Origin of the sequence: Undibacterium sp. Ji49W (assembly GCF_049340205.1) — a bacterium.
In the GTDB taxonomy this organism is placed as follows: Bacteria; Pseudomonadota; Gammaproteobacteria; order Burkholderiales; family Burkholderiaceae_D; genus Undibacterium.
The window spans coordinates 115,343-173,013 of sequence record NZ_JBMPOW010000011.1; the positions used below are offsets into that span (position 1 = coordinate 115,343).

The following is a 57,671-nucleotide window of genomic DNA, read 5'->3' on the forward strand; positions in this document are numbered from 1 at the left end:
ACATCCAGAACTGGACATTCATTTATTTGCAGCGGGCGGACCTGTAGATTTGCGCCACGGGCATATAGACCTGGCTCTGCGGCGCAATGATTTTGTGTGGGAAGCAAACTACCATGCCGCTAAAGTTGCCCAGGAGCTGATTGCCCCTGTCTGCATTTCAGGCCTGCTCAATCAGGGCAAATTGCAACTGAGCCAACAATGCCTGCTGCACACTGCAACACGTCCCGATGTCTGGCCCCAGTGGCAAAAACTCAGCGGCCAAACTGCACGCGGCAAGAGCCGGGCAACGTATGAACATTTCTACCTGAGCCTGCAAGCAGCCTGCGCCGGCCTGGGTGTGGCGATAGCATCGGCCTATATGGTGGAAGATGAAATCCGCAGCGGACAACTCATCGCGCCCCATGCTTTCATGACGGACGGTACTGACTATGTCTTGTTGTCAGCCATGCCATTTAATGAAGACAAGCGCCGCTGGGCATTTTTGGAATGGTTGCAACAGGAATTTAAAGTGACGGCGCAGGCCGTCACAGGTCTTGATCAATAAAAACCAGCCTCACCGGGTGGTCTGGTTTTAAAACGCTTGTGTGCCCAGAAATATTCAGCGGGCGCTTTCAAAATCTCTTGCTCAATAAAGGCGTTCATATAGCGCGTGGCCGCCACAATATCGTCACCCGGGTAGTTTTGCCACGGCTCATGGAAACTCACTTTCCAGCCCTGATAGTCCGGCAAGATGGTAGCGATGACGGGGATCACCTTGGCACTGGTTGTCGCTGCGATTCTTGGCACGGCAGTCAAGGTCGCAGCAGGCACACCAAAGAAAGGTACAAACTCGGCATCCTTGGCACCAAAGTCCATGTCCGGCAACATGAAAAAAGGCAGGCCTTCGCGCATGGCACGGATGATGGGCTTGACCCCTTCTGCACGCGAAAACAGTTTCACCGGACGAAAACGTGAGCGCCCCTTGCGCAAGGCTGCATCAAATACCTTGCTGCGTTGACGGGTGTAAATGGAACACAGGGACGACTCCAGCATCACCGCCACACCAGCCACATCCAGACTGACAAAATGCGGGCACATCAATATGGTCGGACCAGCCGCGATGGCTGCCATGGGCACGGCAGGATCAATCTGTATCAATCGCTTCAGACGTGCTTCAGACGCCCACCAGAGTATGCCGCGTTCCAGCACGCTGCGTGCATAGACCTGGAAGTGCCGTTTGGCGATGGCAATTCTTTCAGCTTCATTCAGATGCGGCAAACACAGGGACAGGTTTTTCAGGGTAATGTGACGGCGCTTGCGTATCACGACAAACAGCATACTGCCAACGGCTTCGCCAAGACGACCTAATACGGACAAAGGCAACCAGTGCAACAGCCACATCAAGACCAGCACAGCTCTCATGTCTGCCCCTGGTCAAAGCGCGTTTCAGGACCATCCACACCGTCCGGTTTTTTATAGCGGTTATAACTCCAGAAATATTGGGCGGGCGAACGGGCAATCAATTTTTCCATTCCACGGTTGATTGCGCTTGCCTGGTCTACCGGATCGCTACCAAGTTCCTCTTCAAACGGCACGAAACGGATCACATAACCGCGCCCAAGCGGCAGCCTTTCTGCGTAAGTCAGGATGATGGGTGAACCTGTCATGCCATGCAGCTTGGCAGATAGCGTCATGGTGTAGGCACGCTTGCCGAAAAATTTGGCCCAGACGCCCTCACCTTCTTGTGGCACCTGGTCAGGCAGCAGGCCTATAGCTTCCCCCTTTTTAAGGGCCTTGGCCATAATGCGCACGCCCGACAGGTTGGCCGCCGCCAGTAACAAATTGTCGCGCGCACGCGCGCCCTCTATCAGGGGTTTAAGAGCCGCCTTGCGCGGTGGGCGGTACAAGACAGTCAGACGGGTACGCACGGCAATGCTTTGGGCTACGATCTCAAAACAGCCAAGATGCGGAGTCAGGAAAATGACTCCTTTTTTGCTGTCCAAAGCCGCCTGCACCAATTCCCAGTTCTCTATGGTGGCGGTTTTCAACACTCTTTCCGGCCTGGCGCACCAGATAAAAGGCAGTTCCAGGATATTCTTGCCGGCCTCGCGTACGGCCTCATGCAAATGCCCGGTAAACCCTGCCCTGGCGATATTTGCTTTCAGGCGACGACGATATGAACCTGACAACAAATACACTACCCAGCCCAGTGCAGCACCAGCAAAATGCAGGACAGACAATGGCAAAATAGAAAGAAGACGAAACAATGTGACAAGCATGACGCCGCTCAAATAACAGTTAAGTAACAGTTGAAAAAATAGGGGATATTCGACAGATAAAGCAGAACGAGCGTAAAATATCACACATTGGCTAGCTTTTACCTGCTTAAGCGCATGGCAAGGTACAAGAACCGGTTCACGATCTTACTGCGCGAGCGTGATCGGGGCTCATGTGCTGCTCAAAATGCTCATGTACTAGTGTACATTCCGCTTTTTGCGCTGCGCTTAGTTACCCTTACCCCGCTGACGCTCGCTCGCTACAGATCGTAAACGGTTCTGAGAAGCAAGCCACCGCCGAGTTAACAGACAACTTGCGAGGCGGTTAATAAAATTCGCTAAAGCGTCGCAGGATCTCTTTCCGACTGCGGCAAAATCTTTACGGTCAATTTTTATAGGAGCCTGCGATGGCAAATGATTTTCTTTTTACTTCTGAATCAGTTTCCGAGGGACACCCGGACAAAGTCGCTGATCAGATTTCCGACGCGATCCTGGACGCCATTTTTGAGCAAGACCCCCGTTCTCGCGTTGCCGCCGAAACCCTGACCAACACTGGTCTGGTGGTACTGGCTGGTGAAATCACCACCAACGCCCACGTCGATTACATTCAGGTGGCGCGCGACACCATCAAACGCATAGGCTATGACAATACCGAATACGGTATCGATTACAAGGGCTGTGCAGTCCTGGTTGCCTATGATAAACAATCCAACGACATCGCCCAGGGCGTTGATCAGGCATCTGACGATCACCTCAACACCGGTGCCGGTGATCAGGGCCTGATGTTTGGTTATGCCTGCGACGAAACGCCGGAAATGATGCCAGCGCCTATCTATTATGCCCACAGGCTGGTAGAGCGCCAGGCACAACTGCGCAAGGACGGTCGTCTGCCTTTCTTGCGTCCAGATGCAAAAAGCCAGGTCACCATGCGTTATGTCGATGGCAAGCCACACAGTATAGACACGGTGGTTCTGTCCACCCAGCATAGCCCTGACCAAAGCGAAACAGCACACAAGATGAAGCAGTCTTTCATCGATGCCGTCATCGAAGAAATCATCAAACCAGTGCTGCCGAAAGAATGGCTGAAAGACACCAAGTTCCTGATCAACCCGACTGGCCGTTTCGTCATTGGTGGCCCGCAAGGCGATTGTGGCCTCACAGGTCGCAAGATCATCGTTGATACCTACGGCGGTGCCTGCCCACATGGCGGTGGTGCTTTCTCCGGTAAAGACCCTACCAAGGTTGACCGTTCTGCGGCTTACGCAGCACGTTATGTTGCCAAGAACATCGTGGCGGCTGGCTTGGCCCGTCAATGCCAGATCCAGGTTGCTTACGCCATTGGCGTGGCACGCCCAATGAACGTCACGGTCTACACCGAAGGCACAGGCGTCATCCCTGATGACCAGATCGCTGCGTTGGTGAATGAACATTTTGACTTGCGCCCTAAAGGCATCATCCAGATGCTGGACTTGCTGCGCCCTATCTACTCCAAGACTGCGGCCTATGGTCACTTTGGTCGTGAAGAACCAGAATTCACTTGGGAACGTACTGACAAGTCAGCGATTTTGCGTGCTGCAGCAGGTCTGTAATTTATCGTCAATATTGTCGTAACGCGTATTTGGTAGCACTGGGAGTAGAAGCAAGAATGCCGGTAAGTTTTTTCAGAAGTAAGTTCACTGCATTTCGCTGCAAAAAACTCGGTGCTTTGTTTGCGATGGCTGGTCTGTTGTCCATGCCATCTGCAAACAGCCTGTCGGCACCACCAGCCGCCAAACCAAAACCTGTCACCGACTGGTGTACACCGCTGGTAGCACGTCTGCCCAAGGTCAGCCTGAACGACTGCAAGAACAGCAAACTCAATCCTACCGGTGCCAATTCACTCAATGGTTTCCCGGTGTTATTCCGGGATATCAAAGCCGATGCCAAGCATCCGCAAGCCATACGCGTACTGCTGCTGGGTGGCATCCATGGCGATGAACAAACAGCGTCCTCCATCGTTTTCAAATGGATGGAGACCATGCAAAAAAGTCCGCTGGAATTCAACTGGAAGATCGCGCCGGTGGTCAACCCCGATGGTTTGTTGGCCCCCAAGCCACGCCGTGTGAATGCCCGTGGCATAGACCTGAACCGCAACTTCCCTACCCCCAACTGGCAAAAAGAAGCGCCCAGTTACTGGGCACGTGTCACCCGCAGTGACCCGCGCCGCTATCCGGGCAAGGCACCGATCTCAGAACCGGAAAGCCGCTGGGTTTATGAAACCATAGAAAAATATAAACCCGATGTCATCATCTCGGTCCACGCGCCTTTTGGCGTACTCGACTTTGATGGCCCCACCACGCCACCGAATCGCTTTGGCCGTCTGATCTACAACCGCGTAGGCGTTTATCCTGGCTCACTCGGCAATTACAGTGGCCTGCACAAAGACATCCCGGTAGTCACCATAGAATTGCCAAATGCCACCCAGATGCCGCCAGACGCCGAAGTGCAACGCATCTGGCAGGATATGCAAAACTGGATAAGACAGAATGTCGCGGGGCCACTGAAAACCGCGCGGAATCCTTGACTAAAATTCCATACTTGGGGCATGTCTCATAAGTCCAAAACTGTCCAATTAACTCTCGAAAAATCAATCGCTTGCGAATGGTGTGCGGTGCTTAATCAGCGCTCTTTGGCTGAGCCTCTAATTTTTACCATCCAATTCTTTGAACTGGTCCAGCGGATTATCTGGTTTGAATGAAAGGGGCGTTTTCACATTATTTTCTTCCATGAATATCCCAACAGTGCGCTTACTTGGGACTAGCAAAGATTTCGAGACTCTGTGCAAGTGCCCCAATGTCATTTCTTGTATGCGATCCCGCTCCCAAAAATATAGGCGCCAATCACCCGCAGCAATGTAACTCGACAGTTTTTCTGAAAACTCTTTTATGTCCTTACGTTCATTACTCGCTTTTACTTTGTATTGATTTTTGATTTCGTCCAATTCAATTTGATTGAACTTCTTTTTATTAAGATTCGATTCTTGCTGCAAAAAAAATTCTTTAACTTGAGGAATTTTTTTTGCATCACCAAAATCCAGTTCTGCATAAAACATTAGTGCATTCGCTTCTGAAAATTGCAATTTTCCGCTATTAAAATTACTAGATTTCTTTGAATTCAAAAATTTCTTTTTCCAGCTTTGTGTTCCGTTATCACTTGATAGCAATTCACCTATCAATGTTGCAGCAGCATAGTCTGGATGAGAAATACCTTCTGTACGATATGCAAAAAAAACGACAGATCGTTCTTTGGGCCTACGAATAAGAAATTCTTTTTGAGTCTGTCGTGGGAATTTTTCCACACTGATATTCGATACAGGTTCTTTATATCCGGGAATTTCAGAAAATGCATTGCTAACAGAAATTAAGGCTTTTTCCGCATCAAAATTACCTGCAATAATTATTGTTGCGTTGTTAGGGTGGTAATGTTTTTCCCAGAAATTTTTCACCGCATCGAGTTGAATATTTTCCAGATCCCGGCGATTTCCCAAGACATCTGTTCCATAGGGATGCTGCTGGAAAACAGTTTCAAGCATTTTCTTGTAATGAAATCTTCTGATGTTCGAATCATTTTCCCTAAGCTCGTCCAAGACTTCAGATAAAGCTGTGTGCAAGCTATCTTTTGAGTAAGAGAAATTCTGCATGCGATCAGCTTCTACATTCAGAATCCAGTCAAGATAATTATCTTTAGTCTCAAAATTAGAACGATAATAAGTGTAGTCTGCACTTGTAATTCCTACTCGCTTGAATCTTCGATCTTTCATTTCTTGCTGTAAATCTGGATGATGCCCAGATCCACGCATTACAGCAAAATGTTCAAAAAGATGTGTAATGCCTTTTTCATCTGGTGCTTCGTACTTTGAACCAACGCGATAAATCAAATTCACCACAGTATTTTTTGCATACGTATCTGGTATAAGTAGTATCTGCAAACCATTACTTAATTTGTATTCGCTTATTCCTTCAAGTTCCCGAACAAATATTCCTGTTTCCTGGCTATTTTTAGTCAACAACTGTTCAGGCTGTTTTGCGCTAACAGTGGCCATGACAGACAGAGAAAGTAATGCGAGAATTGTGTTGATCATTTTCACAGTTAAATTCATTCCCTTAAAAATAAAGAATAAGGCAAGCAACATATCATTACGCTGCTGGCATTACGCTGCTGGCATTACAAAAGCTACTCGTTCACATTGACCCGTAGTACCACGTGTTTCGCGACGAATCTCAGCCGCCGCTTCCCTCGCTTGCTGCTCATCATATTCATCTTTTTCTTCTTTAGTCATTCTTTTACCGGTTTGCTCTTCGTCACCACCGCTTACCAGTTTCAACAGTTCTTCATTTTGAAATAATACGCATTTTATGTTACTGCTATACATGCTTAAGCGAACCATACCTCATGGCATGGCTTCGTTCGTGTTGAAGCCAATTCCAGCATCTGGACATCGTTCTGATGTCCAGATATCTGTTTTAAATCCCGACCTATGCACGCGCATGTGCAAAAATCAGTCACCTTGCTGCTGCCAGACTGCTTTACCCGACTTCAAATAAATCAAGCCACTGGCAGAGCCTTCTTTCGCGACTACGATGCCATCGTTGTGCAATTTGACAGACTTTTCATGATAGCTATGCGGCTGCGATCCCTTATCTTCAACATACCAAACTTCCAGCCACGAAAAATCATCACCGCCTTTGCCAACATTTCCAATTGCATGCCCTGCGCCTACGATGACAGGCTTGGTTTTTCCACGAGACAAAAATACGATACCCTCTTTTTTAGTCTTGCTGTCCTTGACCAATACCGCCAGGTCTCCCTGGCCAGCGCCCAGGAAATTGCCGCGCCAGACAAAGGGATTGATACGATTGTTCACCTCGATTGACTCTTGCTGAGACAAGCCATCAAGCTGCTTGTTTGCCCAGTCAGGCAATTGCATTTTGGGAGACACATCCTGTGCAAAAGCGATGCTGTTGGCAAATAACAGGACGACTGACGCTAATTTGAAATTCATGGAAAAACTCCTGGTAATGATGTAAATGTATAAGTATCGATTGGATGAAAGCCTACTTTGCTTCAACTGATCATTGCTACTGATTGCTGCTACCGATTACTGCTACTGCCACCGCGCTCACTACAAATACCTCACCTCAAACTGATGGTCTGCCTCTTCCAGGCCGGGTCTTGCCACTTGTAGAACACGCTCAAAGAGCCAGGTTTGTCGGCACCGTTTTCAACTTGCAGACTATCCATGCTGACGACTTCAAAACTCTTCCTAAATCTGCCTTCGACCTTGGCTTCGCGTGCTACCAGCATCTTGTTGGTGCCGGGCACCCAGCCTGCGAACTCTGCATAGCCGAGATCAGGGTCACTATTGGCTGGCGGCGGGATGTCGATAATCCAGCCCTGGCTTGTCTGGTGGAATAACCAGAGTTCACGCCAGTTTTCCATCGGTTGCACGGCCAGCGTCAGCGCGGTGTTTTGTGCGTTGGCACGGGCAGATGCGGCCCACACCACACTATAAGTACAGCGCTTTGCCAGCGGCGTTTTGACATCATGCTTTGCATCCGTCAGCATGACGCAGGTTTCGCCTGGCTGGCCAGCGGCGGTGACGATGTTCAGGCCGGGTTTGGGTACAACCACCGGTTCAGCAGCCCAGCGTGTCGTGCCGACACGCACGCCGGCATCAGCGTAGGTATACACATCTTCATCGGCAAATTCTTCCTTGTTGACGGCAGCCAGTTCGGTCAGAGCGCGATTGGCGGATTCTGCCACCTGTTCACCCTTACGGGCACGCTGGAAGGCGATGCTGGACCAGACGCTGGCCTTGCGCATGCGCATGCGGTTTTTCAGATACTCGGGCAGGCTGGTGGTGTTGACGCGGTCCAGCACATCGGCGCGCCATTGGTCCAGGGCAAAGCGCTCGGTCGGGCGCATGGCCGGGTCTATGCAATCCTGGCGTGTCAATGCCAGGGCAGCGCGGGCCTTTTGATCTGGCGTGGCATTCATCGCCAGTACCCGACGGAAGGCTTCGCCGTCATAGCAAAGCTGCATGCGGCCTTCGCGTTCATAGCCTTTGATGTTGATGCCATAATTGGCCACCACTTCCAGATGTGCCGCTATGGTCGCTTCATTTTGCTTGGGCTGTTTGCTGGATGCACGCTTTGCCAAACGTTCTGCCATGGTGCCAAGCGCATCAAAAGCTTCGGCACCGATGGCATTTGCCGGTGCGGCTTTCAGGTAGGCAGCGGTATAACTGATGCCCAGAGCTTCTGCCCCCGGTGTATCACGCAGAAAACGGATAACGGCAAAGGCATCGGGTGCATCATCCGGCTGCATGGACACCAGGCGCACTTGCGACGTCTTGATGTAACCGGCGCGCTCACGCCGGTGGTCATACACTTGCAGGTAGTCGAGTTTTTCACCGCGAATTTCCAGGCTGTCGCCCTGCCACAGGATGGCCTGTTGTTGCGCACCGTCTTTGGGGGCGGCGCGCAACTGTGCCTGGTCCTGAGTAACAACAGCAAGTACGGCGACAGCAGCTAAAGTAGCAAACATGATTATTGGCTTTCCTTGTTGTCGTTGATTGCTTCGGCTTCAGCCGACACTTTTTGTTGCGTGGCCTGAGCATTTTTACCAGCGCCCAGCAAGGCCGAACCGATGAAGCCGCCATCAGCCGGTGGTGGCGCGATGATGACCGAGATCTTGTCTGACAATTTGTCGGCCATGGTTTTTTGTATCAGCAAGGGGTGCTTGGTCAGCAAGGCACCATCGCGCTCCAGTTGTGAACTGGCGACCTTGCCGACCAGGTCTTGCCGGTAGGCCTCGGCATCGGCCAGCTTGCGGCGCGAATCGGCTTCACCCTGGGCTTCGATGACGCGTGCCTGGGCTGTACCTTCCGAAGTTTTGATGCGTGAGACCTTTTCAGCCTCGGCTTCAAACTGGCGTTGCTCTATCTGTTTTTGCTTGAATGGTAATACGTGTTTCATGGCTTCTTCCTGTGCTCTGGCAGCGATGATCTGCTCATTACCGGCGGCTTCGGCAGCTTTTTCGCGCTTGATCTTGTCGGCATCTGCTTCCAGCGCAGTTTGCTTGACCTGCTTGTCTTTCAGTTCCAGGGTGTAGCGCATTTTTTCGCTTTCCAGTTCTTCGGCCAGCAGTTTTTCCATGCCGCGCTTATAGTCGGCTGGCAAATCCACCTTACCCATCATGACGCTGCGCAAAAGGATACCGTCAGCGGCCAGCTTGGGCTTCAATTCGGTTTCTATCATTTGCTGGATTTCTGCCCGTTTGCTGGAAAAAATTTCCCTTACCGTATAACGGGTAAATGCCTTGTAAATGACACCCTGCACTGCCGGCTCGACGATTTCTGCATTGATGTTTTCGGGCAGGCTTTTGGACATGGCCGCCAGTTTGCTGGGGTCAAACGCATATCGTATGCTCAGGTCCACACCCAGTGACAGGCCTTCTACCGACTGGAAAGGCGCTTCGCCATCGGCGCGGCTGCTGCGTGTGGGACGGTACAACTGATCTTGCAGATTGAACAAACGCAGTTCATGCAGGCCGGGCACAACAATGACAGCACCGTCACGTACCTGCTCTGCACTACCAGTCAGTTGATTGATACGCACGCCGACTTCACCACGCGGTATGCGCTGCATAGGTGGGTGGGTGCTGATAGCATATACGGCACCACCAACCAGACTCAATACTACCAGACGGTTGAAGGTAGTTTTGCTGAAAACGCCAGACCCTGCCGTTACCCTGGCCCCGGCTTTGAGTCCCGAAGCGCTTTTGCTAAAGACAGAAGACAGAGTGGATCTTACGGCTTGTACCAGGGATTTGATACGGTCAGACATGATAACTCTCCAATGATGGTGTTTTTCCAGGGTTCCTTGCAGTGGCGTTTGCCCTGCTTTCCTTAGAACCTGCCGACGATCTGTAGCGAGCGAGCGTCAGCGGGAGTGAAGAGCAGCGCAAAAAGCGGAATGTACTTGAGTACATGAGCATTTTGAGCAGCGCATGAGCCCCGATCACGCTCGCGCAGTAAGATCGTCGGCAGGTTCTGATACGCATCATGCGCTGCACTGCACGGAGCATACAATGCTGCGGCAGGGGCAGAAATATCACTGTTGCAAGCTATTTATTCCCAGTCAGGAATAAGCCTTGCCGCGTGTGAAGAAAAACTCACAGCCGCTTTATGACTTTTGCCAGAAAACCGTGGATACTGCTGATATCGTATTAATTGCAGGGGTATACCGTGGTAAAAGTAGCTGTCATCGAAGACGATCTGCCCACCAGCAACCAGTTAAAAAGCTGGATAGAGGCAGCAAAACCTGGCATCCACATAGACCAGTGGTTCAGCCGCGACGATGCCGAAGCGGCGATTGCACGCGAGAATTATGACCTGGTGGTGCTGGACATAGAACTGGGGCGCGAGCGCCATGCCGGCGTTGCCATCATCAATGCCATCAACAAGCAGCATGCAACGCCGGTACTGGTGGTGTCAGCCATGCCGGCCACCATCTATCGCAGCATCATGAAGGCGCTGGATGCCTGGGATTATCTGCAAAAGGCCACCTTTGAAGAAGCTGATTTCATAGAGACCTTTCTGGAAATCCTGCGCTCGGTCAAAGATCGCAAGCAGCACCTTAGCCAGAATGCAGCCTACAAGGAGGCAGCCAAAACACCAGTCGCCGACCAGCTCAGCATGGACCCCTTGCGCCAGCGCACACCCATCTGGCGCGGCCAGCGCATCAACCTGCCGCTGACGGCGCAGCGCATACTCGCAGCCCTGTTCGCCCGCCGTGGCCAGGTGGTGTCGTATGAAGATTTGTATGAAGTCGTGAAGAGCGGGCGCAACCGCGACAACATCCGCAAGCATGTATCGACCATACGCGATGCCTTCCGCGAAATTGATGCGGATTTTGAATGCATAGAAAACGTCCCCATGCGTGGTTTCAGATGGGTGGATGACGACGCAGGCAGAAACTGACATGACCAAGTTCTTGCTGGCGACTTACCGGCTGCGGATATTATTTCGTGGTGTTTTCCTGTTGCTGGCATTGGCGACGGTGGGTCTGGCACTGTCTGTACTGCAGCAGGAAAAACAACTCAGCTATAACAATTACCAGAGTAACTTCAATAAGACCCGCTTGCAGATTTCAGCAACACTGCGCCATCCGGCAGGACAACTGGCGCTGTTGAACCCGCCGGCCGAAAAACAGCGTGCTGCATTGCGCCCCTTGCTGCTGCCGTATTCAGCGATTGATTTTGATGACCAGAACAAAGTGCAGCAAGCCATCGCCATGTCCGGCTGCCTGGTGCAATATGGGAACAATGGTGCACTATGCAGCGGTATAGGCAATAACCCATGGGCCGGTGGGTTCATCTATGTTGCAGGCAATTTCAACAGCACACAACTGGTCTCGCACAAGCGCGGCAATGAAAGCCTGGCACAGGCGCACAGGCTAAAAGTCAGTGTCAGCCTGCGCGGCCAGACCTATCGCTGGATAGCACCATTTGAAGAAGAAGCCGCACCGGCCAGACAAAACCAGGGCGTGCGTGGACGCTGGACGGGTTTCAACGAAAGCGAAGCAAATAAACCGAATGCACGTCCGGTCAGGGATTTTCGTGGCTGGGCCTGGCAACAGGCGATCTGCAATCAGGCCGATCAGGATGACAAGGATGTCAACTGCCAGAAAAACACCTTCTTCTCACTGCGTCTGCCTATCCCGGTCTTGCAGGAAGCCCTGTTTGAAAAGAAGCGCCCCATCTGGCCGCCACAAGACCTGGACCAGATGGAAGTCAGCCTGTCCGTATTGCCACCTGACTCTGAAACAGCGCTGCTCGACAGCAAGAATGCGCCAACAGCCACCCCGTTTTCGCTCAAGGATTTGCAGGGCAATCTCTTGCCTGGCGAAACCCTGCGCATACGCAAGCGCGACGGCCAGGAAAGCAAGGAGGACCTGATCAACCTGACCGGTGCATTCGAGCAAAGCGATGAATCATGGAATATCATCACCCGACTGATACGCCGCCTGCCGGTGGATGAATACGATATCCCGCTGGAAAGCCGCGAAACCATCAACACGCCACTGGCAAATTATGAAGTCTTGCTGAAGGGCGATGTGCGTAGCGTCAGCAAAAGCCTGAGCGTGGTCGCCAGCCGTTTGTCCTGGTTTGTCGGTGCCATGTTACTGGCGCTGACGCTGGCCTGGTTGCTGATCGAAATCAGCATCATACGGCGCATTACCCTGCTGACCAAACGAGCCGTGTCACTCTCAAAAACCATGAAGGGTGCAGGCGAGCTGGAACAGTTCGATATCAGCGATTTGCGCAGCCCGGATGAACTGGGTGTACTCGCCAGTTGCCTGCATGATTTGCTGCGGCGGGTGAAAGAAGATGTGGAACGCGAAACCATACGCACCGAACAGGAAAAAGAAATGTGGCATGCTGTCGGCCACGAAATCATGTCGCCCCTGCAATCCCTGATGGTCTTGCATGGCAGCCCGGATGATCAAAGCAACCGCTACATCAGTCGCATGCAGCAAGCCATACGTGTGCTGTATGGCAGTGCCTCGCCCAGTGAGGCATTTCAATCCACCGTCTTGCAGGTCAGTGAGATTGATATCACGCTATTCCTGAAAAACGTAGCCGACAATGCGCCACTGGTAGGGATACCAGACGTAGCCTATCAGGGCACGGACGAAGCCGTTATGGTCAAGGCAGATGAATATTCGCTGGAAGATGTCGTCACCCACGTCTTGCGCAATGCAGAACGTTATCGCCAGACCGGTAGCGCCATCAGCATCAAACTGCAAACCAGTGAAACTACCGCCACCATCACCATACACAATGACGGCCCACACATTGCCAACGATATGATCGACAAGATTTTTGAATATGGCGTATCAGACCAGCAGGATTCCGCTGCCAACGGCAATCGTGGACAGGGCCTGTTTGTCGCCAAGACCTATATGGCAAAAATGGGCGGTACCATCAGCGTGCAAAATGTCGCTGATGGCGTAAGTTTTGTACTGACTTTGCAGCGGGGAAATGCATGAACAGGGCAAACGCAACATCGCCTGAACTGCGTTGCAGCACCTGACTGCATCAAGCGGAAAAATATCAAAAAAGCATCAATCCATCGCCATCAACTGTTTTTGCCGAAAAAGCAAAACTTAGTTTTGCATCGCCCTGTAAATCACGTCGCACTATCGGAAAGCCTGGCTTTAGAATCGTCTGCTGGCGCGCTGAAATCTTCGCCAATTCAACAGGCCAGTCACGACCAGTGTCATATCCTGTTGAGAGAAAAATAATCAGGCTGAAACGGCCTGTCCAACAACGAGGAAAGCAATGAAACCACAAATGAAACTGATCGCTGCACTGTGCATGATAGGCGCAAGCAGTCTGGCACTGGCCCAGGCTGAAGATAAATTCCAGTGGCTGGAAGATGTCACCGGTGAAAAAGCCCTGAACTGGGTCAAGGACCAAAACAAGGTCACACGTGGCAAGCTCGACAATGATGCCGGTTTCAACAAGCTGAAGGCCGATTTGCAGGTCGTGCTGGATTCGAAGGACCGTATCCCGGGCATACGCAAAATGGGAGATGCTGTCTACAATTTCTGGATGGATGCAGAACACCCGCGTGGTGTCTGGCGTAAAACCACGTTGGAAGAATACAAAAAATCCCAACCTAAATGGGAAGTGGTGCTGGATGTTGATGCACTGGCCAAAGCAGAAAATGAAAACTGGGTATACAAGGCCAGTGTATGTCGCGAACCCGTGTATGACCGTTGCCTGATCGAGTTGTCACGCGGCGGTGCTGACGCCGTAGTCACGCGGGAATTCGACCTCGCCAGCAAGTCCTTCGTCAAAGGCGGCTTCAGTTTACCAGAAGCAAAAATGAATCTGGACTGGGTTGATAAAGACACCCTGTTTGTCGCCACCGATTTTGGTGCAGGCACACTGACAGATTCCGGCTATGCGCGCGTGGTCAAGGAATGGAAACGCGGCACCGAATTATCGGCTGCCAAAACCCTGTTCGAAGGCCAGAAAAATGATATGGCTGTAGGAGCCAATTCCAGCGACCACAAAGGTGTGCATCGCGAACTGGTCAGCCGTCAGATCACTTTCTATACATCAGAACAGTATTTGAAAGACGGTGACAAGCTGATCAAGCTGGATATACCGGCCAAGAGCAATCTGTATTTCTTTGATAAACAGGCTGTGATCACCCCTCGTGAAACATGGGCTGTGGGTGGCAAGACCTATGCATCCGGCAGCGTACTGGCCATCGACTTTGATGCCTTCATGAAAGGCAATCGCGAATTCACGGTCTTGTTTGAACCCAGTGACACCACCTCTTATACAGGTGCCACCATCACCCGCAATTACCTGCTGCTGCAAACCCTGGACAACGTCAAGAGCAATCTGAAGGAATGGAAATTTGATAGCGGTAAATGGTCTGCCCGCCAGGTCACATTGCCGACGCTGGGCGCGGTCGGCGTGAGTGGCGTTGATTCAGAAAATTCTGACGATTACCTGCTCAGCTATTCTGATTACCTGACACCCAGTGTCTACATGATGGCGCATGCCGGTAATGATAAGCGCGAGTTGTTGAAGTCTGCACCAGCCTTCTTTGATGCCAGCGCCTATGAAACAGTGCAAAAATTTACCACATCCAAAGATGGCACCAAGGTGCCTTACTTTATCGTGCGCCGCAAGGACATGAAGTACGACAGCAATAATCCTACCCTGCTGTATGGCTATGGCGGTTTCCAGATTTCCATGACGCCTTCTTATTCTGGTGGCCTGGGTAAAAGCTGGCTGGATAAAGGCGGTGTCTATGTAGTGGCCAATATCCGTGGCGGTGGCGAGTTTGGCCCGCGCTGGCATCAACTGGCATTGAAGGAAAATCGTCAGCGTGCCTATGATGACTTTGCAGCAGTAGCAGAAGACCTGATCGCCAGCAAAATCACCAGCAACAAACACCTGGGTGCAATGGGTGGCAGCAATGGCGGCCTGCTGGCCGGTGTTGCCCTGACCCAGCGTCCTGATCTGTTCAATGCGGTTGTCAGCCAGGTGCCTTTGCTGGATATGCGTCGCTTCAACCAGTTGCTGGCAGGTGCTTCATGGATGGGTGAATATGGCAACCCGGATGTGCCGGCGGAATGGGATTACATCTCTAAATACTCGCCTTACCAGAACGTCAAGGCAGGCGTGACTTACCCGAATGTTCTGTTCATCACGTCTACCCGTGATGACCGCGTACATCCTGGTCATGCGCGCAAGATGGCTGCCAAAATGATGGATCAGGGTCACAAGAATGTCTGGTATTACGAAAACACCGAAGGCGGTCACGGCGGTGCAGCCAACAATGCGCAACGTGCCGACATGAGTGCGATCACCTATACCTTCTTGTGGAATATGCTCAAGCGCGACAATGATGCCAACCAGGTGCATTAATTAGGCTTGGTGCGCTGCCAGTAAAAGCAGTCGTCTAAAACAAAAAGGCAGCCAGAAAATTGGCTGCCTTTTTTTGCTGATACGGGTCCGTAATCCGGTCTGGCTTAATCCACTTTATCCGACGGATAGCGTATGGTTTCACGCAATAAAACGCCCATCGGGAAATTAAGGTTGATAGCATTCGGCTGTATCGGTTTGGTGAACCATTTTTCATACAGTTTGCTCAGTTCACCGTCCAGCATCATACGGACCATTTCAGCATCAATGAGCTTCTTGAACGCAGCATCGTCCTTGGGCAACATCATTGCGTACGCTTCAGAAGAAAGTGGATCACCTACAATCGCCAGCTTCTCATTATTTTTTGACTTTGCCTTAAAACCAGCCATGATTGCATCATTTTGTGCAAATGCATCGACCTGTTTGCTTTCCAGCATGGCAAAACCCTCGGTATGGTCTTTGGCTTCGATGATTTTCATATTCAATGAACGGACTTTATTTCGTTCAAGCAAAAATTTGTCAGTAGAAGTCCCTTTGGTCATGACCACTTTTTTATCTTTCAAATCCTGCCAGTTCTTGATGCCTGAATCAGTAAAAACGATCATCCGGTTAGTCGCGAAGAAATGGGGCAAGGTGTAATTCACTTTCTTGCGTCGCTCCGCAGTATTGCTGGTGGAACCACATTCGATATCAGCTTTGCCAGAGGTCATTGCTTCCATCCGGGTCTCTGATGTCACCGGGATGTAGTTGATCTTCAACTGTGGCAGTTTTAATTCTTTTTTGATCACATCCACAAATCTCATGCAAATGTCGATCGAATATCCTATCGGTGCCTTGCTTTCCGACAGATAAGAAAACGGTAAAGACGCCTCCCTGAAAGCGACGTTGATCGTCTGTGTCTTTTTAATGCGGTCGAGTGTATCCGCCGCAATCGACGCCTGGCTCACAATACCAGTCAAAACGACAACGCCAATCTTGCTAATAAAACTATTTTTCATGCCACTTTCCTATCGTCTGTGCTTGCACCAACCGAATATTATCGAATCTTTCTGTGACGCAATCATTAATTTACCAATTCTCACATATCTGATTGCGGCCCTGAATCAGGAGCGAACTTCCGTCATTCAATGAAGACGGACCACAAGATAAGGAAAACTATCTTCCTGCTTCAGGTTTTTAACACTATCGCAGTGATGAATTACTGCGCCAGCGCAAATACACTAGCGGTTATGCATTGACAGTTTGACAGCAATAAATAGTAATGAGTTCCCGCGAAAGCAGGTAGATTTCGTGGATGCTGTATCATTTCTCGCTTTGCCGCCCGAGTTCGTGTACTGGCTCAGGCAGGGCAGATGCAACCATTTTCCTGATTTCAGGTCTGAACCATCTATGAGTTTGTACCAGCTTATTGCTCAGTTTATCCGCCAGCACTGGCGCCATTATCTTGGCGCGGGTGCCATGCTGTTCGCCGTTGCCGTGATGACGGTCCTGATACCGCGCCGTGTCGGCATGGTCATTGATGGGATGGTGGCAGGTCGGTTTGATAACACTGGCCTGATGTGGGAATTGTCCTGGCTTATCGGTATGGGCCTGGCCATCTATTTCTTGCGGGTGGGCTGGCGTACCCAGTTGTTTACTGCTTCCTATCAGTTAGGCATGCAATTACGCACCCGGCTTTACCAGAGGCTGAGCGTACAGGGTTCGCGTTTTTTCCAGCAACAAAGAACCGGTGACCTGATGGCCCTGGGCACCAATGATGCCGATGCCATTGAACTGGCAGCGGGTGAAGCTGCCCTGGCCGGTTTTGACGGCAGCCTGACCTTTGCCCTGGTGATAGGCATGATGTTACTGGGTGTGGACTGGCGACTGGCGCTGGCGGCCTTGCTGCCCTTCCCTTTCATGGCCTGGGCCTTCAAGCGCATTACCCACCATATCCACGATGCTTCGCGTGATTCGCTGGAACGTTTCAGCAAACTCAATGACCATGTGCAGGAAACCCTGGCTGGTGTACGTACCCTGCGCGCCCTGGGTCTGGAACAGCGCAGCGCAGCGCAGTTTGCCGAAATGGCCGAACAGGCCGCTGCCGCCAGCCTGTCAGCCCAGCGCTGGGAAGCTGCCTATGAACCGGCAGTCGGCATCAGCCTGACAGCGGCCGGGGCACTGACCCTGGGTGTCGGTGGCTATCTGGTCTGGCATGGCGAGATGAGCATTGGTGCACTGACCAGTTTTTCCATGTATCTAGGCCAATTAATCTGGCCCATGTTTGCTGCCGGCTGGGTCTTGTCCCTGCTAGAACGCGGCAAAGCGGCATGGGCCAGGCTGGAACCTGTTCTGACACAGGAACTCAGCGTCAATGATGAAGGTGCCATCACCACGCCACCGGCAGGCGATCTGCGTGTAGAGCAAGTCAGCTTTGCCTATCCGGGTCAGGCAATGCCTGCCTTGCAAGACATCAGCCTGACGATTGCACCGGGCCAGACAGTGGGCATAGTCGGCCCCACGGGTTCAGGCAAATCCAGCATCATCCGTTTATTACTGCGCCAGGTAGAAGCAGAACAGGGCCACGTCACCTGGGGCGGGCATGCGCTGGCGGAGTACCGTCTGCAAGCCTTGCGTCAGTCCATCAACTGGGTAGCGCAGGAGCCCTTTTTGTTCTCAGCATCGATTGCCGACAATATAGGTCTCAGCAATCCTGCCGCCAGCCGTGCAGACATCATGCAGGCCGCCCGGCTGGCATCGGTCGACGACGATATACAACGCTTCCCGCATGGCTATGACACGCTGGTGGGCGAGCGCGGTGTCACCCTGTCAGGCGGCCAAAGACAGCGTGTGGCCATCGCCCGTGCCCTGCTGACAGCCAGCCCGCTGTTGTTGCTTGACGATGCCCTGTCAGCGGTGGATACACAGACTGAAACCCATATCCTGCAACATCTGGCAGAGCTAAGGAAAGAACATCCCGAACGCAGTGCCGTCATCGTCAGCCATCGCCTGAGTGCGGTGCTGGAAGCCAGTCACATCCTGGTTTTGCGTGAAGGAAAAATCGTCGAACAAGGCAATCACCAGACCTTGCTGGATCTGGATGGCTGGTATGCAACGCAATGGCGTTATCAACAACTGGAAGCAAGCCTGGATGCAGCCTGATACCAACAATAAAACAAGCGCCCTGTCAGAAAAGAAGCAGGCCGTGCGCCTGCTGTTGCAGGCCGCCAGCACTGAAAAACGCCATGTCTGGCTGGGCATCTTCTTTCTGTTCGTGGCCGCTGGTCTGGAAGCCGTTGGCCCCTTGCTGGGCAAGGCATTCATAGATCGTTATCTATTGCCACATAAAATGGATATGGGCATGGTCATCGCCCTGCTGGCTGCCTATGTGCTGACCGGCTGGGGTGCGACCTGGCTGCGTTATCTGCAACTGACACGGCTGGCCGGTGTCGCCATGCGCTCGGTACGTCGTCTGCGTGAACAGGTGTATGAACATGTGCTGCGCCTGCCCATGGCATTTTTTGACAAGGCGATTACCGGACAACTGGTCAGCCGCGTGACAAATGACACCGAAGCCGTCAAGAGCCTGTATGTGCAGGTACTGTTCGTGATGCTCGACAGCTCCATCGTTGTCATTGGTGCTTTGACCGCCATGGCTTTTCTGGAATGGCGTCTGATGCTGATCGTCATCATGCTGATACCGGCAGTCATCATCATCGTCTGGTTTTATCAACGCTGGAGTGCGCCAGCCGTCAGCCGTGCACGCCAGTTGCGCAGTGAAATCAATGCCCAGGTTGCAGAAAGCATCAATGGCATGAGTACGCTGCAAGCCAGCAATGCCGAACGTCGCTTTGGTGAGCGCTTTGCAACCACCAACCAATTACACTATGCAGCAAGGCTGGATGAATTGCGTGCCAATGCCTGGCTCTTGCGCCCGGCGCTGGATCTGATGAATTCTATCTTGCTGGTGGTGGTGATTTTCAGTTTTAGCCAGCGCAATTTTTCTGGCGTTGAGATTGGTATACTGTATGCATTTGTCAGCTATATCGCACGGGTGGTGGAACCACTGATACAGATCACCCTACAATTCGGCCAGATACAGCAGGCCGTCGTTTCGGCAGCGCGGGTCAATACCCTGCTGAATGAACATCAGGCACCAGTCGCCAGCAGCGCCGCCCGCATTGTCGACGGTAATCTGAAGCTGGAGCAGGTCAGCTTTGGTTACGACCCGGCGCGCCCGGTCCTGCATGACTTCAGCCTTGAGATACCGGCAGGCAGTTTTTACGGCATCGTTGGTCATACCGGCAGCGGCAAATCCACACTGCTGAGCCTCTTGCTGCGTTTTTACACGGCTCAGTCGGGACGCATCAGTATAGACGGGCAAGCACTGGCCAGCATCAGCGATGCACATTTCCGTGACAGGGTAGGACTGGTGCCACAAGAACCCTTTTTGCTGGCTGCAAATGCACGCGAAAACATTTCCATGGGCCGCGACATCAGTGAAGCCGATATCATCGCTGCTGCCAAAGCCGCCCATGTGCATGACTTCATTCTGCAACTGGAAAACGGCTATGACACCCCGCTGGGCGAAGGTGGTGCCCGCCTGTCCACGGGGCAAAAGCAATTGCTGGCCATCGCCCGCGCCCTGGCTGGCAAGCCACGCGTGCTGTTCCTGGATGAAGCCACGTCACATATCGACAGCGAGACTGAACAGGTAGTACAGACTGCACTGACAGAATTGCGTGGCAAGGTCAGCATCGTGGCCATCGCCCATCGTCTGTCCACCATCCGTGATGCCGACCGCATCATCGTGCTGAACCACGGCAAGCTCGCCGAACAAGGCAATCACCAAGAATTAATGCAAGTGGAACAAGGCATCTATCAGCGCCTGTACCTGTTGCAAACCCTGGAAGAATAAGGAAAGCCATGAAGAAGTGGATCACGATCACCATCAGCGCGGGCGTTACTGTCGTGCTGTCAACCATAGCCTATGTGTATCTGGTAGTGGCGCCCGGCTTGCCAACACTGGAAGCCGTTACCGATTACCAGCCCAAAATCCCACTGCGCATCTATACCACAGACAATGCCCTGATCGGTGAATTTGGTGAAGAACACCGGGATTTTGTACCCATCAAGCAAATCCCAGCTGTCATGAAAAATGCCTTGCTGTCGATTGAAGACGAGCGTTTTTATGAGCATGGCGGCATCTCTTTCCGTAGCGCAGCCCGTGCCATCGTGGCCGACCTGCGTGGTGGTTTTCATCAGGGCGGATCGACCATCACCATGCAGGTGGCACGCAATTTTTTCCTCAGCAATGAAAAGTCATTGCCGCGTAAGCTGAAAGAAATCCTGCTGACTTATCGTATTGAAGATGCGCTCTCCAAGGACCAGATCCTGGAGCTGTATATGAACCAGATTTTCCTGGGCCAGCGCAGCCACGGCTTTTCCAGTGCCGCGAAAACCTACTTTGGCAAATCGCTGGATCAGTTGACGCTGGCAGAAGCCGCCATGCTGGCCGGTGTGCCGCAAAATCCGGTCAGACATAATCCTGCCGTCAATTTTGAAAAGACCAAGCAAAGACAGTTGCTGGTCCTGCAAAACATGGTCAGAAATGGTTTTATCACGCAAGCACAAATGGAAGCTGCAGCAAAGGAAGAAATCAAGGTCGTCAAAGGCCAGCAATTCGATGCCCACGCCGACTACGTTGCCGAGATGGTACGTCAGAGTATTTTTGCGCAATACAAGGAAGATACCTATACCAAGGGTATCAAGGTCTACACCACCATCAACAAGGCTGAGCAGGACGCCGCTTATGAAGCCGTACGCCGCAATATCATTGCCTATGATCAGCGTCATGGTTATGACGGCCCTGAAGCCCATATAGAATTGCCTGCTGATGAGGATGAACGCGATGATGCAATAGACCAGATTTTGCGCAAGCATCCTGACAACGACAAATTACTGGCTGCGGTAGTGACCCAGGCATCCGGCAAGATCGTCAAGGCAGAGCTGCAATCTGGCGACAGTATAGAAATTACAGGAGAGGGTTTGCGCTTTGCTGCAACTGCACTGACCGACAAAGCCAAGGCAGGTATCAAAATACGCGCTGGCTCTGTGATACGCGTGATACAGGATAGCAAGAAGCGCTGGGCCATCACGCAAATCCCTGAGGTCGAAGGCTCTTATGTCGCGCTGAATGCAGACGATGGTTCCTTCCGCGCCATGGTCGGCGGTTTCGATTTCAATCGCAAAAAATTCAACCATGTGACCAGTGCCTGGCGTCAGCCGGGTTCCAGCATCAAGCCCTTCATTTATTCTGCGGCACTGGAAAAAGGTTTTTACCCTGGCACCCTGATCAATGACGTGCAACTCTCGGAAACATCCGACAGCAGTCTGCGCTGGGACCCGCGCAATGATGATGGCAAATATGATGGCCCCATCAGCATGCGTAGCGCCCTGGCCCAGTCCAAGAACGTAGTATCCGTCAGGATACTGAAATCCATAGGCGTGGATACCGCCAGAAACTGGTTGCCCCGCTTTGGCTTTGACAAGGACAAGCACCAGGCCAATCTGACCATGGCACTGGGTACAGGCTCGGTGACACCTCTGCAACTGGCTTCGGCCTATGCGGTATTTGCCAACGGCGGTTACTCGGTCAACCCCTGGCTGATCAGCAAAGTGGTCGATGGCAAGGGCAAAGTCTTGTTTGAAAACAAACCACCAGCTGTGGCACAGGAAGAAGCACGGGTCATTGATGCCCGCAATGCCTACATCACCGACAGCATGCTGCGAGAAGTGGTGCGCAGCGGTACGGGTGCCAGCGCTTCTATCAAACTCGGCAGGCGTGATCTGGCAGGTAAAACAGGTACCACCAGTGATGCCGTCGATGGCTGGTTTGCCGGTTATGCAGGGAATATCGTGGCAGTCGCCTGGATGGGATATGACGATCCCAAATCTCTGGGTGGCCGTGAATTTGGTTCCACTCTGGCCTTGCCTATCTGGATAGATACCATGCGGGTAGCGCTGGCCGGCAAACCCGAAGGGCAACGTGCCGTGCCTGAAGGCATCAGCAATACCGAAGGTGACTGGATGTTCAATGAATTCCTGAACGGATCCAGCGTGCGGACACTGGACATGACAGAAAGCCCACCGCAAACAGTGACACCGGCGCAGGCAACTCAGGCACCTGCGCAATAGAAAAAAGCCCGCAGATTATATTCTGCGGGCAAAGATCCCGACCTTTGGAGGAAAAACTTTCAGGATTGCCGCATGGTAGCGCTGGAAGATGACATTGTTATGACAAAAGGCCAGGACCATATCCAGCAATCAGTTACTCCCAAAAAAAAGCCCGCACGGGAGCATGCGGGCTGAAATCCTGATCTGATGAAGGTTTCAGGATAGGGGTAACACTAGAACTCAAAGCAGCTCCAGAACGAATCCACGAACAGAGCACAAAGCACCCTCTTATTCCACGCCTTGAAGCGCGGCTACATTTTGTAAACTGGTCTATATCCCTTTACAGAATGTCAGGTTTCAAGATGACTACTTCTTACCGCACACAAAGGACGCTGCCGCGTGAACCACAGTTCATGCATGGCACCCCTGGTACCATCTACATTTTGCAAAACGATGGCCTGCGCAAAGGCCTGTACAAAATTGGGGCAACCCGCCGTTCCGGTGTGTCCAAGGCCATGGAACTGAATCGCGACCTGCAACAACTGATTCCAGGTTCTTATGAATGCGTTTTTGAACTGCATACCAAAGACTGCGGCCAGGCACTTGATGAAATCCTGAAGCAATTCCAGCATCATCGCTGTGGCAAACGGGGCCAGGACTTCTATGACCTGGATCTGGATGCAGCAGCAGAAAAAATTGCCAACACCATTGCCCTGATCAATCGCCAGGGCTTGATCCGTCAACAGCAAACACTGAGCATGATGCGCCATCTGGAACCAGATGAACCCAGCAGCGTCAGCAATGCCGAGGCATTCAGCCCACCACCTGCCAGCCTGCTCAGGAAAGCGTTTGAATGGGTAGCCGGATAAGATAAAACCGGGATTGCTGATTTCCCGGTTTCATACACAATCAGACCACAGCTTTAGACCACAGCTTTCAACAGGCAAGGTTCGTGCTGCACTTGCACGGTCTTACGCAAGGCATCAAAGCCGTGGGCAAGATCCGCCAGCAAATCATCTACGTCTTCCAGACCCACATGCAGGCGCAGCATCGGTGCAGTCCATTTATCGGCATTCACCGTGCGGTAAGCCGCCGGGCTGGTAGGCAACATCAGACTCTCGAAACCACCCCAGCTAAAGCCTATGCCAAACAGGCGGGTTCTGTCGATCAGGGTAGCCACCTGCTGCTCACTGATATCGGCCTGAAACACCGCGCCCATCAGGCCGCATGCATAGTCAGGTTTGAAATCACGCTTCCATAAATCATGACCGGCACAGCCGGGTGACGGCGGGTACAGCACTTCAGCCACTTCTGGCTGTTGCTGCAACCATAGCGCGACCACTTTGGCACTTTCACGATGTACCGCCAGACGTGCTGCCATGGTGCGCAAACCGCGCAGGGCCAATGCCGCATCATCCGCCCCGATCGACATGCCAAGCTGGCGGTATGTGCTGCGTATGCGTTCATGCAGGGCTGCCGTGGTCAGAATGGCGCCCATCAGGGCATCCGAATGTCCGACTATGTATTTGGTGGCAGCATGGATAGAGACATCAATCCCCAGTTCAAAAGAATTCCAGCCTATCGGCGTTGCCCAGGTGCTGTCAGATACCACCACGGCACCTGATGCATGGGCCTGGGCGGCAATTGCCGGGATATCCTGGACTTCAAACGTCAGCGAGCCTGGCGATTCGACAAATACCACCCTGGTGTTCGGCTGTATCAGCGCGGCGATACCACGACCTATCAGCGGGTCGTAGTAGGTCGTACTGATATTCATGCGCTGTAACAGGCCGTTGCAAAAGTCACGGGTAGGGTCATATACGGTATCGACCATCAGCAGGTGATCACCGGGCTGCAACAGGGCCAGCAATGTGGTCGTGACTGCCGACAGACCAGAAGAGGTCAGCATGCAGGCAGCCGCGCCTTCGGCAGCACACAGTGCCTGCTCCAGCGCCTGCGTGGTTTCATTGCCGTGGCGGCCGTAGGCGCGCCGGGTGCCGCAGGCATTCTTTAAGGCGGCGACATCAGGAAACAGGATGGTTGATGCCCTGACCAAAGCCGGATTCACCGGACCATGGTGCGCCTTGCCTTTGCGCCCGGCATGGGTCAGACGGGTGGCGGTTTGCAATTCTGGCTCTACGATATTCATACCTGCTCCATTTCTTCATGTTTGATACTCATGCCCGCTTGCCTGCCAATACAACAACAAGACAAACCGGGATATTGCATGGCTACATCCTAGCAAGCGCAGGTAGAAATTTTTTACCAAATATCCGGACAATTCATGCTATTTTTAGGAATATTTTCTAATATTTACAAAATATGGATAAAATTGATCTAGAAATTTTAAATATCTTGCAAAAAGATGCATCAATTGCACTGGCAGATCTGGCCCAGGCAGTGCACCTGTCTGCCACCCCCTGCTGGCGACGCGTACAAAAATTGCAGGAAGATGGCGTCATACGGCAGCAGGTGACGCTGTGCGATCCGGTCAAGCTTAACCTGGGCCTGACGGTGATGGTGGCCTTAAAAGCTGCCCAGCATAATGAAAAGTGGATGCAGCGCTTTATCGCAGGGACCGGTGCCATTCCCGAGATAGTAGAAATCTTCCGCATGAGCGGTGAGATCGACTATTTACTGAAAGTGCACGTGCCTGACATGGCAGGCTTTGATCTGGTTTATAAAAAACTGGTGAAGGTAGCAGACTTGCAGGATGTCAGTTCCAGCTTCGTCATGGAAGTTATCAAGAACACGACAGCGCTACCGCTTAATTATGCCGTACTGAAAACTGCGCGATCGTGAAAGAACTTAGCCGCGGAAGCGGTAGTGTTCCTGTGTGAACAGATCTATTCCACATTGCAGGTTTTCTATCCAGTCAAGAAAAGCTGTGATTGCTTCCTTGCCTTTGAAATACCGCCCATGCTGGGGCACCAGCATGTCAACATCCATTTGCCTGACCATATTGGCCCACAGCCGGCACACCTTGTTGGACACCATATAGCGCTTGTGAAAACCTGCCATGGTATGCACGTGTTCTAAAAATTGTGCTTTGGTGGTGATCGGCGTTTCAATGTCGTGTGCATCCACCATGGAAGCACCAACGTCGCCAGAAAACAGGATTTTCGACTTGCTGTCGTAAAACTGGAAATTGCCTTCTGCATGCAAAAAATGGGCGGGCACGGCATAGATGGTGGCGTCGCGCAGACGAACCGGCATGCCTTCGTCAGGGATACCGACGATACGTCCTTCAGCCCGGTTCAGGTTGCAGAAATGCGGCACGAAGCGTGACCACAGTTTCGATACATACAGGTCGCATTCTGTCCCCATCAACCATTTGTCGAGCGCGCCGATGATGTCAGGATCCTGATGTGAAGCAAACAGGTATTTGAGATTTTTCTTTGGCACATACTTATGTATGGCCAGCAACAGGGCGTTATACGTCAGGTTGCCGGAAGGATCAATCAAGGCCCCTTCCCCTTCAGATACGACAAGGAATTGATTGGCCTGGACAGCATGATCAGCCGTGTCATCCAGCAGATCATTAAACATCACGCAGATGTGTTTGCCGTCATTAAATAGTTCTATCGCCAATTGATCCCCGCAAATACCAAAGTTTAAGGATCTATTTTAGTAAAGCTGGCAACGCGTATCTTGAGATGGATCAAGACAATGCAGGCCACCGGGAAAATTGTGTTGCAAGGTCTACCTCGTCAGATGAAATCTTGTCATGTGTCCTGCCAGCCACGGTGCAGGACTGGCAAAGCAATTACACTCTGTTCATCCGCATGCCATTTCAAGGCTTCAAATTTTTCGCTACTTCCGGCAACTACGCATGATAGAACGCATACTTTCCATCATCCTTCCAGTCTTCATTGTCATTGGCCTGGGTTATCTGTATGCGCGGCGCAAGGGTGCGGCAGCAGCGGCCGATATGGTGTCGGTCAACCGCATCAGTATGGATGTGTTGTGCCCTCTGTTGATTTTTACCGCACTGGCCGGCAAGGATTTTGAAGTAGGCCACAATCTTTGGCTGATCATTGCTGGCGTGCTGATTGCCCTCGGTTCAGGTCTGTTGGCATGGCCGGTAGCACGTCTGCTAGGGTATGACGTGCGCAGTTTCGTGCCGCCGATGATGTATAACAACTGCGGCAATATGGGCTTGCCGCTTGCCGCACTGGCCTTTGGCACCAGCGGCCTGTCTGCCGCCGTTGCCCTGTTCATGGCATGCAACCTGGTGTATTTCAGTATAGGCATACGCATCATCCAGCATGGCCACCCCGATCACGAGGACAAGCCCTGGCGTTTCCTGCTCAGCCCGATGATGCTGGCAATGGCGGCCGGTATGGTATTTGCGATTTTACATATTCCCATTCAGGCTACCCTGTTCCTGGCGCTGAAAATGACGGGCGATGCCTGCATCCCCATCATGCTGTTTGCATTGGGTGTACGCATGCTGGATATCAATTTTGCCAGCTGGCGTATCGGCATGGCCGGTGCGATTGTGTGTCCGCTGGCAGGCTTGCTGATAGCGGGATTACTGGAATTGATTTTACCGCTGACGGCAATCCAGCGTGGCCAGATGTATCTGTTTGCATCCTTGCCACCGGCCGTATTCTGCTTCATGGTGGCAGAACAATACCGGCAGGAACCGGACAAGGTTGCCTCTATTGTCCTGCTTGGCAACGCGGCGGCCTTGCTGTTTGTACCCCTGGGTTTATGGCTGGGCCTGCGTTAATTTTCTGTCCAAATAAAAATCCCCGCAAGATGATGTCTTCCGGGGATTTTTTATCAGCGATCATTTTTCGATCTCTTTTGCGCCAGCTCTACATCTGTCCTGAATCAATCCTGAATCAGACCTAAACCAGTCTTTGCCAGATCGCCGTGGTTGACGCCGCCTGATTCAAGGAATAAAAATGCAGACCTGGTGCACCACCTGCCAGCAGGCGTTCACACATGGCAGTCACCACATCCAGACCAAAGGCTTTGATGGAGGCAGTATCGTCACCATAGCTGGCCAGTTTCAGACGTATCCAGCGCGGGATTTCTGCGCCGCACATTTCAGAAAAACGCTGCAACTGTGTACTGTTGGTGATGGGCATGATACCAGCCACGATAGGCGCTGTAACACCGGCCTTGCGTGCTTCATCCACAAAACGGAAATAGGCATCGGCATTATAAAAATACTGGGTGATTGCGGCATTTGCACCAGCATTCATCTTGCGCACGAAGCTGTTCAGATCGTCTTGCGGTGAACGTGCTTGCGGATGCATTTCGGGATACGCGGCCACTTCGATATGGAACCAGTCGCCAGTCTCGGCGCGAATGAATTCGACCAGTTCATTAGCATAACGGAATTCACCACCCATGCCATAACCGCTAGGCAAATCACCGCGCAAGGCGACCAAACGGTGTATGTCATTGGCCTTGAATTCATCAAGGATGGCACGTATCGATTCGCGGGTGCCGCCTACGCAAGACAGATGCGGTGCTGCATCATGGCCTTCACGACGGATTTCGGTCACGGTATCAAGCGTGCCCTGTTGCGTGGTACCACCGGCACCAAACGTGACGGAAAAATATTTGGGTTTAAGCTCGGCCAGTTTGGCCCGTGTTGCACGCAGCTTTTCCGTGCCTTCCGCTGTCTTGGGCGGAAAAAATTCTATGCTGAAATTAGGCGTCTTCATTTTTTTGTTGCAACAATAAGGTCGAGAGTGTCCAGGAAATCACGCTGTACAACAGGGCACCACCCACTGCAGCCCAAAAGCCGGTGACGTGGAAACCGTCTATCACATTTGCCACACCCCAGAACATCAGGCCGTTGATGACAAAGATAAACAGACCCAGGCTCAATACCGTTGCTGGCAGGGTGAGTATCAATACCACCGGACGGATGATGGTATTCACCAGACCAAGTACCACGGCCACTACCAACGCAGTTACAAAGTTGTCGATCTGCACCGACGACATCAGATAAGGGATCGCCAGCAAAGCCAGCGCATTGACCAACCAGGTTGCCAGTAAACGCATACATGCTCCTGTCTGTAGATGGATGAAGCTGTAACCACAAAATACAGCTTCATTGCACCTATCCGGACTTGCCTTTGGCAAACCCGGATAGATTTTTCAAGATGATTAATAACGGTAGTGATCTGGCTTGTAAGGGCCGTTTTGATTCACGCCGATATAGGCTGCCTGTTCTTCTGTCAGCACGCTCAGTTGTGCATTGAGTTTTTTCAATTGCAGACGGGCGACTTTTTCATCCAGATGCTTAGGCAAGGTGTAGACGCCTACTGGATATTTCGCTGTATTGGCAAACAATTCGATTTGCGCAATGGTCTGGTTGGCGAAAGAAGAACTCATGACATAGGATGGGTGACCTGTACCACAACCCAAGTTAACCAGACGGCCTTCTGCCAGCAGGATGATGCGCTTGCCGTCAGGGAAAATCACGTGGTCAACTTGTGGTTTGATGTTTTCCCAGGTGTATTGCTTCAATGCGGCAACGTCGATTTCATTATCGAAGTGACCGATGTTGCAAACGATGGCCTGGTCTTTCATCTTCAGCATATGTGCATGGCTGATGACGTGGTAGTTACCTGTGGTCGTCACGAAAATGTCGCCATGTTCAGCAGCATATTCCATGGTCACGACGCGGTAGCCTTCCATCGCTGCCTGCAATGCGCAGATAGGATCAATTTCAGTTACCCATACCTGTGCAGACAAAGCACGCATGGCCTGGGCAGAGCCCTTGCCTACATCACCGTAACCGGCGATAACGGCGACCTTGCCAGCGATCATGACGTCGGTTGCACGCTTGATACCATCCACCAGCGATTCGCGGCAGCCATACAGGTTGTCGAACTTGGATTTGGTGACGGAATCATTGACGTTGATAGCCGGGAAAGCCAGTTTGCCGTCTTTGTGCATCTGGTACAGGCGATGTACGCCTGTCGTGGTTTCTTCTGTCACGCCTTTGATGGCAGCCAGGCGTTTGGAGTACCAGGTAGCATCGATAGCCAGGTGTTTCTTGATGGCATTGAACAGGCAGATTTCTTCTTCTGAACCCGGGTTAGCCAATACAGAAATATCTGTTTCTGCACGTGTACCCAGATGCAGCAACAAGGTGGCATCGCCGCCATCGTCGAGAATCATGTTGGAATAGCCGCCGTCTTTCCATTCGAAAATACGGTGGGTGAAATCCCAGTATTCATCCAGGTTTTCGCCTTTGAAAGCGAACACTGGTGTGCCGCCAGCAGCGATGGCTGCGGCTGCGTGATCCTGTGTCGAGTAGATATTGCAAGATGCCCAGCGCACTTCTGCGCCCAATGCCAGCAGTGTTTCGATCAGCACGGCTGTCTGGATAGTCATGTGCAGGGAGCCGGTGATACGTGCGCCCTTCAGTGGCTGGGTAGCCGCGAATTCTTCACGGATCGCCATCAGGCCAGGCATTTCTGTTTCAGCAATGCGGATTTCCTTGCGGCCCCAGTCAGCCAGACTGAGATCAGCAACGAAAAAATCTTGGGAAACGGTATTGGATGTGTTTGCTACGACGGCGTTCATCACGCCCTCCTTTCTGATGAAAAAAGTAACGTGAGCGCGGTTATGGATATCCCAAGCCTGGCAAAAACTTGTAGTTTTCGTCGCAACGCTCCTTGGAAGATTTCAAGTATAGCGCAGCTCCGGTGTTTGTGCTGATTTCTTGCTATTTGTAACGAATTGGAAAAGTCCCTGCCATTTGTTTTTTATGTATTTCTACCAGTTCAATGTTTTTTCAAAACACACCGCCTCTGGCTTACCAACATATTTGCCAAAATTGGGAATACGGCAATAGCCGTGTTTTTCGTAAAAGGCAACGGCCCGCTGGTTGACGAGGCGTGTTTCCAGACGTAAATGACGATAGCCATATTGCCTGGCAGCAGTTTCCAGATGGGCGAGTACCGCAGAACCCAGACCCAGCGTGTTTGTCCGCGCGTACATGCGCTTGACTTCGGCCACGCCGTCTTCCATAGGACGAATAGCACCGCAAGCCTGCGCCACGCCACTGGCATCGCGTGCCATTACAAACAGGGCACCTGGCACGCGCACATCCTGTACATCAAAGGAAGCGCGGCCACTGCTACCAGTGATCACAGCCAGGCTGGCAGATAATTCTTCCAGCAAGGCCTCGGCCTCGGGCAAGGCCGGGTCAACGGCTTCTATATGCAAAAGACTCATGCTGACAAACGCCCGTCACGGATTTTGAATAGGTATGGCCTAATGACCATCAAAATTACAAACCGTGTACAAAGGCAAACCACTGTCACGGATAATTTTTGAGCCCCCCAGTTCGGGCAGATCAACGATGACTGCGCCCTCGACCACGGTCGCGCCCAGGCGCTCCAGCAATTTCTTGCCGGCCATCATGGTGCCACCCGTGGCGATCAGGTCATCAATCAGGACTACGCGGTCGCCTTTTTTGCAGGCGTCGGCATGCAATTCTACCGTTGCGCTGCCGTATTCCAGCTCATATTGCTCAGAAACAGTGTGAAAAGGCAGCTTGCCCTTCTTGCGGATAGGTACAAAACCCAGGTTCAGTTCATAGGCCAGCACAGAACCGATGATGAAACCGCGCGCATCCAGGCCAGCCACGACGTCAAGTTTTTCATCCATGTAGCGATGCACAAACATATCTATCAGTACACGGAATACCTTAGGATTCTGCAACAGGGGGGTAATGTCGCGGAACATCACGCCTTCCTGTGGCCAGTTTTCCACCGTGCGGATATGTTCTTTAATGTACTCTGATGGATTAAACATCAAGCATGTCCTTCAAATTGAAAAATAACCCGCTATTTTAACAGCCGCTGCTCTGCTCTAGCGACTGCTTCGGAAGTTCCTCTGACCACTACCACGTCGCCATTCTGCAAAACAATGTCATTTTGTTGATCCAGCCTGGCTTTACCTCGCCGTATGGCATGGATATCCACCTCCAGCTCACCCAGCTTCAAGTCTGCCAGATTCTGCCCCAGCGCCTTGGCACGTTCGGTCAACAATACCGTATGCAGACGTATCTGCATGTTTTCCGGGCTGTCAGCTGCATCGCTGGCACCGTGGAAGAAGCCACGCAGGGATTCATAACGCGCCTCGCGCGCTGCCTGCACCCTGTGCACCACGCGGCGCAAGGGTACGCCCAGCATGACCAGCGCATGAGAAGCCAGCATCAGGCTGCCTTCCATCAATTCCGGCACGACTTCGGTGGCACCGGCAGACCTGAGTTTTTCCAGATCGACATCATCGTGACTACGCACAATGACGGGCAGGCTGGGATTCATTTCATTCACAAAATGCAAGATCTTCAGCGCTGATGCCGTACTGGTATACGTCACCACCAATGCCGCAGCCCGGTTGATACCGGCGGCCAGCAGGCTCTCGCGTCTGGCTGCGTCACCGTAGGACACATTGACACCGGCAGCCTGCGCTTCGCGCACGCGGTCCGGATCAAGATCAAGTGCATGATAATCAATATTTTCTTCTGCCAGAATACGCGCCAGGCTCTGGCCACTACGACCAAAACCGGCAATGATCACATGCTTCTTGGTGGTCATGGTGCGGGCAGCAATCTGGGTCAGGGCCAGGGATTGCATCATCCATTCATTGGCCGAGAATTTCATGACGATGACATCCGACTTGGCCAGGATGAATGGGGATATCAGCATGGAAATCACCATCGACGCCAGTATCAATTGCACCAGCAAGGGGTCCACCAGTTGCAAGCCCCCGGCCTGATTCAGCAAGACAAAGCCGAATTCACCGGCCTGCGCCAGACCCAGGCCCGTGCGCAGGGCCACGCTGGTTGAATTGCCAAATACCCTGGCCAATGCAGCGATGAGTATCAGCTTTAACAATACCGGGCCAGACAATAACAACATGACCAGCCAGAAATGTTCAATCACCAGGCGCACATTCAACAGCATGCCGACGGTGATGAAAAACAGCCCCAGCAAGACATCGCGGAAGGGCTTGATATCTTCTTCCACCTGATGCCGGTATTCGGTCTCGGAAATCAGCATACCCGCCACGAACGCACCCAGCGCCATGGAGAGGCCAGCCTTTTCGGTCAGCCAGGCAGCACCCAGGGTGATCAGCAAAAGATTCAGCATGAACAACTCTTGCGAGCGCCGCTTTACCACGATGCTGAACCAGGTACGCATGATTTTTTGCCCGACCACCAGCAGCAACACCAGTACCACAACAGCTTTGCCGCTGGCCAGCGCCAGCGTTTTCACCAGGTCAGGTGATTTGGATGCCAGCGCCGGTACCAGGATCAACAAGGGCACCACGGCCAGATCCTGAAATAACAGCACGCTGATAATTTGCCGCCCGTGCAGGCTTTCCAGCTCCAGCCGTTCTGTGAGCATTTTGGACACAATCGCGGTAGATGACATGGCTAGCGCACCACCCAGCGCAAATGAGGCTTCCCAGCTAATCCTGAACATGGGCGGCAGCCAGCGACTGGCCAGCCAGCCAAACAGCATGCTGGTCAATATGGTCACCAGCACCTGGGCCATGCCCAGGCCAAATACGGCCTTGCGCATGGCCATGAGTTTGGACAGCGAAAATTCCAGCCCTATCGAAAACATCAGGAACACCACGCCGAATTCGGCCAGTTCGTGGGTGACCGCACTTTCTTCCGCCACACCCAGACCATATGGGCCAATTAAAATACCAACTACCAGATAACCCAGCATGGGCGGCAGTTGCAACATGCGGAAGCCGACCACGCCCATCACAGAGGCTGCCAGCAATAATAATGTAGTGTCTAGACCTGTCATGTCTCCTATTATTGCCGATTTATCGCGTCTGAAACCTGCCTTAAGGCAAACAATATTCACTACGTTACAACTGGCAGAGTTCTTGCTTTGCGGATTTCGTTTATACTTCGGGCATGAACGAATTCAATGCCCTATCTTCTCGCGACCATGTTGCACCTGTGCGCACGGCTGAAGCCGCACAGCGCGCCCTGAAACTGGCCTGCGAAACCCTGCAAATCGAAGCCGATGCCCTGCTTGCATTGCAAAAGCGTCTGGGTAACGGCGACGCAGCCGGCTTCACCGAAGCCGTGTATATGTTGTTAGCCTGCCACGGTCGCGTGGTCGTCTCGGGCATAGGCAAGTCTGGTCATATCGCCCGCAAGATCGCTGCGACTTTCGCTTCTACCGGCACGCCGTCCTTTTTCGTCCATCCGGCAGAAGCCGCGCATGGTGATCTTGGCATGGTGACACCACAAGATGTATTTATTGCCATTTCTTATTCTGGTGAAGCATCTGAACTGATGTCCATCCTGCCCATCATCAAGCGCCTGGGTGTCAAACTGATCGCCATGACCGGCAACCCGGAATCCAGTCTGGGCAAGCTGGCCGATGTACACCTGAACCTGCATGTGGCGAAAGAAGCCTGCCCGCTAAACCTGGCACCAACAGCCAGCACCACCGTCACACTGGCGCTGGGTGATGCGCTGGCAGTCGCCGTACTGGATGCACGCGGTTTTCGCGAAGAAGACTTTGCCCGCTCCCACCCTGGTGGTTCACTGGGCCGCCGCCTGCTGACCCACGTCCGCGATGTCATGCGCACCGGCGATGATATCCCGCAGGTGACACCAGATACCGGCCTGAAAACCGCGCTGCTGGAAATTACCAAAAAAGGCATGGCGATGACCGCCGTGGTGGATAAAGACCAGCATATCGTCGGCATCTTCACCGACGGTGACTTGCGCCGCCTGATGGATGGCACACGCGACTTTACCCAGTTACAGATTGCCGAAGTCATGCATGACAAGCCGCGCCGCATACGGCCAGAACAACTGGCGGTAGAAGCGGTAGAAATTATGGAAACCTATCGCATCAACCAGTTGCTGGTGGCCGATGACCAGGGAAAACTGGTCGGTGCCCTGCATATTCATGACCTGACACGGGCCAAGGTAATCTGATGGAAAAAGCAAGACAAGTTGCAGCCGATAATGCCGCCACGATCAAGCTCATGATATTTGACGTGGATGGCATACTCACCGACGGCAGCCTGCATTTCGGCCCGGAAGGTGAAATGATGAAAACCTTCAATGTGCTTGACGGCCAGGGCATCAAGCTGTTGCAGCAGGCCGGCATTGCCACAGCCATCATCAGCGCCAGGCAATCAGCGATTGTCAGCAAGCGTGCCAGCGACCTTGGCATCACCCATGTACGCCAGGGCATACACGACAAGAAATCGGCCTTCCTGCAATTGCTTGCTGAATTGAATCTGCCTGCCGATGTCTGTGGCTTTATCGGCGATGACATCATCGACTTGCCGATACTGACACGTTGCGGTTTTTCTGCCAGCGTACCGAATGCCCATGCAGAAGTCAGGCAAAGAGTGCATTACGTCACCACGGCCAGTGGCGGCAAAGGTGCGGCACGGGAAGTTTGCGACTTCATCCTGCGCGCCCAGGGTAAATATGAAGAGGCTATCGGGGCTTACCTGTCATGAAACAACATATGACCATAGACCGTTTCCGCATCTGGCTGGCAGTCATACTGCTGGGCATGATGACCCTGGGTACCATCTGGGTGATGGAAGTCATACGGCGGAATGCGAATGATGAACAGAACCGTTCATCTGCCCGTTCGGCACCGGATTACTATGTAGAAAAATTCAATTTTATCCGGCTGTCAAATAATGGCAAGGCAAATTACCACATCACTGGTGAACGCCTGATTCATCTGCCGCGCAATGACAATATAGAAATTCAGCGCCCGCAAATCAACAGCTTTGATGTTGATCGCCCGCCTTTGCATCTGCTGGCTGACCTGGCCGTGGTGTCGCAAAAATCCACGGTCACCACGCCCAAGCGTGAACATGATGAAGTACGTCTGTATGACAACGTCAGCATGGAAAGACCCGAAGGCCTGAGCTCACAATTCATGCGCCTGGAAACCAGTTATTTGTTGCTGTTACCCGACGATGATATTGTCAAAACTGACAAGCCTATCACCGTCAAAACAGGAAAAGTGGACACCACCGCCGTAGGTATGGTGGCCAACAACTCCACCCAACATCTGGCGCTGCTAAGTAAGGTACGTATTCACTTGAAAAAACGTGAACGCGAACCAGTTGCCCCTACACCATCCAAATAGAGAAAGCGATATTTGCCAATGAAAAATATGAAATTGATACGCTCCCTTAGCCAATGCCTGGGACTGGCTTGTTTAGCTTTAATCTATACGCCAGCAGGTGCAGAAAAAGCCGACAGTTTCAAGGAGACAACCATCGAGGCCGGTTACTCTGAAAGCGATGGAAAAACCAGCGTGCGCGTCTTGTCCAAAGGCGTACAACTGGTGCGCGGCACCCTGGTCGTCAATTCGGAAAAAGCCGTCGTTACCGAAGCCCCGAACGGTGACCAGTTTGTCGTACTGACTGGTGGCGTCAGCAAAAAAGTCAGCTTCCGGCAAAAACGCGATGGCGGCCCGGACCTGTGGGTAGAAGGTGAAGCGGACCGTGCGGAATACAATCAGACGACAGAAATCGTCAAGTTCATTTCCAAAGCCAAAGTGCGCTACCTGGAAGGCAAGAAGGTCACCCAGGAACAAGAGGGCGAATACCTGTCCTATGACAGTAAAAATGATATCGCCATCGGTACCAATTCAACCACGGGCCAGCATGTAGACGGTGCCGGCCGCGTCAAAATCACCCTGCAACCCAAACAGACCAATTAAATGACTGCCACGCCTAGTACCTTGCTCGTCAAGGGATTGCAAAAACGTTATGGCGCGCGCCAGGTGGTGCGTGACGTATCGCTGGAAGTGAAAAGCGGTGAAGTGGTTGGTTTGCTGGGCCCGAATGGTGCCGGCAAAACCACCTCCTTCTACATGATCGTTGGCCTGGTGCCGTCCGACGCTGGCGATATCACGATTGATGCTGTCAATATCTCACAATTGCCAATACACCAGCGGGCCGTGCTGGGGTTGTCTTACCTGCCACAGGAAGCTTCGGTATTTCGCAAGCTGACGGTAGAAGAAAATATCCGTGCCGTGCTGGAATTGCAAAAAGATGCCAATGGAAAATTTCTTTCCGAGAAATCCATCGTCAAAAGGCTCAATGCCCTGCTGGCCGATTTGCAGATTGAAAAAATCCGGGAAAGTCAGGCACTGTCACTATCAGGCGGCGAACGCCGGCGTGTAGAGATTGCCCGCGCACTGGCCACCAACCCGCGCTTCGTTTTGCTGGATGAACCCTTTGCCGGTGTTGATCCGATCGCCGTGATTGAAATCCAGCGCATTGTGCGTTTCCTCAAGGAACGTGGCATCGGCGTATTGATTACCGATCATAACGTGCGTGAAACTCTGGGCATCTGTGATCATGCCTACATCATCAATCAGGGGGCCGTACTGGCCAGCGGCAAGCCGGATGACATCATACAAAATGAATCCGTGCGGCGCGTCTATCTGGGAGAACATTTCCGGATGTGACGGGAATCATCATGAAACAAAGCCTGCAACTACGCACGTCCCAGCATCTGGCATTAACGCCTCAATTGCAGCAATCCATACGGTTGCTGCAATTGTCCACATTGGAATTGCACCAGGAGCTGGAAACCCTGCTCATAGAAAATCCCATGCTGGAGCGTGTGGATGACCCGCTGGACCACGCAGTACGCCTGCTGGCAGACGGTGCCATCAATACCAGCAGCACAGCAGCAGACGCCGGCATGGAAGCGCCAGCATCCCGCGAAGAAAGCAGCACAGCTACAGAACCTCAGGCTGACGCTGATATCGCCGTCAGCAATGACACAAGCAGCTCCAGCGAAGAAGACTGGGGTTTTGACGACGTGCATCATGGCAGCAAAAGCAGTGACGATGAAGATGGCAGGCCACAACTGGGTGCCGCCCACATTACACTGCGAGAACATTTACAAGAACAAATGCGTCTGAACCTGCGCGAGCCACGTGACCGCGCCCTGGTCGAATTGATGATTGATGCCATCGACAACAATGGCTACCTGACAGAAACCCTGGATGAAATCCATGCCAGCCTGCCACTGGAATTGTGCGTCGAGCCAGAAGAACTGGCATTTGCCCTGAACATGCTGCAAAGCTTTGATCCGGCAGGTGTGGGCGCTCGCACACCATCTGAATGCCTTGCCCTGCAAATCAAGCGCTTGCCTAAAATTGCTTTCGTGACACGCAGACTGGCTTTGCAAATTGTTGAAACGCAACTGACTTTATTTGCACAAAGAGATTTCACCAAACTCAAGAAAATCCTCGACTGCGATGATGAAGATTTGCGCGACGCACAAACCGTCATCCGCCTATGCAAGCCCCGCCCAGGTATCGATTTTGCAGTCGATGAATCGGATTATGTCGTGCCAGATGTCATTGTCAAAAAATCAGCCAATGGCTGGCAAGTCTCGCTGAATCAGGATGTCATGCCCAAATTGCGTGTCAGCAGCATGTATGCCAACATCATGAAACAAAATCGTGGGGAAGGCGGGCTCGGCTCACAGTTGCAAGAGGCACGCTGGCTGATCAAGAATATGCGGCAGCGTTTCGATACCATTTTGCGCGTTGCACAAGCCATAGTTGAAAGACAACGCAATTTTTTCACGCATGGTGCTGTTGCCATGCGCCCCCTTGTTTTGCGCGAAATTGCTGATACACTAGGATTACACGAGAGCACTATCTCGCGTGTAACAACCCAAAAATACATGCTGACCCCCCACGGCATGTTTGAGTTGAAATACTTTTTCGGCAGCCATGTCGCGACGGAAACAGGGGGGGAAGCATCTTCCACCGCGATACGCGCACTCATCAAGCAGTTGATAGGAGCAGAAGACCAGAAAAGCCCACTCTCTGATAGCAAAATTGCAGACATGCTGGGTGAACAGGGCATGGTAATTGCCCGACGGACAGTTGCCAAATACCGTGAAGCCCTCAAAATCCCCCCAGTGAGTTTGCGTAAATCTTTGTAAGCAAGTCCTTGTAATCACGGTTTGAATTGCTATATATGATTTAGCTCAAGGCAATAAGACAGCAATGAGCTTATCGTTACAGCAAGCAACATCACTATAGGAGCACAGTATGAATCTCACCATCAGTGGACATCACGTCGAAGTAACTCCTGCAATTCGTGAATATGTACATACCAAACTAGAACGTATCAGGCGACACTTCGACCAGGTCATTGATATCGCCGTCATCCTGACGGTGGACAAGCTCCGGGAAAAGGAAAAACGACACAAAGCGGACATTAATTTGCATATCAGTGGCAAAGATATCCATGTAGAAAGTCTGGCGCATGATCTGTATGCAGCTATCGATACACTGATAGATAAACTTGATCGTCAGGTCATCAAGCATAAAGACAAGATACAAAACCATCAGCACGACGCCATCAAGCACATACCTGATCCGGCATCGGCTTCATAAGACCCCAGTCCTTACCTTAACAGGGTTGTGGACATCCAAAACAAGGACGCTACAGGCGTCCTTTTTGCTGGATGATAGGTTTTTTGTAGATATCGTTTCTGACATTTCAAATAAATAATTTACTTTTATTGCTGTTTGTAGCATGCGTTGCTCAACAAGCTGCGAGTTAGTTGATTCACGGCATTTTTATTGGCGTCATTCCAGCGTGGGTTTGGCTGGAATCCAGCGGCGTTCTATGTATGCCGTGTCGCCCGTTATATGCCACACTTTGATTAAGACGATCGCCCTCCGTGGACACAAGCCGGGTCTCGGCCCGGCAGCCGAGATACTTTCTTTTGCGTCGCCAAAAGCAAGTATCCAAAGAAAAGGCGACCGCAGACTCGCCCTACGGGTGCTTGCGCTGCGCTTCAGCATAATTTGTGCATCACAAAAAATGGGAATATCCGCAACTCGCTTCGCTCAAACATCGGATCTTCTCTTTCCATTTTCTGTGACGCACAAATTACATCGGCCCAAGCGGTTGAAGATCAACAACAACAACAACAACAACAACAACAAACATCTCGCCCCTGCATCATTTCCTCATAAGCATATACACCCCGTGACGCCCACGTCCGACAAAGCTAAAATAGCAGCTTCATCCTCTACCCTGCATAGTCAACCACCATGAGCCAATTTGTACTCACCTCCGTCAAGAACAACATCGGCTATATCATCCTGGATAGACCCAAAGCACTGAACTCGCTGTCTCTCGATATGGTTAGAGCGCTGACAACGACCTTGCTGGCCTGGCAGGATGATCAAAGCGTGCGGGCAGTATTTATCCATGGCAGCAGTGAAAAGGCATTTTGTGCAGGTGGTGATATCCGCTTCTTTTATGATGTAGGCACCGCAACACCAAAAGGTGATTCTGCCTTGCTGGAAGATTTTTTCACCGAAGAATATGCACTAAATCATTTAATTCATTTCTACCCCAAACCTTATATCGCGCTGATGAATGGGGTCGTCATGGGAGGTGGTATGGGTATCGCCCAGGCAGGCAATGACTGCCGCCTGCGCATCGTCACGGAACGTACCAAAATGGCGATGCCGGAAGTGAATATCGGCCTGTTCCCGGACGTGGGTGGTGGTTACTTCCTATCACGTGCACCGGGACAAATTGGTACTTACATGGGTCTGACCGGTGAAGTCATTAACGCAGCCGATGCGCTGTATGCAGGGCTGGCCGATGTATTTATACCGACATCAAAATTGCCTGCCTTGATGCATCTTCTGGAACAAAATACCGCCACCGATGTACGAGCCGCAATACGCGAATTTGCGGTTCCTTTTGCTGATCAGGCACTCCCCGGCAACAGTAAGCTGGCCGCAAACAGATCAGGCATTGATGCCCTGTTCAGCGGAAACTGTGCAATCGAGATCAGCAACAACTTGCAGCAAGACACATCTGATTTTGCACAACAGGCATTTGCCATCATGCAAAAACGTTCTCCACTATTGATGTCTGTCACGCTGGAACAATTACGGCGCAGCGCCAGCATTACCGTATCCGATTGCCTGCGTATGGAAAGAAACATGGTACGCCACTGTTTCAAACACGGTGAAGTATTGGAAGGTGTGCGTGCGCTGGTGGTAGACAAAGACAATACACCACGCTGGTCACCCACCACGCTGGCAGAGGTGACGACAGAACAGGTGGCAAATTTCTTCATCGAGGTATGGCCTACCCACGCACATCCTTTGCGTTTTTTGCAGGGATAAATTACCCCGCAAAAGCAATTTAACTAAAGGTCGCATTGTCATCGCTTTTGAAGTTGCGGTTGCTTTTGAAGTTGCGGTTGCTTTTGACTTTAGCAGTTCCCATGTGTCGACGCCTTTGATGCAAGGCAGAAAATGGAAAAAGAAGGGCCGATGTTTGAGCGAAGCGAGTTTCGGACCTTCCCATTTTTTGACTGGCAGCAAAGGGAACCCCGCAGGGGCGACGACGCCTGGGTCGCCTTTTTGGCCCACCTTTTTGGCGAAGCAAAAAGGTGGGTAGCCGCCGGTCTACCACCGGCCTGCAATCCAAAATGAACGTCTGTTGGCATTGAAAACCAGATTACTCAAAATACTAGAACTCATTTCATAAATAGGGGTGAGATGCGTTTGCCTCATAACGTGGGCTGGCAAGGCGGACGAGGCAGTCAATAGCGGGTCTATTGACAACGAGTCGAATTATTCACACCTTGCAGTCCAGCACGCGTTATGAGGCAAACCCTTCGGGAGCTGGCCGCATTGACACTTCGCGGGCGCATTGCAGCGTTGTGCCGCTTGCCAAGGCACCAGCCTTGGCTGCGCGTCACGCCTTGCACTGCATCCCGAATCACCTTGCTCGCACTCATCCCTATTTATGAAATGAGTTCTAATAATCTGAAATTAACTCACGCAATAGCCTGCCAAAAACACCACTAGATTCCAGCTAGAAACACGCTGGAATGACGTCGATACAAATAACTTGTTTGAAAATTGTGCCAGTTCGTTACTGATGCCAGCTACTTCAATTCAAACGCTCTCTTCCTCCCCTTAAACCACGCCGCCAAACTCGCAATAAACTCTTGCGCTCCATTTTTATCAGATGTCTTCAAACCATGACTGGCACCTGGAAATTCCACGAACTGAAAATCCTTTTCAGGATGCTTCAGGAAATAATCCCGTAAGGCACGTCCTGACTCTATGGGTACACTGTCATCTTTCTCTCCCATCGCTGCCACCATGGGGATATCCAGCTTTGCATATACGTCCAGTGGATCCGAGAACAAATGTCCGGACCAGTAGACATAGGAATGCCCAAAGAATTCTTTTTCCAGATTATTGCCATCACGTCTGATCTCGTCATAAACCTGCAAAAAATAATCTCTCGAGAAAGGCTTGGCATAAGGTTCTACACCACGATCTGCAAAGATCAGAAATTCTTCACTTTGCTTCAAACCACCACTACCCGCCGTCGCCAGCCAACCGATTTTTTTATTGTCTCTGGCGATATAGGGGGCTATCGCTCCGCCCTCTGAAAATCCCAGTACAGCGATGGAACGTGCGGGCATTTTCTTTAGATCAGGCTCCTCCCCTATAAACTTCAAATGATCGGATAAACGTATTTCAAATTTGTCAGCAGCCAGAAATTCCGACGAACATTTACTGCCGTCAGCCCTTTTTATGACGCCATATTTTTCAAGATAATAGACATTAACCGGTTCAGGATACCGCTCAAAGAACTTGGGTAATCGCGCCGAAAAATCATCACAACCCGAACCACTGACCAATATTATTGCCTGCCCCTGGGTCACTGATGCAGGATCAGAAAAATGGTAATACCGTCTTTCCTTGCCATCAATACTGATATGGTGTTCCTGAAGGGCTGGTGCTGCGATTCCTGAAGTGCAAAAGAAGATCGTCAACGTCAAAATCGACACGCGAAAACAAGAAGAAAGTGAAATCATAAGAATGCACTAAGCGGAAATTTTGATGTTATGCCATTTTTCTGGCGATAGCTGCTTCCACTAAAATAACATAAGCAATGTAAATTTTTTAAGGAATTTCAATAAAAAAATGGAGAGCAAGCTCTCCATTTTTCGGTGAAAACAACATCAATCAATGATGCGCACCACCACCCAGATAAGCCGCCTTCACAGCCGGATCATTTTGCAGATTCGCTGCCGGTCCATGCACCGAGATACGTCCATTTTCCAGCACATAGCCATAATCTGCCACAGCCAGGGCAGCCGCTGCAAATTGCTCCACCAGCAGCATGGTAGTACCCTCCTCTTTCAGGCGCACAATAATGCGGAAGACTTCATCCACCAGTATAGGTGCCAGCCCCATGGAGGGTTCGTCCAGCAAAATGACATCGGGATTAAGCATCACCGCCCTGGCCATGGCCAGCATCTGCTGTTCGCCGCCAGATAAAGTGCCAGCCAGCTGATTGCGACGTTCTTTCAGACGCGGAAATAAATCCATGGCTTTTTGTAAGTCAGTATCTATATCGCCACGCGGACGGCTACGGGTAAAACGGGGGAAGGCACCCAGCAAGAGATTGTCTGTCACCGACATGGTGGCAAATACGCGCCGCCCTTCGGGTGAATGGGCCAGACCGGCGCGTGCGATCTTGTGTGAATCCATGCCTGTCACATCTTTTCCGGCCAGCACGACAGAACCTTCTTTTGGTTTCAGCATGCCGGAAATGGCGCGCATGGTCGTGGTTTTTCCGGCGCCGTTTGATCCTATCAGGGTCACCACTTTTCCCTTTGGTACTTCCAGAGAAATACCGTGCAAGACTTCCACCTTGCCATAGGCTGCATGTAAATTTGAAATGCTCAACATGATGTTCTCCTTATGCAGCGACGATGTCGGCTGCATCTGCCACACTGCCACCAAGATAAGCTTCTATCACTTTGGGGTCAGCCTGTACTGCCGCAGGTTTGCCTTCGGCGATTTTCTGGCCAAAATCAAGCACGGTCACAATATCGCAGATCGACATGACCACATCCATATGATGTTCAATCAGGATGATGGTAATACCGTGTTCTCGTATCTTGTGGATGATGGCAATCAGATCCTTGATGTCCGGAGCAGTCAGACCCGCAGCAGGCTCGTCCAGCAATAGCAATTGCGGGTTCAGGCCAAGCGCACGCCCGATTTCCAGCAGGCGCTGTTTGCCATATGGAAGGTTACGTGCCTCCTCATTCGCCAGGTCGGCAAGACCTACAAAATGCAGCAGGCTGGCAGCCCGTTCACGGGCCTGACGTTCTTCACGCATATAGCGCGGTGTATGCAACATGACGTCCAGCACATTACTGCGGAAGGTATTGTGCAGGCCCACCAGAATATTCTCAGTGGCCGTCATTTCACCAAACAATTGCACGTTCTGGAACGTACGTGCCACACCACCCAGCGCAATGGCTGACGGGGTATTGCCGGATATCACATGACCACCAAATTCCACCACACCATCGGTAGGCTGATAAATGCCGGTCAGAACATTCATCATGGTGCTCTTGCCTGAACCATTCGGACCAATCAGGCCATGTACCGTGCCCTTGGTAATTTGCAGATCGACCTGGTTCAATGCCTTCAGTCCACCGAACTGCATCAGTACTTTTCTGGCGGTTAGCAATACGCCAACCCTGGCCTCACTTGCCTTCACGATGGCAAGGTCGTTACTGGCTTGTGCACTGGCAGCATCCAGTTCCACATGACGCGCCCCTTTGCCGAACAGGCTATTGACAAAACCAACGATGCCGTCCTGCAGGTAATACACAACAAACAGGGTCATCAAACCAAAGATGGTCAGACGCCAGTCTGTAATGTTTTCCAGCTTGTAGGAAAACAGGGCCATGGCTACTGTTGCGCCAACAGGTACCAACATCTCGCGGACGGTCTTGCGCTGTTTGACTATGGCTGCGCCACCCGCCAGTACAGCAATCACAGCCGCGACGCTGGCGATTTTGCGGAACAGTTCTATATCAGCCAGCAACGATGGCAGCATGACCACGATCAGAGCACCAAGCAAGGCGCCACTGCGGGTTTTACGACCACCCATGATGACGGCCAGCAAAAACATGATGGTCAGTTCAAAGTTGTAGGTATTGGGTGAAATATACTCTTCGGAATACGCATACAAACTGCCTGCCAGACCGGCCAACGCAGCGCTGATGACGAAGGCGATGACTTTGTAGCGATACACCGACACGCCCATACAGTCAGACGCAATCGGGCTGTCACGCAAAGCCTGGAACGCCCGGCCAAGATGCGACCGCAGGATGCGATGAACCACGATAAGAGCAAGCACCATCATCGCCGCAACGACATAGTAGTACTCCACCTCGTTGAGCTTGTAACCGAACACAACTGGTTTGGTCAGCTTGATACCCATTGGGCCTTCTGTCAGGAAACTCATTTCATTGATCAGAATCGTAATGATGGTACCAAATGCCAGTGTTACCATAGCCAGGTAAGGCCCCGTCACCCGCAACGCTGGCAAGGCCAGCAGGGCACCAAACAAGGCCGCGACAGCGATGCTGCAAGGTACAGCAACAAGGAATGGCAATCCCAGTTTAAATACCAGCACACCGGTGGTGTACGATCCTATGCCAAACAGGCCGGCATGGCCGAGAGAGACCTGCCCAGTATAACCAACCACAATGTCGAGGCCAAACAACAGAATGGCATAGATAAGTATGGTTTCAACCAGGTGCAGATAATACGGATTGTGCATGACAACCGGGAACAGACCCAGGGCAGCAATTCCGACAATAGAAACGAGTAAGGTCTTTTTATTCATGATACGGCCTCATACTTTCTTGATGGCAGTCTTGCCGAACAAACCTGCGGGTTTGATCGCCAACACCAGCAACAGCAATACCAGACCAGGTACTTCCTTGTAGCCGGTAGAGATGTAAAAACCGGTCGTGGTTTCGGCAATACCCAATATCAGACCACCCACGATAGCGCCGACACCAGATGTCAAACCACCGATAATTGCCACCGCAAACGCTTTCAAACCAAGGGCAGAACCCATGGTGGCACCAGTCAGTGTCAATGGAGCGACCAGTACGCCGGCAAACGCCGCCGTAGCAGAAGACAGTGCATAGGAAAAGGTAATGACCATGCTGGTATTGATGCCCATCAGGCCAGCCGCATCCCGGTCATTTGAGGTAGCGACAACCGCTTTACCGTAAATGGATTTGCGGTTAAAAAACTCCACCGCCAGCATCATTGCCAGCGCGCCCAGTACCACCACCACTTGCATCGGTTGTACATTGGCACCGAATATCTGGAATGGTGCTGCCGACAATGGCGAAGGAAAAGTCAGGTCATCCTTACCCCAGATATTTTCTGCGACATTTTTAAAAATGATGGCGAGCGCGATGGTGGACATGATCCAGCCGAATTCGGATTTGATCTTAATGGCAGGACGCACGCCTATCCATTCCACAAACATACCCTGCAAGGCACCAAAGACGATGACTATGGGTATCATGAGCCAATAATTCATATACGGGCCACCGTGAATATTGCCGACCACACTGAGGCCAACCAGGGCCCCCAGCATCAGCGCTTCACCCTGACCGAAATTGAGCGTGCCCGACGTGGCAAAGGTCAACTGGTAGCCAAAGGCGATGACCGCATAGATCATGCCCAGGGCAATACCGCTGAAAACAAGCTGAAGTAAGATTTCCATTTTTTCCATCCAATGGAGTGCAGCTTACCAGCCGGCCCGGGAAAGCCCCGGGCCAGTGAACAAGCTGACTGACTGAAAAAAAGGCCAGCCCCGGAGTGGAACTGACCATTTGGCTACAGAGTGCGCCTATGCCTTATTTGGCAAGAACGATGTGACCACTCTTGGCTTCCCCCATGACAGGGATGCCAGGCTTGATGGCTTCATGATCATCATGCGTAAAAGGTTTGTTGTACGTGGTAACCACACCTTCGACTTTTTCATTCAGGTTTTCCAGCGCTTCACGGACTTTGACGCCATCAGTACTGCCCGCCTGCTTGAAAGCCGCTGCCAGCAGATAAATTGAATCATAGCCCTGGGCTGCAGAGACGGCTGAAGGCATACGTTCCAGCTTGTATGCTTTTTGATAGGCTTCGATGAAGGCTTTGCGCTTAGGTGTATTCGGGTCTTGAATAAAGGTTTGCGGCATCATGGCACCATCACCATTCTTACCGGCATTGTCAAGGAAGTTACCCATGGACAGTGTCCAGCTGCCTATCATCGGTACTTTCCAGCCCAGCTTTTCCATGCCGTTGGCAATCTGCGCCAGTTCAGGGCCGATACCGTAGGTCAGAATAACTTGCGCACCACCTTGTTTGGCCTTCAGCAACTGGGCCGTCATGTCTACATCTTTGACATTGAATTTTTCTACGGCGACTGGCTTGATGCCTTTTGCAGCCAATACTTTTTCCAGATCTTCACGGCCAAGCTGACCATAATTGGTCGAATCAGCCAGGATGGCGACTTTCGTGAATTTGCCCTTGGTAACGGCTTCATCAACAATCATTGCTGACTGTATGGTGTCACTGGCAGCTGTACGGAAAATGTAATTGTCTTTGTGTTCCGGCGCGAGGAATTGCTTGGTGACTACACTACCTGTCGCCACATTATTCATTACCGGAATTTTGGCTTCCTGATAAAAACGCTGTGATGCCAGTGCCACACCGGTGTTGATATACCCGACGGTTGCGGATACTTTTTCTTTATTGATGAGCTCTTGCGCAACCTGTACACCGCGCTCGTTTTTTGCTTCATCATCGCGCTCTACCAATTGCAGCTGGCGTCCCAGGACACCACCTTTGGCATTGATTTCGCTGACAGCCAGTCTGACACCGTCACGCATCGATACACCCATTGGGGCAGAGCCACCAGTAAAAGGGCCGGCAACACCGATTTTGATCGGATCAGCTGCATGGGCAACAGCCACCCAGCTCAACAATGCGGACGCAACTAGGGTTTGGATTTTAAAGGACATGCTGGTCTCCTGAATTATTTTTTGGTTGGTAGTTCAAAAATGGAATTAATGAATTACCGCACCAAGTTAGCAGGAAGTGATCAACATGTTGAAAATTACGATACTTAAGTAATACTACGCAACGTCAGGGTATTCAATCGCCAACGGTTGCTGAATAAAATTCAGCACAACCCGCCAAGCCTTATGTAGCAAGGCTTGGCGGGCTCTGTCGTATTTTTTTAACGGGTCTCTTCGATGAAAAAAACTTTAAATCAATAATTTTTTTCATGCATGTAGTGAATTTTTTTCATCCATTCATTGCAAGGCAATTGTTTCTGCAACATAAATAGGACTTACGCAAAATCGTCCCAGCAAGGCTATCGCTTTTAGGAAACCTCCCTTGCAGGGGAGGTTCGTTACGTCGGCAGGCAACATGTTGCCTGAAACTCCGACTGCACCTATCGCTTTTAGGAAACCTCCCTTGCAGGGGACGTTCGTTACGTCGGCAGGCAACATGTTGCCTGAAACCCCGACTGCACCTATCGCTTTTAGGAAACCTCCCTTGCAGGGGACGTTCGTTACGTCGGCAGGCAACATGTTGCCTGAAACCCCGACTGCACCTATCGCTTTTAGGAAACCTCCCTTGCAGGGGAGGCTCGTTACGTCGGCAGGCAACATGTTGTCTGAAATCCCGACTACACCGCAGCGACGAAGACAGTATGAATGGTATGGCGATTTGGGTAAGTCCTAATAGTCCTAATTACAAGGCCGGGATTACTTGAGCAAGCTGAACACCTTGCTGATGGCCTTGCTGCCAGCACCAATCGGGTCCTTGCGTATGGCTTTTTCTTCCTCCGCTATCATCACGAACAGACCATCCATGGCTTTCTGGGTGACATAGCCCTCTACCGTTGCCTCTTGCGGGGAAACGGCACCAAACTTCTGCGCCTGCCCCATGATGCTATTGTATTTGGCCGACAAACCCGCTTTGTCCGTCACACCCTTGACCATGGGCAAGAACTTGGCGCTGAGTGGCGTTGCGGTTTTTTCCTTGAAAAAATCGGTCACGGACGTGTCGCCACCGGTCAGGATATTTTTTGCGTCAGTCAGCGACATGGACTTGACTGCATTCACCAGCAAAGGCTTCGCCATAGGCACGGCAGCTTCGGCAGCGCGGTTCATGGAAACCACCAGCTCATCTAGTTGCTGGCCCTTGCCTGTCATTTGCAAAATGGGGCGCGCTTTTTCCAATATCGAAGGCAATTGAATCTTGACCTTGTCATTGTTCAGGAACCCGTTTTCCACCCCCAGCTTGCTGACTGCTGCGGCAGAACCCTTGTCCAGGGCTGCTTTCAGGCCGGTACTGGCATCCTGGTTTGTTAAATCAGCAAATGACTGGGCCAGGGCAGCACCGGCACCCCCGGCGATGACAACAGTTAACAGCAGGCGGGTGCACAGGGAAGAAATGGAGGACATGTTTTTTCCAGAATAAAAGGGAGGCCATGATAGCCCGGTTTCAGATTCAAATTTCATCGACCATGAACAAGCGGCGGTGCTCGCGCATGGCATATCGATCAGTCATGCCAGCAATATAGTCAGCAATTTTTCTTACCTGCAATTGCAAACGTTCTTCTTCAGGCAGTGCCTGTTTCACCTGATAATCAGGCGGCAACAGATTCGGCTCCTGGAACATGGCGCCGAACAATTCACTGATGGTCCGCCTGGCCTTGAAGGTCATGCGGTTGACCTGATAATGCCGGTACAGGTTTTCAAACAGGAATTGTTTGAGCGCCTGCGCCTCTTGATACATGGGTTCGGAAAACGCAATCATTCTGTCCATGTCACGTACTTCATCGATACTGGCCGGTGCACATTCACGAATTTTTTGCGCCGAGGTCTGTATCAGATCAACGATGAGCGTATTGATCATGCGCCGTATGGTTTCGGCAATTGCTCGCCGTCCATTGATACCGGGATAACTGGCATCCACGATGGCGCGATGGCGGGCATAAATGTCCAGATCCATCAACTGCGCCTCCTGCAACAGGCCGGAGCGCAAGCCATCATCGATGTCATGATTATTATAGGCGATGGCATCAGCCAGGTTGGTCACCTGCGCTTCCAGGCTGGGCCTTTTCTTTTCAATAAAGCGCAGGCCAACATCGCCCAGCAATCTGGCATTGGTGATGGAGCAATGCTTGAGTATGCCCTCACGGGTCTCGAAAGTCAGATTCAAGCCGTCAAAAGCGCCGTAGCGTTCTTCCAACTGATCGACTACACGCAGGCTTTGCAGGTTATGTTCAAAGCCGCCAAAGGCCTTCATGCAGGCATTCAGCGCATCCTGACCGGCATGTCCAAAAGGAGTGTGCCCCAGATCATGCGCCAACGAAATGGCTTCGACCAGATCTTCATTCAGACGCAGATTACGGGCGATGGAGCGCCCGATCTGGGCGACTTCCAGGCTATGAGTCAGACGGTTACGGAATAAATCGCCTTCATGATTGACGAAGACCTGGGTCTTGTATTCAAGCCGGCGAAAAGCGGTGCAATGAATGATGCGGTCACGGTCACGCTGATATTCACTGCGTGTTGAAGATGTCTCTTCAGCGTGACGTCGACCTCGCGTGCTGGCAGATTGTGCTGCATAGGGAGCGAGGTGAGCGTCAGAGAACATGATCGTCAGTGGGAAATACAGCTACGCAGGGTTTGCAGCAGGATATCGTGGGGAACAGTGGTAATAACGGCCTGGCCCAGCGGTTTCAACAAGATGAACTTGATCTTGCCACCTTCATTCTTCTTGTCAACTTCCATCAATTCCAGCCAGCGTTCTTCGCCCAGATCTGGTGCCACGCTAGGTAACCCTGCGGCTTCCACCAGTTGCTTGATGCGGGTCTTGCTGACGTAATCCATGTAACCAAGGCGGCAAGACAAATCTGCTGCCATCACCATGCCACAGCCAACCGCTTCGCCATGCAACCATTTGCCATAACCCAGACCTGATTCTATGGCATGGCCGAAAGTATGACCAAAATTCAAAATCGCCCGCAAACCGCCTTCGCGTTCATCCTGGCGCACGATATCGACCTTGATTTCACATGAACGCAAAATCGCATGTGTCAGGGCTGCGGCATCTTTTGCCCGCAAGGCAGCCATATTGGCTTCTATCCAGTCAAAAAATGTGGCATCTATGATCGCACCATGCTTGATCACCTCTGCCAGACCGGCAGACAATTCCTTATCTGGCAGGGTTTGCAGGGTAGCAATATCGGCGATCACCGCCTGTGGCTGGTAAAACGCGCCTATCATATTCTTGCCCAGCGGATGATTGATGCCAGTCTTGCCGCCAACCGACGAATCGACCTGTGACAACAGGGTAGTCGGCACCTGAACGAATGGGACGCCACGCATATAGGCAGACGCAGCGAAGCCTGTCATGTCACCAATCACACCACCGCCCAATGCCAGCAAGGTGGTTTTTCTGTCACATTTCTGCTCCAGCAGCGCATCAAAAATCAGCATCAGGCTGGACCAGTTTTTCTGTTCTTCGCCATCAGGCAACACAACGGATACCGCTTCCTTGCCGGCAGCACGCAGGCAAGCTTCCAGTCCGGCCAGATAAATAGGAGCGACAACGGTATTGGTCACGATGACGATACGCTTGCCCTTGATCTGCGATTGCAGAAACTGGCTATCAGACAACAGGGAAGAGCCGATGGAAATGGGATAGCTGCGCTCACCTAAATCGACGTTCAAGACCTTGCTTGAGGAATTATTTTCGGGAGACATAGTTTGCTTTGTACTGCCATCGGCCTCAGTGCCGAATTGTTGCGGCAATTTATCCAGGATGGACTGCACTAAAAATTGAACATTCGGCCGCCCGGTTTCAACAACCAGATGGGCAACTTCCTGATATAAGGGGTCACGCTGGGATTCTAACTCTTCCAGCTTCTTGCGGGGATCACCGGTACGTAATAAAGGCCGGTTTTTGTCGTGCCGGGTACGCTGCAATATGCTTTGTATTCCGGCGCGCAAATAAATAACGGTGCCGCGCTCATGCAAAAACTTCCTGCTTTCTGCATTTAACACGGCACCGCCACCTGTAGCCAAAACGATATTTTCCTGTGCCGTTAAATCACGGATGGCATCCGCTTCACGCTGGCGAAAACTGGCCTCGCCCTCGATCTCGAATATCACGGGGATAGAGACGCCGGTTCGCGCCTCCACTTCGTGATCAGAATCAATAAATCGCTTATTAAGTTTTTTTGCCAGGGCTCGGCCAACCGTAGTTTTGCCGGAGCCCATCAGGCCTACTAGAAAAATATTCTTCAAAACTGATTACCTAGTTCCACGCTGTCCAATCAATCCCCCTTGCTTCATGACAAGGGGGGACAGTTACGGTTCGAAGCAAATAAACACAGTTCATTAGAATTTTCTTACCGCAGTCAGATATTAACAGCCTCCAACAGCCAGATTCAAGATTCTCATGGTACTGGTTACGGTCGTATTATTACTATCTTTGACTTGAATAAGTACCGGTGTATCTGCTGCCACACAACGTGTACCTTGCGTACCCAAACTAACATTTACGGTACGTCCGTTAAATGTGAGCGGATTCAAAGGATCAGGGCTTGTACCAGCAACCGTAGCCAACAACGGAGTATTGGTAAATACCTGGAACGGAGCAACACCACCTGAAATGGTCAAGGGAATAATACTGTTGTTGGTTTCATTGATACTCCAATCTACAGGATTCAAGCCCAAGGTTGCTGACGCGGCATTGACTACAACGGGTACAGTGAAAACACCGCCTTGGGCGTCGGTCACTATAACATTTGTGGTGCGACCAACATTGAGCAGTGTGACTGTCACGGTTCCTGCACTATTCAAGGTAGCACCGCTGACGATCGCTACATTTGAAGAGTTGCTGGATGTTGTCGTGTAAGGAGCACTACCACCAGAAATCGAGATGGATACGGTATCTCCCAGATTACCAACAATGGAAATTGGTAATACGGACAAGTTCGCATTTTGACCCGTGACGACTGTCACTGAAATAAGAATTGGCGCACCAACGCTGTCCACCAATCTAATGGTCGCAATACCTGCTGCCACGCCTGTAATAGTCATACTGCTACCTGCAACTACCGCAGTCGCAACACGTGTATCGCTACTCGTCGCTAAATAAGGAGCGGTACCACCACCAACAATATAGACCGGTGCAGCACCTGGAGCCAAAGATATTGCCACTGGTGCCGAAGAGTAAAGGGGCACTGCTGTACCAGAACCAACACTGACAGCGATTGCTACGGGTGTTCCCGACGCATCCTTGACTTGGATAATCGCGTTACCTGTTGCCACACCAGTGATTGTCAATGTGGTCCCGCTTACCGATACTGTCGCTATCGCTGCGTTGCTGCTGGTCGCAGAGTACGGCCCATTACCACCACCAATTTGATAAGTCGGAGAAGCAGCCACAGCAATAGTCACGGATGCTGGTGCTGTTGTGAACAAACTATTGACGGCACCACTACCAACTGTAACGGTAATAGTGATCGGGTTACTGCCACCCGCTTCGCGCAGAACAACATTTGCACTACCAGGAATGATACCGTTAATCACCACATTCGAGCCTGAGACAGATGTGGTAACCACGCTGGTATTGCTGCTGGTGGCCGTGTAAGGCAAGCTTCCGCCACCAAGTACATAGGTATTACTACCGCCCACTGCGATTGTCACAGCACCTGGCGCGGTCGAATAGAAAGTCGCACCAGAACCGATTGTTACGTTGATTGGCACTGATGCACCCAAGCTATCCTTGACTGTCACAGTAGTAGTGCCTGGAGTTACGCCAGTAACAACAAATTTATTGCCATTGATACCGACTGTTGCAATCTGCGTATTACCACTGGTAGCAGTGTATATCTGACTACCACCACCGATAGAGAATGTCGGGCTGGTGGTACCAATGCCAACGGTCAGACTTGCCGGAGCAGAGGTGAACAGGTTAGCTGTTGAACCAACAGTGACTGATATGCTAACGGTGCCGATAGACGCATCCCTTACCACAACCGTAGTCGTGCCGACTGAAGCACCAGTAATCGTCAAAGTCGTTCCTGAGATAGAAGCTGTACCTACAGCATTATTACTACTACCCACAGAGTAAGGTCCGTTACCGCCACCTACTTTGTAGGTCGCAGCAGCACCAACGCCAACATTGATTGAGCTAGCGGCAGTAGTAAACAATGGATCTATAGAACCGACCACAACTGTAATATCCACCAGAGCACCTACACTGTCCTTGACGGAAACTGTAGTCCTGCCACCCGTCACACCCGTCACGGCAAAAGTATTATTGCTTTGCGTAACAGTCGCAATCGACGTATTGTTACTAGTAACGGTATACAACAGGCTACCACCACCAATAGTGTATGTAGTTGAATTTTCACCAACACCAACAACAATACCTGCTGTAGGCGCTGAAGTGAACAAGTCCACGCCACTACCTATCGTGACGTCAATGCTGACCGAAATGCCAGCGCCATCCTTGACGGCGATCGTGGCTTTGCCACCATTACCGCCTTTGATAGTCAGGGTGGTACCGTTGACCGTCACAGTGGCTGCTGCAGAATTACTTGTTGCCGTGTAAGAAGGAACGCCACCGCCTATGCTATAGGTACGCGTTTCACCCGGCGCGATCGTCAAGGCACCGGGCGCAGTCGTAAACAAGGCGACTCCGTTTGTATTACCTGGTGAGCCACCGCCACCACCACAAGCCGTCAGGCCGACAAGTAGTAATAATGCGAACACTTCGCGAATAAACTTCATCATGAAACACCTATAGTTAAACAAATTCGTAAAATTGGTACTAGCAGCTGTACACATTAGCAATTATTGCTTGTTATTAAATTTTTCAGCAATAATTTTTGGTGTAATGAATATCAGCAATTCTGTTTTATCGTTAGTACGGCCGGTTGTTTTGAACAAATTCCCGAACAAAGGGAGATCGCCAAAGAATGGTACTTTTGTAACACTATCACGTTCGTTCTGCTGGAATATACCACCAAGTACAACAGTGCCTCCGTTTTCCACCAAAACCATCGTTTTTACTTCTTTCTTGTCGATTGCAAAACCAGCTCTGGTTTCAATACCGACGCTATCTTTATGCACATTGACGTCCAGAATCACGTTGCCATCCGGCGTGATTTGTGGCGTCACTTCCAACCTCAAGCTAGCAGTACGGAACACAATTGCCGTTGCGCCGCTGGATGTGGCGATCTGGTAGGGCAATTCAGTACCCTGTTCTATCGATGCCTTCAGTTGATCAGCCGTCACTACCCTTGGACTGGAAATGATCTTGCCTTTGCCATCCGCTTCCAGCGCTGACAATTCCAGATTCAGGAAACGGTTGGCAGCGGAAGAGAACAGACTGACCGCCAAACTGCCCGGATTCAAACCATTGATACCTGTTGCAGGCAAACTCACAAATTGCGAATTCGGAACATAGCTGGAATCAGTTAACTTGGCCTGACCGGTCTGTTCACCGATACCCAGGTAATTACCCGTTATAGCAGCACGTTGGTCACCTGACAGTTGGTAGCCAGCATCACCACCGCTCAAACGACGCAAATCAGTGAAACCCAATTTCGCACCAAGGCTCTTGCTGAATTTATCGTCTGCCTCAACAATTCTTGCTTCGATCAATACCTGCTTGGATGCGATGTCCGTTTTTTGTATCAACTTACGGATTTCTTCGAGCTTGGAGGCGATATCGGTAACAAACAATTGGTTTGTGCGCGGCTCTATCACTGCGCTACCACGTTTGGACAAAATACGGTTGGAACTTGCACCATCTGAACCAAACACCAGCTTGAACGCTTCCGCTTTCTGGTAATTCAACTGGAAGGCTTCCGTCTTCAAAGGTTCCAGATCAGCAATTTGTGCTTTTTGTTCCAGTTCCAGTTTCTCTTTGGTCAGCAATTCATCTTTTGGCGCAATCCAGATGACTGAACCATTCTTGCGCATATCCAGGCCTTTGGACTGCATGATGATATCCAGTGCATGATCCCATGGCACGTCTTTCAGGCGCAGGGTGATCGTGCCGTTGACGGTATCGCTGGCGATGATGTTCAGGCTACTGACTTCGGCAATAATCTGCAAAATTGCGCGAACTTCAATATTCTGGAAGTTAAACGACAGTCGTTCACCACGATAACCCTGAGTACCCTGAGTCAGTTTATTCGGGTCTTCCTTGATAGGTTTCACTTCCACTACAAATTGCGTATCGCTCTGGTAGGCACTGTGTTCCCACAAACCGCTAGGCTCAATTACCATGTGAACATTATCGCCCTCAGTGGTGGTCGTGATTTTCTGTACTGGCGTACCAAAGTCAGCGACATCGACACTCTTTCTGAGCACTTCCGGCAAACCGACCTTGAGGAAATCAACAATGATCTTCTGGCCTTGCTGACGAATATCAACAGCAACCTGATTGAAAGGCAAATCAATAATGACACGCCCTTCACCAGCTACACCGCGACGGAAATCGATATCGCGGAGATTCTTTTTGCCATTCATTGATATATCAGGTGTAGCTGGCAAACCTTGAGAATTGACAGCCGTTGCCACACCACCAGAACCATCAATTGTGATGATCAGGGCATTGCCCTCAATGACGGTTGCATAGTTCAAGGTCTTGTTCATATTGAACACCAGACGCGAACGACCACTGGCTTCAATCAGATTGATGGTACGCAGGTCCGCGATATTGATATCGAAAGCCGTTCTGCCAGTGCCATTGGTGATATCAGCGAAATCGAGAGCGATCCTGGCAGGGTTGGCAATCGAAAAGCCGACGGGGGCTTTCAACAAGTTGCTTTTGAAGCCAATTTTGACGATGACATTCGAGCCTTGCTGGTTGGCAGTGACTGATTCAATGGAATTGACTTGCGCAAAAGCGGATTGGCACAACGCCAGCATTACCAAAAAAATAAATCGCAACATCGTAGCGCCCCTTATACTTGTATTTATCAACGCATTCATTTCTTGGTCTCCTGCAACTCTAACTTAGCTTCGCGCTCCACCCAGTCACCAGCAGCATCCTGGACAATTTCCGTGATGTCTATGGCATCTTCATCAATTTTCGTAATCTTGCCGAAATTTTGTCCCACGTAACCACCTGCTTTAACTTGATAAACCGTTTTATCTGCCTGAACCAAGGCGTAGATGACCTTGTTTTTCTCTATGGTCCCGACCATTTTCAGGGAGTCCAGAGGGAAAGCTTCCAGCGCTTCACGCCGTCTTTCCATATCAGGTTTGAGACCATTACTGGACTCTGCTTTTAATCTTGCCAGCACCACCAGCAGCTTTGCCGGGTCAAAAGGGTCAATACTGGATTTCCCCTCATAAGAAATAGGCACATACACTTTGGGCTCACTCAATTTAGGTGTAACGACCTTGATTTCTTTTCTCTCTGCTTCCATCCAGGCTCTGATCTCGGTCTCTTCGCTATCACCGCAAGCAGACAATGAAGCCAGCATGACCAACAGAAGCGGTAATCTATAGGCAGTTTTCATCATTTCTTAGGCCCCTTTTTCAGGCTTGCCTGCGTCATGACCTCATCCTTGTTCAAATAGCGGAATGTTTTTGCGGTCACTTCCAGAGCCAGACCACCATCCTTAACCGCAGTAATACCCAGATTGTTCAAGGTAACGATCCTTGGCAGTTTGGCTATATCCGCGACAAATTGGCCCAAATCATGATAACTGCCAGAAATTTTGATCGCGATTGGCAACTCGGCATAGTAATCCTTGACGAATACAGTACCAGGCGTGAACGACTCAAACTGC

General features: G+C 51.4%; 48 protein-coding genes and 1 riboswitch (2 of these 49 running past the window's edge). Of the genes, 20 read left to right on the plus strand and 28 right to left on the minus strand.

Annotated features, from left to right (window positions below; all coding sequences use genetic code 11):
- Nucleotides 1-544, plus strand: the 3' portion of a protein-coding gene (locus ACO0LK_RS15280) for a LysR substrate-binding domain-containing protein (protein ID WP_422976445.1). It extends 353 nt beyond the left edge of the window; 544 of the gene's 897 nt are visible here — the last part of the coding sequence; its start codon lies beyond the left edge, outside the window; its stop codon occupies nucleotides 542-544.
- On the opposite strand, the gene ACO0LK_RS15285 is transcribed toward ACO0LK_RS15280, so the two are convergent.
- Both ACO0LK_RS15285 and ACO0LK_RS15290 read right to left on the minus strand, forming a co-directional pair.
- Nucleotides 538-1,401, minus strand: coding sequence for a lipid A biosynthesis acyltransferase (locus tag ACO0LK_RS15285; protein WP_422976447.1), 864 nt, complete (start codon nucleotides 1,399-1,401; stop codon nucleotides 538-540). The two genes, ACO0LK_RS15280 and ACO0LK_RS15285, sit on opposite strands and share 7 nt — an antisense overlap.
- A complete protein-coding gene (locus ACO0LK_RS15290; protein ID WP_422976449.1) occupies nucleotides 1,398-2,258 on the minus strand; it encodes a lysophospholipid acyltransferase family protein in 861 nt (286 codons plus the stop codon). The genes ACO0LK_RS15285 and ACO0LK_RS15290 overlap by 4 nt, the downstream gene beginning before the upstream one ends.
- Nucleotides 2,259-2,662: 404 nt before the next feature.
- On the opposite strand from ACO0LK_RS15290, the gene metK reads away from it, so the two are divergent.
- The gene (gene metK, locus ACO0LK_RS15295; RefSeq protein ID WP_422976451.1) at nucleotides 2,663-3,844 is read left to right on the plus strand and encodes a methionine adenosyltransferase; all 1,182 of its coding nucleotides are present in this window, start codon (nucleotides 2,663-2,665) and stop codon (nucleotides 3,842-3,844) included.
- 143 nt (nucleotides 3,845-3,987) lie between these two features.
- Complete coding sequence (locus ACO0LK_RS15300) at nucleotides 3,988-4,818, plus strand: M14 family zinc carboxypeptidase (RefSeq protein ID WP_422976453.1); 831 nt, start codon at nucleotides 3,988-3,990, stop codon at nucleotides 4,816-4,818.
- Between the two features lie 117 nt (nucleotides 4,819-4,935).
- On the opposite strand, the gene ACO0LK_RS15305 is transcribed toward ACO0LK_RS15300, so the two are convergent.
- The 5 genes from ACO0LK_RS15305 to ACO0LK_RS15325 form a co-directional block, all read right to left on the minus strand.
- Nucleotides 4,936-6,336 carry a M16 family metallopeptidase gene (locus ACO0LK_RS15305; RefSeq protein ID WP_422976455.1) on the minus strand — a complete coding sequence of 467 codons (1,401 nt, stop codon included), beginning with the start codon at nucleotides 6,334-6,336 and terminating at the stop codon, nucleotides 4,936-4,938.
- A gap of 108 nt (nucleotides 6,337-6,444) precedes the next feature.
- Entirely contained in the window at nucleotides 6,445-6,666 is a 222-nt protein-coding gene (locus ACO0LK_RS15310; protein WP_422976457.1) for a hypothetical protein, read from the minus strand.
- Nucleotides 6,667-6,792: 126 nt separating this feature from the next.
- Nucleotides 6,793-7,296 carry a hypothetical protein gene (locus ACO0LK_RS15315; protein WP_422976459.1) on the minus strand — a complete coding sequence of 168 codons (504 nt, stop codon included), beginning with the start codon at nucleotides 7,294-7,296 and terminating at the stop codon, nucleotides 6,793-6,795.
- 131 nt (nucleotides 7,297-7,427) lie between these two features.
- Nucleotides 7,428-8,846, minus strand: a complete 1,419-nt coding sequence (locus ACO0LK_RS15320) for a hypothetical protein (protein WP_422976589.1) — start codon at nucleotides 8,844-8,846, stop codon at nucleotides 7,428-7,430.
- Nucleotides 8,843-10,141, minus strand: a complete 1,299-nt coding sequence (locus tag ACO0LK_RS15325) for an SPFH domain-containing protein (RefSeq protein WP_422976461.1) — start codon at nucleotides 10,139-10,141, stop codon at nucleotides 8,843-8,845. Before ACO0LK_RS15325 ends, ACO0LK_RS15320 begins: the two co-directional genes overlap by 4 nt.
- Before the next feature lie 401 nt (nucleotides 10,142-10,542).
- On the opposite strand from ACO0LK_RS15325, the gene ACO0LK_RS15330 reads away from it, so the two are divergent.
- From ACO0LK_RS15330 to ACO0LK_RS15340, 3 genes are all read left to right on the plus strand, one after another.
- Entirely contained in the window at nucleotides 10,543-11,277 is a 735-nt protein-coding gene (locus tag ACO0LK_RS15330; RefSeq protein ID WP_422976463.1) for a response regulator transcription factor, read from the plus strand.
- A gap of 1 nt (nucleotide 11,278) precedes the next feature.
- The gene (locus tag ACO0LK_RS15335) at nucleotides 11,279-13,348 is read left to right on the plus strand and encodes a sensor histidine kinase (RefSeq protein WP_422976465.1); all 2,070 of its coding nucleotides are present in this window, start codon (nucleotides 11,279-11,281) and stop codon (nucleotides 13,346-13,348) included.
- Nucleotides 13,349-13,640: 292 nt separating this feature from the next.
- Nucleotides 13,641-15,752, plus strand: a complete 2,112-nt coding sequence (locus ACO0LK_RS15340; RefSeq protein ID WP_422976467.1) for a prolyl oligopeptidase family serine peptidase — start codon at nucleotides 13,641-13,643, stop codon at nucleotides 15,750-15,752.
- A gap of 104 nt (nucleotides 15,753-15,856) precedes the next feature.
- On the opposite strand, the gene ACO0LK_RS15345 is transcribed toward ACO0LK_RS15340, so the two are convergent.
- Nucleotides 15,857-16,747, minus strand: coding sequence for an amino acid ABC transporter substrate-binding protein (locus ACO0LK_RS15345; protein ID WP_422976469.1), 891 nt, complete (start codon nucleotides 16,745-16,747; stop codon nucleotides 15,857-15,859).
- A 391-nt stretch (nucleotides 16,748-17,138) separates the two neighbouring features.
- Between ACO0LK_RS15345 and ACO0LK_RS15350 the strand changes: the two genes are divergently transcribed.
- From ACO0LK_RS15350 to ACO0LK_RS15365, 4 genes are all read left to right on the plus strand, one after another.
- Complete coding sequence (locus ACO0LK_RS15350; RefSeq protein WP_422976471.1) at nucleotides 17,139-18,890, plus strand: ABC transporter ATP-binding protein; 1,752 nt, start codon at nucleotides 17,139-17,141, stop codon at nucleotides 18,888-18,890.
- A complete protein-coding gene (locus tag ACO0LK_RS15355; protein WP_422976473.1) occupies nucleotides 18,838-20,646 on the plus strand; it encodes an ABC transporter ATP-binding protein in 1,809 nt (602 codons plus the stop codon). Before ACO0LK_RS15350 ends, ACO0LK_RS15355 begins: the two co-directional genes overlap by 53 nt.
- A gap of 8 nt (nucleotides 20,647-20,654) precedes the next feature.
- Nucleotides 20,655-22,925, plus strand: coding sequence for a penicillin-binding protein 1A (locus ACO0LK_RS15360; protein WP_422976475.1), 2,271 nt, complete (start codon nucleotides 20,655-20,657; stop codon nucleotides 22,923-22,925).
- Between the two features lie 341 nt (nucleotides 22,926-23,266).
- On the plus strand, nucleotides 23,267-23,773 hold the full coding sequence (locus ACO0LK_RS15365) for a hypothetical protein (RefSeq protein WP_422976477.1): 507 nt from the start codon (nucleotides 23,267-23,269) through the stop codon (nucleotides 23,771-23,773).
- Nucleotides 23,774-23,826: 53 nt separating this feature from the next.
- Here ACO0LK_RS15365 and metC read toward each other — a convergent pair whose 3' ends face one another.
- Nucleotides 23,827-25,053: a cystathionine beta-lyase gene (gene metC / locus ACO0LK_RS15370; protein WP_422976479.1), complete on the minus strand. Its 1,227-nt coding sequence runs from the start codon at nucleotides 25,051-25,053 to the stop codon at nucleotides 23,827-23,829.
- A gap of 173 nt (nucleotides 25,054-25,226) precedes the next feature.
- Here metC and ACO0LK_RS15375 point away from each other — a divergent pair, with 173 nt between their 5' ends.
- Nucleotides 25,227-25,706: an Lrp/AsnC family transcriptional regulator gene (locus tag ACO0LK_RS15375; protein ID WP_422976481.1), complete on the plus strand. Its 480-nt coding sequence runs from the start codon at nucleotides 25,227-25,229 to the stop codon at nucleotides 25,704-25,706.
- 6 nt (nucleotides 25,707-25,712) lie between these two features.
- Here ACO0LK_RS15375 and ACO0LK_RS15380 read toward each other — a convergent pair whose 3' ends face one another.
- Nucleotides 25,713-26,495 carry an MBL fold metallo-hydrolase gene (locus tag ACO0LK_RS15380; protein ID WP_422976483.1) on the minus strand — a complete coding sequence of 261 codons (783 nt, stop codon included), beginning with the start codon at nucleotides 26,493-26,495 and terminating at the stop codon, nucleotides 25,713-25,715.
- Between the two features lie 241 nt (nucleotides 26,496-26,736).
- Here ACO0LK_RS15380 and ACO0LK_RS15385 point away from each other — a divergent pair, with 241 nt between their 5' ends.
- A complete protein-coding gene (locus tag ACO0LK_RS15385; RefSeq protein ID WP_422976485.1) occupies nucleotides 26,737-27,639 on the plus strand; it encodes an AEC family transporter in 903 nt (300 codons plus the stop codon).
- Between the two features lie 121 nt (nucleotides 27,640-27,760).
- Here ACO0LK_RS15385 and metF read toward each other — a convergent pair whose 3' ends face one another.
- From metF to ACO0LK_RS15415, 6 genes are all read right to left on the minus strand, one after another.
- Nucleotides 27,761-28,588, minus strand: coding sequence for a methylenetetrahydrofolate reductase [NAD(P)H] (metF, locus tag ACO0LK_RS15390; RefSeq protein ID WP_422976487.1), 828 nt, complete (start codon nucleotides 28,586-28,588; stop codon nucleotides 27,761-27,763).
- Entirely contained in the window at nucleotides 28,575-28,931 is a 357-nt protein-coding gene (locus ACO0LK_RS15395) for a phage holin family protein (protein WP_186950410.1), read from the minus strand. The genes metF and ACO0LK_RS15395 overlap by 14 nt, the downstream gene beginning before the upstream one ends.
- Nucleotides 28,932-29,036: 105 nt before the next feature.
- Nucleotides 29,037-30,464: an adenosylhomocysteinase gene (gene ahcY / locus ACO0LK_RS15400; protein WP_422976489.1), complete on the minus strand. Its 1,428-nt coding sequence runs from the start codon at nucleotides 30,462-30,464 to the stop codon at nucleotides 29,037-29,039.
- A gap of 25 nt (nucleotides 30,465-30,489) precedes the next feature.
- A riboswitch (S-adenosyl-L-homocysteine riboswitch) is annotated at nucleotides 30,490-30,564 on the minus strand.
- 92 nt (nucleotides 30,565-30,656) lie between these two features.
- Nucleotides 30,657-31,118 carry a GNAT family N-acetyltransferase gene (locus ACO0LK_RS15405; protein ID WP_422976491.1) on the minus strand — a complete coding sequence of 154 codons (462 nt, stop codon included), beginning with the start codon at nucleotides 31,116-31,118 and terminating at the stop codon, nucleotides 30,657-30,659.
- A gap of 39 nt (nucleotides 31,119-31,157) precedes the next feature.
- Nucleotides 31,158-31,700 carry an adenine phosphoribosyltransferase gene (locus tag ACO0LK_RS15410; RefSeq protein ID WP_186950417.1) on the minus strand — a complete coding sequence of 181 codons (543 nt, stop codon included), beginning with the start codon at nucleotides 31,698-31,700 and terminating at the stop codon, nucleotides 31,158-31,160.
- A gap of 32 nt (nucleotides 31,701-31,732) precedes the next feature.
- Nucleotides 31,733-33,715, minus strand: coding sequence for a monovalent cation:proton antiporter-2 (CPA2) family protein (locus tag ACO0LK_RS15415; RefSeq protein ID WP_422976494.1), 1,983 nt, complete (start codon nucleotides 33,713-33,715; stop codon nucleotides 31,733-31,735).
- A gap of 113 nt (nucleotides 33,716-33,828) precedes the next feature.
- Here ACO0LK_RS15415 and ACO0LK_RS15420 point away from each other — a divergent pair, with 113 nt between their 5' ends.
- From ACO0LK_RS15420 to ACO0LK_RS15455, 8 genes are all read left to right on the plus strand, one after another.
- On the plus strand, nucleotides 33,829-34,869 hold the full coding sequence (locus tag ACO0LK_RS15420) for a KpsF/GutQ family sugar-phosphate isomerase (protein WP_186950422.1): 1,041 nt from the start codon (nucleotides 33,829-33,831) through the stop codon (nucleotides 34,867-34,869).
- On the plus strand, nucleotides 34,869-35,405 hold the full coding sequence (locus ACO0LK_RS15425; RefSeq protein WP_422976496.1) for a KdsC family phosphatase: 537 nt from the start codon (nucleotides 34,869-34,871) through the stop codon (nucleotides 35,403-35,405). Before ACO0LK_RS15420 ends, ACO0LK_RS15425 begins: the two co-directional genes overlap by 1 nt.
- Nucleotides 35,402-36,052, plus strand: coding sequence for an LPS export ABC transporter periplasmic protein LptC (gene lptC / locus ACO0LK_RS15430; protein WP_422976498.1), 651 nt, complete (start codon nucleotides 35,402-35,404; stop codon nucleotides 36,050-36,052). Before ACO0LK_RS15425 ends, lptC begins: the two co-directional genes overlap by 4 nt.
- A gap of 27 nt (nucleotides 36,053-36,079) precedes the next feature.
- Nucleotides 36,080-36,631, plus strand: a complete 552-nt coding sequence (lptA, locus tag ACO0LK_RS15435; RefSeq protein WP_422976500.1) for a lipopolysaccharide transport periplasmic protein LptA — start codon at nucleotides 36,080-36,082, stop codon at nucleotides 36,629-36,631.
- Nucleotides 36,632-37,384 (plus strand): LPS export ABC transporter ATP-binding protein, encoded by a 753-nt coding sequence (lptB, locus tag ACO0LK_RS15440; RefSeq protein ID WP_186950430.1) that lies wholly within the window; start codon nucleotides 36,632-36,634, stop codon nucleotides 37,382-37,384. It begins immediately after the preceding gene.
- Nucleotides 37,385-37,395: 11 nt separating this feature from the next.
- Nucleotides 37,396-38,883: an RNA polymerase factor sigma-54 gene (locus ACO0LK_RS15445; protein WP_422976502.1), complete on the plus strand. Its 1,488-nt coding sequence runs from the start codon at nucleotides 37,396-37,398 to the stop codon at nucleotides 38,881-38,883.
- A gap of 109 nt (nucleotides 38,884-38,992) precedes the next feature.
- On the plus strand, nucleotides 38,993-39,340 hold the full coding sequence (gene hpf / locus ACO0LK_RS15450) for a ribosome hibernation-promoting factor, HPF/YfiA family (protein ID WP_186950434.1): 348 nt from the start codon (nucleotides 38,993-38,995) through the stop codon (nucleotides 39,338-39,340).
- Nucleotides 39,341-40,006: 666 nt separating this feature from the next.
- Entirely contained in the window at nucleotides 40,007-41,101 is a 1,095-nt protein-coding gene (locus ACO0LK_RS15455; RefSeq protein WP_422976504.1) for an enoyl-CoA hydratase/isomerase family protein, read from the plus strand.
- 770 nt (nucleotides 41,102-41,871) lie between these two features.
- Here the strand turns inward: ACO0LK_RS15455 and ACO0LK_RS15460 are convergent.
- From ACO0LK_RS15460 to ACO0LK_RS15515, 12 genes are all read right to left on the minus strand, one after another.
- Nucleotides 41,872-42,789, minus strand: coding sequence for an alpha/beta hydrolase family protein (locus tag ACO0LK_RS15460; RefSeq protein WP_422976506.1), 918 nt, complete (start codon nucleotides 42,787-42,789; stop codon nucleotides 41,872-41,874).
- A 178-nt stretch (nucleotides 42,790-42,967) separates the two neighbouring features.
- A complete protein-coding gene (locus ACO0LK_RS15465) occupies nucleotides 42,968-43,696 on the minus strand; it encodes an ABC transporter ATP-binding protein (protein ID WP_422976508.1) in 729 nt (242 codons plus the stop codon).
- A gap of 10 nt (nucleotides 43,697-43,706) precedes the next feature.
- Nucleotides 43,707-45,656, minus strand: coding sequence for an ABC transporter permease subunit (locus ACO0LK_RS15470; protein WP_422976510.1), 1,950 nt, complete (start codon nucleotides 45,654-45,656; stop codon nucleotides 43,707-43,709).
- A gap of 9 nt (nucleotides 45,657-45,665) precedes the next feature.
- The gene (locus ACO0LK_RS15475; RefSeq protein ID WP_422976512.1) at nucleotides 45,666-46,556 is read right to left on the minus strand and encodes a branched-chain amino acid ABC transporter permease; all 891 of its coding nucleotides are present in this window, start codon (nucleotides 46,554-46,556) and stop codon (nucleotides 45,666-45,668) included.
- Between the two features lie 133 nt (nucleotides 46,557-46,689).
- Nucleotides 46,690-47,847 (minus strand): ABC transporter substrate-binding protein, encoded by a 1,158-nt coding sequence (locus tag ACO0LK_RS15480; protein ID WP_422976514.1) that lies wholly within the window; start codon nucleotides 47,845-47,847, stop codon nucleotides 46,690-46,692.
- A 753-nt stretch (nucleotides 47,848-48,600) separates the two neighbouring features.
- Nucleotides 48,601-49,302: a DUF4197 domain-containing protein gene (locus ACO0LK_RS15485; protein ID WP_422976516.1), complete on the minus strand. Its 702-nt coding sequence runs from the start codon at nucleotides 49,300-49,302 to the stop codon at nucleotides 48,601-48,603.
- Between the two features lie 46 nt (nucleotides 49,303-49,348).
- Nucleotides 49,349-50,500: a deoxyguanosinetriphosphate triphosphohydrolase gene (locus ACO0LK_RS15490; protein WP_422976518.1), complete on the minus strand. Its 1,152-nt coding sequence runs from the start codon at nucleotides 50,498-50,500 to the stop codon at nucleotides 49,349-49,351.
- A gap of 5 nt (nucleotides 50,501-50,505) precedes the next feature.
- The gene (gene aroKB, locus ACO0LK_RS15495; RefSeq protein WP_422976591.1) at nucleotides 50,506-52,128 is read right to left on the minus strand and encodes a bifunctional shikimate kinase/3-dehydroquinate synthase AroKB; all 1,623 of its coding nucleotides are present in this window, start codon (nucleotides 52,126-52,128) and stop codon (nucleotides 50,506-50,508) included.
- Between the two features lie 147 nt (nucleotides 52,129-52,275).
- Nucleotides 52,276-54,654: a beta strand repeat-containing protein gene (locus ACO0LK_RS15500; protein WP_422976520.1), complete on the minus strand. Its 2,379-nt coding sequence runs from the start codon at nucleotides 54,652-54,654 to the stop codon at nucleotides 52,276-52,278.
- 60 nt (nucleotides 54,655-54,714) lie between these two features.
- Nucleotides 54,715-56,826: a type IV pilus secretin PilQ gene (gene pilQ, locus ACO0LK_RS15505; protein ID WP_422976522.1), complete on the minus strand. Its 2,112-nt coding sequence runs from the start codon at nucleotides 56,824-56,826 to the stop codon at nucleotides 54,715-54,717.
- A 35-nt stretch (nucleotides 56,827-56,861) separates the two neighbouring features.
- Nucleotides 56,862-57,398: a pilus assembly protein PilP gene (locus ACO0LK_RS15510; RefSeq protein ID WP_422976524.1), complete on the minus strand. Its 537-nt coding sequence runs from the start codon at nucleotides 57,396-57,398 to the stop codon at nucleotides 56,862-56,864.
- Nucleotides 57,398-57,671: the 3' portion of a type 4a pilus biogenesis protein PilO gene (locus ACO0LK_RS15515; protein ID WP_422976526.1), read on the minus strand. It continues 377 nt past the right edge of the window; the window shows 274 of its 651 coding nt (coding positions 378-651); its start codon lies beyond the right edge, outside the window — the gene reads right to left on this strand; its stop codon occupies nucleotides 57,398-57,400. The genes ACO0LK_RS15510 and ACO0LK_RS15515 overlap by 1 nt, the downstream gene beginning before the upstream one ends.

Excerpts from the sequence above, each read along its gene's own strand:
- ACO0LK_RS15285 (WP_422976447.1), bottom strand. The coding sequence starts at position 1,401 with ATGAGAGCTGTGCTGGTCTTGATGTGGCTGTTGCACTGGTTGCCTTTG.
- ACO0LK_RS15500 (WP_422976520.1), bottom strand. The coding sequence starts at position 54,654 with ATGATGAAGTTTATTCGCGAAGTGTTCGCATTATTACTACTTGTCGGC.
- ACO0LK_RS15415 (WP_422976494.1), bottom strand. The coding sequence starts at position 33,715 with ATGACAGGTCTAGACACTACATTATTATTGCTGGCAGCCTCTGTGATG.
- ACO0LK_RS15300 (WP_422976453.1), top strand. The coding sequence starts at position 3,988 with ATGCCATCTGCAAACAGCCTGTCGGCACCACCAGCCGCCAAACCAAAA.
- ACO0LK_RS15360 (WP_422976475.1), top strand. The coding sequence starts at position 20,655 with ATGAAGAAGTGGATCACGATCACCATCAGCGCGGGCGTTACTGTCGTG.
- ACO0LK_RS15480 (WP_422976514.1), bottom strand. The coding sequence starts at position 47,847 with ATGTCCTTTAAAATCCAAACCCTAGTTGCGTCCGCATTGTTGAGCTGG.
- metC (WP_422976479.1), bottom strand. The coding sequence starts at position 25,053 with ATGAATATCGTAGAGCCAGAATTGCAAACCGCCACCCGTCTGACCCAT.
- ACO0LK_RS15385 (WP_422976485.1), top strand. The coding sequence starts at position 26,737 with ATGATAGAACGCATACTTTCCATCATCCTTCCAGTCTTCATTGTCATT.
- ACO0LK_RS15350 (WP_422976471.1), top strand. The coding sequence starts at position 17,139 with ATGAGTTTGTACCAGCTTATTGCTCAGTTTATCCGCCAGCACTGGCGC.
- ACO0LK_RS15470 (WP_422976510.1), bottom strand. The coding sequence starts at position 45,656 with ATGAATAAAAAGACCTTACTCGTTTCTATTGTCGGAATTGCTGCCCTG.
- ACO0LK_RS15290 (WP_422976449.1), bottom strand. The coding sequence starts at position 2,258 with ATGCTTGTCACATTGTTTCGTCTTCTTTCTATTTTGCCATTGTCTGTC.
- ACO0LK_RS15465 (WP_422976508.1), bottom strand. The coding sequence starts at position 43,696 with ATGTTGAGCATTTCAAATTTACATGCAGCCTATGGCAAGGTGGAAGTC.
- ACO0LK_RS15490 (WP_422976518.1), bottom strand. The coding sequence starts at position 50,500 with ATGTTCTCTGACGCTCACCTCGCTCCCTATGCAGCACAATCTGCCAGC.
- hpf (WP_186950434.1), top strand. The coding sequence starts at position 38,993 with ATGAATCTCACCATCAGTGGACATCACGTCGAAGTAACTCCTGCAATT.
- ACO0LK_RS15405 (WP_422976491.1), bottom strand. The coding sequence starts at position 31,118 with ATGAGTCTTTTGCATATAGAAGCCGTTGACCCGGCCTTGCCCGAGGCC.
- ACO0LK_RS15475 (WP_422976512.1), bottom strand. The coding sequence starts at position 46,556 with ATGGAAATCTTACTTCAGCTTGTTTTCAGCGGTATTGCCCTGGGCATG.
- ACO0LK_RS15355 (WP_422976473.1), top strand. The coding sequence starts at position 18,838 with ATGCAACGCAATGGCGTTATCAACAACTGGAAGCAAGCCTGGATGCAG.
- aroKB (WP_422976591.1), bottom strand. The coding sequence starts at position 52,128 with ATGGGCTCCGGCAAAACTACGGTTGGCCGAGCCCTGGCAAAAAAACTT.
- metK (WP_422976451.1), top strand. The coding sequence starts at position 2,663 with ATGGCAAATGATTTTCTTTTTACTTCTGAATCAGTTTCCGAGGGACAC.
- ACO0LK_RS15420 (WP_186950422.1), top strand. The coding sequence starts at position 33,829 with ATGAACGAATTCAATGCCCTATCTTCTCGCGACCATGTTGCACCTGTG.
- ACO0LK_RS15335 (WP_422976465.1), top strand. The coding sequence starts at position 11,279 with ATGACCAAGTTCTTGCTGGCGACTTACCGGCTGCGGATATTATTTCGT.
- ACO0LK_RS15365 (WP_422976477.1), top strand. The coding sequence starts at position 23,267 with ATGACTACTTCTTACCGCACACAAAGGACGCTGCCGCGTGAACCACAG.
- ACO0LK_RS15485 (WP_422976516.1), bottom strand. The coding sequence starts at position 49,302 with ATGTCCTCCATTTCTTCCCTGTGCACCCGCCTGCTGTTAACTGTTGTC.
- ahcY (WP_422976489.1), bottom strand. The coding sequence starts at position 30,464 with ATGAACGCCGTCGTAGCAAACACATCCAATACCGTTTCCCAAGATTTT.
- ACO0LK_RS15455 (WP_422976504.1), top strand. The coding sequence starts at position 40,007 with ATGAGCCAATTTGTACTCACCTCCGTCAAGAACAACATCGGCTATATC.
- ACO0LK_RS15325 (WP_422976461.1), bottom strand. The coding sequence starts at position 10,141 with ATGTCTGACCGTATCAAATCCCTGGTACAAGCCGTAAGATCCACTCTG.
- pilQ (WP_422976522.1), bottom strand. The coding sequence starts at position 56,826 with ATGTTGCGATTTATTTTTTTGGTAATGCTGGCGTTGTGCCAATCCGCT.
- metF (WP_422976487.1), bottom strand. The coding sequence starts at position 28,588 with ATGAAGACGCCTAATTTCAGCATAGAATTTTTTCCGCCCAAGACAGCG.
- ACO0LK_RS15410 (WP_186950417.1), bottom strand. The coding sequence starts at position 31,700 with ATGTTTAATCCATCAGAGTACATTAAAGAACATATCCGCACGGTGGAA.
- lptB (WP_186950430.1), top strand. The coding sequence starts at position 36,632 with ATGACTGCCACGCCTAGTACCTTGCTCGTCAAGGGATTGCAAAAACGT.
- ACO0LK_RS15305 (WP_422976455.1), bottom strand. The coding sequence starts at position 6,336 with ATGGCCACTGTTAGCGCAAAACAGCCTGAACAGTTGTTGACTAAAAAT.
- ACO0LK_RS15510 (WP_422976524.1), bottom strand. The coding sequence starts at position 57,398 with ATGAAAACTGCCTATAGATTACCGCTTCTGTTGGTCATGCTGGCTTCA.
- ACO0LK_RS15340 (WP_422976467.1), top strand. The coding sequence starts at position 13,641 with ATGAAACCACAAATGAAACTGATCGCTGCACTGTGCATGATAGGCGCA.
- ACO0LK_RS15445 (WP_422976502.1), top strand. The coding sequence starts at position 37,396 with ATGAAACAAAGCCTGCAACTACGCACGTCCCAGCATCTGGCATTAACG.
- lptA (WP_422976500.1), top strand. The coding sequence starts at position 36,080 with ATGAAATTGATACGCTCCCTTAGCCAATGCCTGGGACTGGCTTGTTTA.
- ACO0LK_RS15310 (WP_422976457.1), bottom strand. The coding sequence starts at position 6,666 with ATGTATAGCAGTAACATAAAATGCGTATTATTTCAAAATGAAGAACTG.
- ACO0LK_RS15425 (WP_422976496.1), top strand. The coding sequence starts at position 34,869 with ATGGAAAAAGCAAGACAAGTTGCAGCCGATAATGCCGCCACGATCAAG.
- ACO0LK_RS15375 (WP_422976481.1), top strand. The coding sequence starts at position 25,227 with ATGGATAAAATTGATCTAGAAATTTTAAATATCTTGCAAAAAGATGCA.
- ACO0LK_RS15345 (WP_422976469.1), bottom strand. The coding sequence starts at position 16,747 with ATGAAAAATAGTTTTATTAGCAAGATTGGCGTTGTCGTTTTGACTGGT.
- lptC (WP_422976498.1), top strand. The coding sequence starts at position 35,402 with ATGAAACAACATATGACCATAGACCGTTTCCGCATCTGGCTGGCAGTC.
- ACO0LK_RS15315 (WP_422976459.1), bottom strand. The coding sequence starts at position 7,296 with ATGAATTTCAAATTAGCGTCAGTCGTCCTGTTATTTGCCAACAGCATC.
- ACO0LK_RS15395 (WP_186950410.1), bottom strand. The coding sequence starts at position 28,931 with ATGCGTTTACTGGCAACCTGGTTGGTCAATGCGCTGGCTTTGCTGGCG.